The sequence below is a fragment of the Actinomadura sp. 6N118 genome (genome assembly GCF_044326415.1).
Classification (GTDB): Bacteria; Actinomycetota; Actinomycetes; order Streptosporangiales; family Streptosporangiaceae; genus Spirillospora.
Map to the genome: position 1 here is coordinate 453198 of NZ_JBIRAZ010000004.1, position 56509 is coordinate 509706.

The 56509-nt window shown below is 68.9% G+C and carries 51 protein-coding genes and 3 tRNA genes (1 of these 54 running past the window's edge); 24 read left to right on the plus strand and 30 right to left on the minus strand.

Annotated features, from left to right (window positions below):
* The 3 genes in view from ACH34W_RS12885 to ACH34W_RS12895 are tightly spaced (each overlapping or abutting the next) and all read right to left on the minus strand, a layout consistent with a single transcriptional unit that may run on beyond the window.
* A protein-coding gene (locus ACH34W_RS12885) for a (2,3-dihydroxybenzoyl)adenylate synthase (RefSeq protein WP_395961036.1) crosses the window boundary here: on the minus strand, positions 1–271 show its 5' portion. 1397 nt of this gene lie to the left of the window's left edge; only the first 271 of its 1668 coding nucleotides appear in the window; its start codon is at positions 269–271; the stop codon falls past the left edge of the window.
* Positions 264–2309, minus strand: a complete 2046-nt coding sequence (locus ACH34W_RS12890; RefSeq protein ID WP_395961037.1) for an acetate--CoA ligase family protein — start codon at positions 2307–2309, stop codon at positions 264–266. Before ACH34W_RS12890 ends, ACH34W_RS12885 begins: the two co-directional genes overlap by 8 nt.
* Entirely contained in the window at positions 2306–3937 is a 1632-nt protein-coding gene (locus ACH34W_RS12895) for an FAD-dependent monooxygenase (protein ID WP_395961038.1), read from the minus strand. The genes ACH34W_RS12890 and ACH34W_RS12895 overlap by 4 nt, the downstream gene beginning before the upstream one ends.
* Before the next feature lie 223 nt (positions 3938–4160).
* On the opposite strand from ACH34W_RS12895, the gene ACH34W_RS12900 reads away from it, so the two are divergent.
* The 10 genes from ACH34W_RS12900 to ACH34W_RS12945 all read left to right on the plus strand — a co-directional run bounded on the left by ACH34W_RS12900 (position 4161) and on the right by ACH34W_RS12945 (position 13622).
* Complete coding sequence (locus ACH34W_RS12900) at positions 4161–4973, plus strand: PaaX family transcriptional regulator C-terminal domain-containing protein (RefSeq protein WP_395961039.1); 813 nt, start codon at positions 4161–4163, stop codon at positions 4971–4973.
* A 198-nt stretch (positions 4974–5171) separates the two neighbouring features.
* The gene (locus ACH34W_RS12905) at positions 5172–6326 is read left to right on the plus strand and encodes a cupin domain-containing protein (RefSeq protein ID WP_395961040.1); all 1155 of its coding nucleotides are present in this window, start codon (positions 5172–5174) and stop codon (positions 6324–6326) included.
* The gene (locus ACH34W_RS12910; protein WP_395961041.1) at positions 6323–7153 is read left to right on the plus strand and encodes a fumarylacetoacetate hydrolase family protein; all 831 of its coding nucleotides are present in this window, start codon (positions 6323–6325) and stop codon (positions 7151–7153) included. Before ACH34W_RS12905 ends, ACH34W_RS12910 begins: the two co-directional genes overlap by 4 nt.
* Positions 7150–7785: a maleylpyruvate isomerase N-terminal domain-containing protein gene (locus ACH34W_RS12915; protein ID WP_395961042.1), complete on the plus strand. Its 636-nt coding sequence runs from the start codon at positions 7150–7152 to the stop codon at positions 7783–7785. The genes ACH34W_RS12910 and ACH34W_RS12915 overlap by 4 nt, the downstream gene beginning before the upstream one ends.
* Before the next feature lie 320 nt (positions 7786–8105).
* A complete protein-coding gene (locus ACH34W_RS12920; protein WP_395961043.1) occupies positions 8106–9263 on the plus strand; it encodes an ABC transporter substrate-binding protein in 1158 nt (385 codons plus the stop codon).
* A gap of 10 nt (positions 9264–9273) precedes the next feature.
* Positions 9274–10146, plus strand: a complete 873-nt coding sequence (locus tag ACH34W_RS12925) for a branched-chain amino acid ABC transporter permease (RefSeq protein ID WP_395961044.1) — start codon at positions 9274–9276, stop codon at positions 10144–10146.
* Positions 10143–11156 (plus strand): branched-chain amino acid ABC transporter permease, encoded by a 1014-nt coding sequence (locus tag ACH34W_RS12930; RefSeq protein WP_395961045.1) that lies wholly within the window; start codon positions 10143–10145, stop codon positions 11154–11156. Before ACH34W_RS12925 ends, ACH34W_RS12930 begins: the two co-directional genes overlap by 4 nt.
* Positions 11153–11932: an ABC transporter ATP-binding protein gene (locus ACH34W_RS12935; RefSeq protein ID WP_395961046.1), complete on the plus strand. Its 780-nt coding sequence runs from the start codon at positions 11153–11155 to the stop codon at positions 11930–11932. Before ACH34W_RS12930 ends, ACH34W_RS12935 begins: the two co-directional genes overlap by 4 nt.
* The gene (locus tag ACH34W_RS12940; protein ID WP_395961047.1) at positions 11932–12648 is read left to right on the plus strand and encodes an ABC transporter ATP-binding protein; all 717 of its coding nucleotides are present in this window, start codon (positions 11932–11934) and stop codon (positions 12646–12648) included. The genes ACH34W_RS12935 and ACH34W_RS12940 overlap by 1 nt, the downstream gene beginning before the upstream one ends.
* Positions 12649–12800: 152 nt before the next feature.
* Positions 12801–13622: a PaaX family transcriptional regulator C-terminal domain-containing protein gene (locus ACH34W_RS12945; RefSeq protein WP_395961048.1), complete on the plus strand. Its 822-nt coding sequence runs from the start codon at positions 12801–12803 to the stop codon at positions 13620–13622.
* A gap of 30 nt (positions 13623–13652) precedes the next feature.
* On the opposite strand, the gene paaZ is transcribed toward ACH34W_RS12945, so the two are convergent.
* Genes paaZ through boxC form a run of 8 tightly spaced genes read right to left on the minus strand, consistent with a single transcriptional unit; the run spans position 13653 to position 22614 of the window.
* Complete coding sequence (gene paaZ / locus ACH34W_RS12950; RefSeq protein WP_395961049.1) at positions 13653–15200, minus strand: phenylacetic acid degradation bifunctional protein PaaZ; 1548 nt, start codon at positions 15198–15200, stop codon at positions 13653–13655.
* The gene (locus ACH34W_RS12955) at positions 15197–15937 is read right to left on the minus strand and encodes an enoyl-CoA hydratase/isomerase family protein (protein ID WP_395961050.1); all 741 of its coding nucleotides are present in this window, start codon (positions 15935–15937) and stop codon (positions 15197–15199) included. The genes paaZ and ACH34W_RS12955 overlap by 4 nt, the downstream gene beginning before the upstream one ends.
* Positions 15938–15950: 13 nt before the next feature.
* Positions 15951–16472 (minus strand): gamma carbonic anhydrase family protein, encoded by a 522-nt coding sequence (locus tag ACH34W_RS12960; RefSeq protein WP_395961051.1) that lies wholly within the window; start codon positions 16470–16472, stop codon positions 15951–15953.
* Positions 16472–16810: a ferredoxin gene (fdxA, locus tag ACH34W_RS12965; protein WP_395961052.1), complete on the minus strand. Its 339-nt coding sequence runs from the start codon at positions 16808–16810 to the stop codon at positions 16472–16474. The genes ACH34W_RS12960 and fdxA overlap by 1 nt, the downstream gene beginning before the upstream one ends.
* A 46-nt stretch (positions 16811–16856) precedes the next feature.
* Positions 16857–17876 (minus strand): NAD(P)/FAD-dependent oxidoreductase, encoded by a 1020-nt coding sequence (locus tag ACH34W_RS12970; RefSeq protein WP_395961053.1) that lies wholly within the window; start codon positions 17874–17876, stop codon positions 16857–16859.
* Positions 17873–19447, minus strand: coding sequence for a benzoate-CoA ligase family protein (locus ACH34W_RS12975; protein WP_395961054.1), 1575 nt, complete (start codon positions 19445–19447; stop codon positions 17873–17875). Before ACH34W_RS12975 ends, ACH34W_RS12970 begins: the two co-directional genes overlap by 4 nt.
* Before the next feature lie 15 nt (positions 19448–19462).
* A complete protein-coding gene (gene boxB / locus ACH34W_RS12980; RefSeq protein ID WP_395961055.1) occupies positions 19463–20881 on the minus strand; it encodes a benzoyl-CoA 2,3-epoxidase subunit BoxB in 1419 nt (472 codons plus the stop codon).
* A 2-nt stretch (positions 20882–20883) separates the two neighbouring features.
* A complete protein-coding gene (gene boxC / locus ACH34W_RS12985) occupies positions 20884–22614 on the minus strand; it encodes a 2,3-epoxybenzoyl-CoA dihydrolase (protein ID WP_395961056.1) in 1731 nt (576 codons plus the stop codon).
* Between the two features lie 221 nt (positions 22615–22835).
* Between boxC and ACH34W_RS12990 the strand changes: the two genes are divergently transcribed.
* Both ACH34W_RS12990 and ACH34W_RS12995 read left to right on the plus strand, forming a co-directional pair.
* Entirely contained in the window at positions 22836–23765 is a 930-nt protein-coding gene (locus tag ACH34W_RS12990) for a DUF4394 domain-containing protein (RefSeq protein ID WP_395961057.1), read from the plus strand.
* A gap of 245 nt (positions 23766–24010) precedes the next feature.
* Positions 24011–25108 (plus strand): BtrH N-terminal domain-containing protein, encoded by a 1098-nt coding sequence (locus ACH34W_RS12995; RefSeq protein WP_395961190.1) that lies wholly within the window; start codon positions 24011–24013, stop codon positions 25106–25108.
* 87 nt (positions 25109–25195) lie between these two features.
* On the opposite strand, the gene katG is transcribed toward ACH34W_RS12995, so the two are convergent.
* Positions 25196–27421: a catalase/peroxidase HPI gene (gene katG / locus ACH34W_RS13000; RefSeq protein WP_395961058.1), complete on the minus strand. Its 2226-nt coding sequence runs from the start codon at positions 27419–27421 to the stop codon at positions 25196–25198.
* Between the two features lie 28 nt (positions 27422–27449).
* Entirely contained in the window at positions 27450–27854 is a 405-nt protein-coding gene (locus ACH34W_RS13005; RefSeq protein ID WP_395961191.1) for a Fur family transcriptional regulator, read from the minus strand.
* 327 nt (positions 27855–28181) lie between these two features.
* Here ACH34W_RS13005 and ACH34W_RS13010 point away from each other — a divergent pair, with 327 nt between their 5' ends.
* Positions 28182–28547, plus strand: coding sequence for an STAS domain-containing protein (locus tag ACH34W_RS13010; RefSeq protein ID WP_395961059.1), 366 nt, complete (start codon positions 28182–28184; stop codon positions 28545–28547).
* Positions 28548–28590: 43 nt separating this feature from the next.
* A complete protein-coding gene (locus ACH34W_RS13015; protein ID WP_395961060.1) occupies positions 28591–29379 on the plus strand; it encodes a GAF and ANTAR domain-containing protein in 789 nt (262 codons plus the stop codon).
* A 26-nt stretch (positions 29380–29405) separates the two neighbouring features.
* Here ACH34W_RS13015 and ACH34W_RS13020 read toward each other — a convergent pair whose 3' ends face one another.
* Positions 29406–30182: a GAF and ANTAR domain-containing protein gene (locus tag ACH34W_RS13020; RefSeq protein WP_395961061.1), complete on the minus strand. Its 777-nt coding sequence runs from the start codon at positions 30180–30182 to the stop codon at positions 29406–29408.
* Between the two features lie 78 nt (positions 30183–30260).
* A complete protein-coding gene (locus ACH34W_RS13025; protein ID WP_395961062.1) occupies positions 30261–30983 on the minus strand; it encodes a GAF and ANTAR domain-containing protein in 723 nt (240 codons plus the stop codon).
* 390 nt (positions 30984–31373) lie between these two features.
* On the opposite strand from ACH34W_RS13025, the gene ACH34W_RS13030 reads away from it, so the two are divergent.
* Both ACH34W_RS13030 and ACH34W_RS13035 read left to right on the plus strand, forming a co-directional pair.
* Positions 31374–32009 carry an ATP-binding protein gene (locus ACH34W_RS13030; RefSeq protein ID WP_395961063.1) on the plus strand — a complete coding sequence of 212 codons (636 nt, stop codon included), beginning with the start codon at positions 31374–31376 and terminating at the stop codon, positions 32007–32009.
* Positions 32010–32279: 270 nt separating this feature from the next.
* The gene (locus tag ACH34W_RS13035) at positions 32280–33599 is read left to right on the plus strand and encodes an alpha/beta hydrolase family esterase (protein ID WP_395961064.1); all 1320 of its coding nucleotides are present in this window, start codon (positions 32280–32282) and stop codon (positions 33597–33599) included.
* Positions 33600–33762: 163 nt separating this feature from the next.
* Here the strand turns inward: ACH34W_RS13035 and ACH34W_RS13040 are convergent, their stop codons facing one another.
* The 8 genes from ACH34W_RS13040 to ACH34W_RS13075 all read right to left on the minus strand — a co-directional run bounded on the left by ACH34W_RS13040 (position 33763) and on the right by ACH34W_RS13075 (position 41704).
* Positions 33763–34461, minus strand: coding sequence for an SDR family oxidoreductase (locus tag ACH34W_RS13040; protein ID WP_395961065.1), 699 nt, complete (start codon positions 34459–34461; stop codon positions 33763–33765).
* A 169-nt stretch (positions 34462–34630) separates the two neighbouring features.
* Positions 34631–36265, minus strand: coding sequence for an MFS transporter (locus tag ACH34W_RS13045; RefSeq protein WP_395961066.1), 1635 nt, complete (start codon positions 36263–36265; stop codon positions 34631–34633).
* Between the two features lie 141 nt (positions 36266–36406).
* The gene (locus ACH34W_RS13050; protein WP_395961067.1) at positions 36407–37252 is read right to left on the minus strand and encodes an enoyl-CoA hydratase/isomerase family protein; all 846 of its coding nucleotides are present in this window, start codon (positions 37250–37252) and stop codon (positions 36407–36409) included.
* Positions 37253–37373: 121 nt separating this feature from the next.
* Positions 37374–38033, minus strand: a complete 660-nt coding sequence (locus tag ACH34W_RS13055) for a response regulator (protein ID WP_395961068.1) — start codon at positions 38031–38033, stop codon at positions 37374–37376.
* Positions 38030–38389, minus strand: coding sequence for a low temperature requirement protein A (locus ACH34W_RS13060; protein ID WP_395961069.1), 360 nt, complete (start codon positions 38387–38389; stop codon positions 38030–38032). Before ACH34W_RS13060 ends, ACH34W_RS13055 begins: the two co-directional genes overlap by 4 nt.
* 63 nt (positions 38390–38452) lie before the next feature.
* Complete coding sequence (locus tag ACH34W_RS13065; protein ID WP_395961070.1) at positions 38453–39304, minus strand: alpha/beta fold hydrolase; 852 nt, start codon at positions 39302–39304, stop codon at positions 38453–38455.
* A 42-nt stretch (positions 39305–39346) separates the two neighbouring features.
* A complete protein-coding gene (locus tag ACH34W_RS13070) occupies positions 39347–40159 on the minus strand; it encodes an oxidoreductase (protein WP_395961071.1) in 813 nt (270 codons plus the stop codon).
* 567 nt (positions 40160–40726) lie between these two features.
* Positions 40727–41704 carry an alpha/beta fold hydrolase gene (locus ACH34W_RS13075; protein WP_395961072.1) on the minus strand — a complete coding sequence of 326 codons (978 nt, stop codon included), beginning with the start codon at positions 41702–41704 and terminating at the stop codon, positions 40727–40729.
* Positions 41705–42114: 410 nt separating this feature from the next.
* On the opposite strand from ACH34W_RS13075, the gene ACH34W_RS13080 reads away from it, so the two are divergent.
* The gene (locus ACH34W_RS13080; protein WP_395961073.1) at positions 42115–42693 is read left to right on the plus strand and encodes a TetR/AcrR family transcriptional regulator; all 579 of its coding nucleotides are present in this window, start codon (positions 42115–42117) and stop codon (positions 42691–42693) included.
* 543 nt (positions 42694–43236) lie between these two features.
* The gene (locus tag ACH34W_RS13085; RefSeq protein ID WP_395961074.1) at positions 43237–43737 is read left to right on the plus strand and encodes an SRPBCC family protein; all 501 of its coding nucleotides are present in this window, start codon (positions 43237–43239) and stop codon (positions 43735–43737) included.
* Positions 43738–44333: 596 nt separating this feature from the next.
* Here ACH34W_RS13085 and ACH34W_RS13090 read toward each other — a convergent pair.
* Positions 44334–44762 (minus strand): MerR family transcriptional regulator, encoded by a 429-nt coding sequence (locus tag ACH34W_RS13090; protein WP_395961075.1) that lies wholly within the window; start codon positions 44760–44762, stop codon positions 44334–44336.
* Between the two features lie 53 nt (positions 44763–44815).
* On the opposite strand from ACH34W_RS13090, the gene ACH34W_RS13095 reads away from it, so the two are divergent.
* Positions 44816–45772 (plus strand): oxidoreductase, encoded by a 957-nt coding sequence (locus tag ACH34W_RS13095; RefSeq protein WP_395961076.1) that lies wholly within the window; start codon positions 44816–44818, stop codon positions 45770–45772.
* On the opposite strand, the gene ACH34W_RS13100 is transcribed toward ACH34W_RS13095, so the two are convergent.
* On the minus strand, positions 45747–46301 hold the full coding sequence (locus ACH34W_RS13100; RefSeq protein WP_395961077.1) for an NADPH-dependent F420 reductase: 555 nt from the start codon (positions 46299–46301) through the stop codon (positions 45747–45749). The genes ACH34W_RS13095 and ACH34W_RS13100 overlap by 26 nt on opposite strands.
* A gap of 23 nt (positions 46302–46324) precedes the next feature.
* The gene (locus tag ACH34W_RS13105) at positions 46325–47698 is read right to left on the minus strand and encodes an MFS transporter (RefSeq protein WP_395961078.1); all 1374 of its coding nucleotides are present in this window, start codon (positions 47696–47698) and stop codon (positions 46325–46327) included.
* Between the two features lie 538 nt (positions 47699–48236).
* Between ACH34W_RS13105 and ACH34W_RS13110 the strand changes: the two genes are divergently transcribed.
* From ACH34W_RS13110 to ACH34W_RS13125, 4 genes are all read left to right on the plus strand, one after another.
* Complete coding sequence (locus ACH34W_RS13110; RefSeq protein WP_395961079.1) at positions 48237–49892, plus strand: AMP-binding protein; 1656 nt, start codon at positions 48237–48239, stop codon at positions 49890–49892.
* Between the two features lie 67 nt (positions 49893–49959).
* Positions 49960–50826 carry a LuxR C-terminal-related transcriptional regulator gene (locus ACH34W_RS13115; RefSeq protein WP_395961080.1) on the plus strand — a complete coding sequence of 289 codons (867 nt, stop codon included), beginning with the start codon at positions 49960–49962 and terminating at the stop codon, positions 50824–50826.
* A 166-nt stretch (positions 50827–50992) separates the two neighbouring features.
* On the plus strand, positions 50993–51844 hold the full coding sequence (locus ACH34W_RS13120) for a helix-turn-helix domain-containing protein (protein ID WP_395961081.1): 852 nt from the start codon (positions 50993–50995) through the stop codon (positions 51842–51844).
* Between the two features lie 10 nt (positions 51845–51854).
* Positions 51855–53273, plus strand: a complete 1419-nt coding sequence (locus tag ACH34W_RS13125) for a pyridoxal phosphate-dependent decarboxylase family protein (protein WP_395961082.1) — start codon at positions 51855–51857, stop codon at positions 53271–53273.
* 599 nt (positions 53274–53872) lie between these two features.
* On the opposite strand, the gene ACH34W_RS13130 is transcribed toward ACH34W_RS13125, so the two are convergent.
* From ACH34W_RS13130 to ACH34W_RS13145, 4 genes are all read right to left on the minus strand, one after another.
* Positions 53873–53946, minus strand: a tRNA-Thr gene (locus ACH34W_RS13130).
* A gap of 4 nt (positions 53947–53950) precedes the next feature.
* Positions 53951–54022: transfer RNA gene (locus ACH34W_RS13135), tRNA-Phe, on the minus strand.
* A gap of 4 nt (positions 54023–54026) precedes the next feature.
* Positions 54027–54097: transfer RNA gene (locus ACH34W_RS13140), tRNA-Gln, on the minus strand.
* A gap of 57 nt (positions 54098–54154) precedes the next feature.
* Positions 54155–55204, minus strand: coding sequence for a LacI family DNA-binding transcriptional regulator (locus ACH34W_RS13145; RefSeq protein WP_395961083.1), 1050 nt, complete (start codon positions 55202–55204; stop codon positions 54155–54157).
* Positions 55205–55240: 36 nt separating this feature from the next.
* Between ACH34W_RS13145 and ACH34W_RS13150 the strand changes: the two genes are divergently transcribed.
* Positions 55241–56473: an MFS transporter gene (locus tag ACH34W_RS13150; protein WP_395961084.1), complete on the plus strand. Its 1233-nt coding sequence runs from the start codon at positions 55241–55243 to the stop codon at positions 56471–56473.
* The last annotated feature ends 36 nt before the right edge of the window (positions 56474–56509 follow it).

Here is a 56509-nt window from a genome sequence, read left to right on the forward strand (position 1 = left end):
CGATGGTATTGGGTAGTTGCAGCACGATCCGGTCGTCCACGGTCAGCCCGAGCTCGGCCAGCCGGATCGCCGCGGCATCGGCACGCTCGGCCAGGTCGCGGTAGGTCAGCCTGCGCCCGTCCTCGACCAGGGCCACCGAGTCCGGACGGGCGTCCGCGACGGCCAGCAGTTCGTCACCGATCGTCGTACCTCGCCAGTAACCCTTCTCGGCGTAGCGCCGGGCCTCGTCCTCCGGCCACGGGACGACGTCGTCGCGTGTGGGCCTAGGCATGGTCTTCCTCCTCGTGGCGAACGACGACGGCGTCCAGAGCGACGAGGCCGTCGGGGGTGAGCCGTAGCGGATTGATCTCGATCTCCGAGATGCCGGGGCTCGCCGCCAGAGCTCCGGACAGCGCCGACACCAGTTCGCCGAACTCCCGCCGGTCCAGGACGGGGCCGCCGCGCCAGCCGTTCAGCAGCGCACGGGCCGCGAGTTCGCCGGGCATGGCCGCGGCGTTCGCCGCCGTCACCGGTGCGAGCCGGATCGCGACGTCGGCGAGCGCCTCGGCGGCGGTGCCGCCGAGTCCGACGAGGACGACCGGGCCGAACACCGGGTCCCGGGTGGCGCCCACCATGAGATCGATACCGGCGGGCGCCATGGATTCGACGAGCACCCGGTCGGCGCCGATCGACTCCAGGGCGGTGTCGAGCTCGGCCGGAGTCCGTACTCCCAGCGAAACCCCGCCTGCCTCCGTCTTGTGCAGGATCCGATGGTCGAGCACCTTGACGGCCACTGGACCGCCGAGCTCGGCGAGAGCTCTGTGCGCCTCCTGCCGAGATCCGCACGCACGACGCTGCGGGGTGCGGACGCCCAGCGTTTCCAAAAACGTCTTGGCGGCGTGTTCGTCCAGCGGGCCGGACGGCACCGGGATGCCCACCACAGGTTTCGCCCCGCCCTGTCGCTCAGCGCGCGATCGCGCATCAGCCACCAGCGCACGCACGGCGTTGGCGGCAGCCGAGGGGCTGGTGACGGTCGGCACTCCGAGCTTGTGCAAGAGGGCCCGGGCTTCCCGCACCTCCTCGTCGAGACCGCCGATGGCGATGATCGCCGGGATCGCGGCGGGCAGACCCGCCTCCTGTGCGGCCGCGACCAGGTCCACGCTGTCGGGTTCGGTCAGCGCGTACACCGCCAGCAGGTCCACTTCGGGGTCTCCGGCGACGGTTTCCAGCAGGGTGGGAAAGGTCTCGCTGGGGCGGCCGGTGTCGACCGGGTTGCGTTGGAACGTCAGAGGCGGCAGCAGATCACCGAGGCCGGCCTGAGTGTCCGGCGCGAGTTCGGGGACGCGTACGCCGTCGGCGCCGACCCGATCCGCCAGAAGCAGACCGGGCCCCGCCTGAGCCGTGACGATGCCGAGCCCGGGGTCGGCCGCGGGGCGGAGCCGCACCCGCGACAGAGCCGTGAGCGCGTCGACGAGTTCGCGTTCGTCCTCGACCACGACGGCACCGGCATCCCGGACGACAGCGCGGGTGGTGCGCCAGGACGTGGCCAGAGCACCGGTGTGCGAGCGGGCGAAGTCACCGACGTCCGTACGGCCGACCACCAGCGCCGCCACCGGCTTCTCGGCCGACAGGCGGCGGAGCGCCTCCACCAGGCGGGGTCCGTCCGGAACGGTCTCCAGATGGAGCGCCACCCCCGTGGTCTCCGGGTCGCCTGCGAGGTGGTCGAGCACGTCGGCGGCCGTGACGTCCAGGCCAGCGCCGATCCCGACTCCGAGACTGATGCCGTTGCCGGCATTGGCGAGATCGAACGACAGGGCGTGGTTGACTCCGCCGCTGGCCGCGACGACGGCGATGCCGCCAGGCGGCACCAAGGCGGCGCCGGGTACGAAGCTCGCGGTCAGTCCCTGGCGAGGGACGAAGAAACCCGAGGTGTTGGGGCCGAGCAGCCGGATCCCGGTTTCCTCGACGACCTGGCGGAGCGCACGTTCGGCCTCCTCCCCCGCCGCGCCGATCTCGCTGAAGCCACCCGCGCAGATCAGCGCGGCTCGGCAGCCCGCCGCCGCGGCCTCGGCCAGCGCAGACGCACAGGCTGAAGCCGGGATGCAGAGCACGGCCAGGTCCAGGTCGGCACCGGTCTGCGCGCGGGCGTCGGCGACGGAGGCGAAGACGCCCGCCGCCGGGTCGGGGTTCCGGGAGTTGACCAGAACGCGCGTGCCGGGGAAGCCCGCCAGCGAGCGGGCCATGGCCGCACCGAGCTTGCCGCCCTGCTGCGAGGCACCGATCACGGCGACGCCGGAGGGGTTGAACAGGGGGGTGAGGTCGCCGTTCACGGGCTCTGCCTTTCAGCCGGTGAGCCGACGAGGTCGGCCCGCCCGGACAACAGCAGGGTCTCGGCGCGGTCGTCGTCCAGGGGATCCTCCACGATCAGAGTTGGGACGCCGTGCCCCAATCGGGCCTGCTCAGCGAGCAGTACACGGGTGAGTGACGTTCCGCCGTGCACGGCGACGAGCGGCGGCGGGCCGGCCTTCACCGCAGCGGAAAGGTAGGCGAAGGTCTCAGCCAGATCGGATTCGGCCTCCGGCGCGGCGATTCGCAGGCCGTGGAGCGCCTGCGCTGTGGCGTCGCGAAGCGGTGCCCGCAGGCCGTGGTGCGCCTCCGTTTTGGCGTCGCGAAGCGGTACCCGCGTGCCGTCCTGCACGGCCGCGACGATGCCATCCTGAGTCTCCTCGGCCGTCACGCGGCGCCCGGTGAATTCGTACGGGCCGGCCTTCAGTGACGAGTCCAGCGGCGCGGCACCGTGGTGCTCCCGCCAGGCCCTCTCGACGTCAGCGACGAACTCGGGATCGCGGCGAGCCAGCCTGGCCTTTCCGATGCTGCGCGACAGGAAGTGGAACGCGAACTGAAGAGGGTCGAAGGCATCGTGGTACCGGCCGAAGTGCTCCCACCAGGCCAAGCTGGGCCGGGCCGAGTTCTGGATCTTCTCCACCGGCGGCATGCGCGCGGCCTCATAGGCCGTCAGGGCCGCTTCCAGATCACGGGGGTGCTCGGTGAGGCTGCCGGCCAGCGCGACGGCGTCCTCCATCGCCATCTTCGTGCCCGAGCCCACCGAGAAGTGAGCGGTGTGGACGGCGTCGCCGAGGAGCACGACGTTTCCCGAATGCCAGCGATGCGCCCGGCGGGTGCGGAAGTTGGCCCAGCGGGAGTTGTTCACCAGCAGCCGACGGCCGTCGATCTGCTCGGCGAACAGGTCTTCCAGGTAGCGCCTGCTCTTCTCGTCGCTGGGGCCGGGCGGGCCGCCGGCGTCGAACTCGTCCAAGCCTGCCGCACGCCAGGTCCGCTCGTCGGTCTCCACGATGAAGGTGCTGACGTCGGCGCTGATCGGATATCCGTGAACGGCGAACACGCCGTGCGGGCCGCGCTGGTGAACGAAGGTGAGCCCGTCGAACATGTAGTCCGTGCCGAACCAGATGAACTTGGCCTTCGCCACATCGACCTGGGGCCGCAGAGTATGGGCCAGGCTCTCGCGGAAGCGCGAGTTGGCCCCGTCCGCCGCCACGATCAGGTCATAGCCGGACAGCTCCTCAGCGCCGGCGATCTCGGTTCCGAAGCGCAGATCGACACCGACTTCGGAAGCCCGGGCCCGCATGAGCGTCAGCAGGGTGCGACGGTGGATGGCCGCCATGCCGTTGCCGCCGCAGGTGATCCGTTCACCCTTCAAGCGCACCTCGATGGGGTCCCAGTGCCGCCCATGGCCGGCCAGGGCCTCTCGGAGCACCGGATCGGCCTGGTGGAGGTTGGCAAGGGTCGCGTCGGAGAACACCACGCCGAAGCCGAACACGTCGTCCGGGCGATTGCGCTCGAAGACCGTGATCTCCACCGACGGGAGGGCCTGCTTGATCAGCGTGGCGAAGAAGAGCCCGCCGGGCCCGCCTCCCACGCACGCGATCCTGGAAACCATGGGCTGAACCATGGGCTGTCAGCCTCCTGTCGAGAGTCCCCGCATGTCAGGGGCGGGTTCAAGCAGAACGCATTATGTGTCAATATTCAGACGTGCGTCAATCACATGACACGAATGAGTCGACCGCACCGACGGCGGCCGAGGGGCCGCCACCGCCCTATCCCATGACCGGACATCGGTCATGGGATAGTCAGGCGGAGGCAGCGATTGGAGGAGCCCGACGGTGAAGCCCCGGTCCATCGTCTTCGACCTCTTCGGCGACTATGTGCGGTATCGAGGCGGATCCGCCCGGCTGCGCACGCTCAGCACGCTGATGGGGTGCTTCGACGTCGGGGAGAGCACCGTGCGCGTGGTGTTGTCCAGGCTGCGCAAGGAAGGCTGGTTCGACGCGCGGCGGGACGGTCGCGAAAGCGTCTATTCGCTGAACCCCCGCAGCCTGCGCCTGCTCGATGAGGGCCGCGCGCGGATCTTCGACCGGGTGCGGAACGACTGGGACCGCACCTGGCACATGGTGATCTACTCGGTGCCCGAGACCGACCGTGCCGTCCGCGAGCGCATCCGCAAGGAACTGGCCTGGCTGGGATACGGCCCGCTGGCACCCTCGACCTACATCTGCCCCCATGACCGCGTCCAGCAGGTGCTCGAAAAGTTCGCCGACGACCCTGTCGTCCAGTTGGACACCCTGCGCTGCCAGTCGCGCGGCCTGCCGGTGGACCGGGACATGGCCGCCCGATGCTGGGACCTCGATCAGCTGAACGAGGACTACCGCCAACTCCTGCGCACCTACCGCGTACGGCTGCCGTCGTACCGAGCCGGACACCTGAGCCCTCGCGAAGCACTCATCGAGCGCATGCGTCTCACCAGCGACTATCGCAGGTTCCCCTTCCGCGACCCGGACCTGCCCCTCGAACTGCTTCCAGGCGGATGGGTCGGCCGGGAGACGCACGAGATGTTCCTAGAGGCACACGACCTGCTCGGCCCGCCCGCAGAAACCTTCTACGACGAGGTCGCAGGCCTGTCCACGCCGGCGGCATAACCCCGGCCTCCCGGCCCCTTCCGGCGGCGTGACCCCGGCCTCTCGGGGGCCTTCGGGCAGCAAGCCCCTTTCCCGTTCCAGCGGTCATTGACCCGTGCCGGCCCCACGCGCGACACATGTGTGCAGAAATTTCGACGGTCGGCGCAGTATTGACACAAGAGGGCCTTGGACCCACTATGAGCAGCATCACAGCGGGACATGCCACCAGGAAGGGGGCCAGAAGCAATGACCGTCACACATGGATCCCCGGTGACCATCGTCGCGACCGATGCCGAGGACCAGCCGACCAGGACACCCGAACTCGAAGCGTTGTACCGGGGTTTCGAGTCCGAGCTGCTCGTGCCGCTCTGGACCGAGATCGGCGGCCTCATGCCACCGTCTCCACGGTCGAAAGCGGTGCCGCACCTGTGGCGCTGGAGCAATCTGCTGCCCCTCGCCGCCCAGGCCGGGGAGATCGTCCCGGTCGGCCGCGGCGGGGAGCGGCGAGCGATCGCGCTCGCCAATCCGGGCCTGGGCGGGCGGCCGTTCGCCACCCCGACCCTCTGGGCCGCGATCCAGTACCTCAACCCCGGCGAGGACGCCCCGGTCCACCGGCACACCCAGAACGCGTTCCGGTTCGTGGTGGAGGGCGAGGGCGTGTGGACGGTGGTGGACGGCGACCCCGTCGCCATGCGGCGCGGCGACTTCCTGCCGCAGGCCGGATGGCATTGGCACGGCCATCACAACGTCACCGACCACCCGATGGCGTGGATCGACGGGCTCGACATCCCCTTCCAGTACTTCGCGGACTCCACGTTCTTCGAGTTCGGCCCGGACGAGGTCGAGACGCGTGAGGCACCCGAGCGGTCGCGCTCTGAGCGGCTGTGGGGCCACCCCGGCCTGCGTCCGCTCACTCACCTGGAGCCCACCCCTGCGACACCGCTGCTGGCCTATCGCTGGGAGCACACCGACCGGGCTCTGGCCGAACAGCTCGCTCTGGAAGCCGAGGGCCACAGGGCCACCGTCGAAACCGGGCACGCCGCCGTCCGGTACACCAATCCCACGACCGGCGGCGACGTCCTGCCCACCTTGCGCACCGAGTTCCATCGGCTCGCGCCCGGTGCCGAGACCGCGGCGGTCCGGGAGGTCGGGTCCTCGGTGTTCCAGATCTTCGAGGGCACCGGCCAGGTCACCGTCGGCGACCTCAGCTGGAGCGTCGAGCGCGGCGACCTGTTCGTCGTCCCGTCCTGGCAGCCGTTGTCCCTGGTCACCGAACACGGCCTGGACCTGTTCCGGTTCAGCGACACCCCCATCTTCGAACGACTGCACCAGCACCGCGTCCAGCACGACACCACTCAGGAGATCTCGCAGTGAAGCTCGCGACCGTCCGCACCGGCCAAGGCACCCGCGCCGCCCGCCTCGACGACGGCGGATACACCCTGCTGGACGCGTCCGATGTCGGCGCGATGCTGGCCCGCGACGGCTGGGCAGAGGCCGTGGCGTCCGCTCGCGGTGAGGCGGTGCGCCCGGAGGAGGCGCACCTCGCACCGGTGGTGACACAGCCGGGGAAAGTGCTGTGCACCGGGCTCAACTACCGCAACCACATCCTGGAGATGGGGCGCGAGCTGCCCGAGTATCCGACCCTGTTCGCCAAGTTCGCCGACGCTCTCATCGGCCCGCGCGACACGATCGCGCTCGCGCCCGAGTCGTCCGCCATCGACTGGGAGGCCGAGCTGACCGTGGTGATCGGCCGCACCGTCCGCCGCGCCACCGAGGCCCAGGCCGAGGCGGCGATCGCCGGATTCACGATCATGAACGACGTGACCATGCGGGACTGGCAGTTCCGCACCAAGGACTGGCTCCAGGGCAAAACGTTCGAAGGCACCACGCCGCTCGGCCCCGTCCTGGTCACGCCGGACGAGCTGCCCGGCGGAGTCCGGCCCGCGCTGGCCCTGTCGTGCCGCGTGAACGGCGAGGTGGTGCAGAAGGCCGACACCTCCGACCTGGTGTTCGACCCGGTCGACCTGGTCCGCTACGCCTCGACGGTCGTCACCCTGCGCCCCGGGGACATCATCGCGACCGGCACGCCCGGCGGTGTCGGCCACGCCCGCAAGCCACCCCGCTATCTGGGCGACGGCGACGTGGTCACCACCGAGATCGAGGGCATCGGCCGCCTGGAGAACACCGCGAGGCCGGCATGAGCACCCGCACGTGGAGGGACCAGAACGCCCGCGCGTGGAGCGACCAGAACACCCGCGCGTGGATGGACCAGAGCACCGCGCTGTTCCTGTCCACCGTGCAGCGGCTCACCGACGCCGACCTGGACGCGGCCTCGGCGCTGCCGGGCTGGACGCGACGGCATGTCATCGGCCATGTCGCCGCGAACGCCGAAGCGCTGCGGCGCTTGCTGAGCTGGGCCGCGACAGGGGTCGAGACCCGCATGTACTCCAGACCCGGCCAGCGTGCGCAGGAGATCGAGGAGGCGGCCCTGCTGCCCGCCGACGACCTGCGCGCCTTCGTCGACCGGTCGGCACGGGCGCTGGCTGCGGACATGGACGCTCTGCCCAAGGCGGCCTGGCGCAACCTCGTCGTCACCGCCCAGGGCCGCACCGTACCCGCCGAAGAGATCCCATGGATGCGGACCAGGGAGGTCGCGGTTCACGCCGTGGACCTCGGCCACGGCATCGGCTTCGCCGACCTGCCCGATGACCTCAACTCCGCGATCGCCACCGACGCCACCGCCAAGCATGCCGGCAAGGGGCACGCCGCCGAGCTGGCGGCCTGGCTCACCGGCCGTTCCGTTCAGGCGCCCGAGCTGGGTCCCTGGCTCTGAACTCCGCCAGTGTGATGTGGGGCACATCGCGGCCCAGTCTGGCTGAGCATCCGTAAACAGTCAAGAGTTGTACATCGTCCCGATAAAAAATTGTCGATCTACGGCGAGTGATTCGCAGAGCAGGCTGCGGCTGGCTGGTCCTTGACCACCAAGAACAGCTGAAACAGTTTGGATACAAAGTCTTGACGTATCGCATGGACTTTGTAGATTCTGTGCCCACCCCGTCAGCGCATCGCGCCGCCGTCCGTCCTTTCTGAGGAGTCGCCATGGGCGTTCTCTCCGTTGTTCTCCGATCGCGTGTCCTCCGATCGCGCCGGACCATGACGGTCCCGGTGCTGGCGCTGGGCGCACTCGCGTTGTCAGCCTGTTCGGGGTCGAGCCTGGGTCAGTCCGGTGGGGGCGGATCCGACGGCGAGATCAAGGTCGGGCTGCTGGTGCCGCTGTCCGGGGTCTACGCACCGCTCGGCCAGGACATGCGCAACGGCTTCCAGCACTACCTCGACCAGCATGAAGGCAAGCTCGGCGGCCGTAAGGTGAAGGTGGTCACGGCCGACGAGGGTGAGGGGCCGCAGACCGGCGTGCCGACCGCGCAGAAGCTGGTGACACAGGATCAGTCGGCCGTGGTGGTCGGGGTGGTCAACTCCGCGACCGCACTCGGGCTCCGCGACTTCTTCACCGAGTCCAAGAAGCCCCTGGTCATCGCCAACGCCGGAGCCGACGCGATCACGGGCGCCAACAAGTCCGAGTACATCTGGCGCACCAGCTTCGCCAACGGAAAGGTCGGGGCGCCCCTGGGGCCCGCAGTCGCCAAGGAGGTCGACGGCAGCGTCTACCTCATCGCCGCCGACTATGCCGCAGGCCGGGAGCAGGTCAGCGGATTCCGCAAGACCTTTGAGGCCGCCGGCGGAAAAGTCGCCGGCGAGAAGTACACCCCGTTCGGCAAGACCCAGGATTTCCAGCCGTACCTGTCGGGGATCCGCGGCTCCGGCGCCAAGGCGGTCTACAGCTTCTACGCCGGCGCTGAGGCGGTGAGCTTCGTCAAGCAGTACAAGCAGTTCGGGCTCGCCGGCAAGACGCAGCTGTACGGGGCCGGCTTCCTGACCGAAGGTGGCGTGCTGGACGCCCAGGGCCAGGCCGCAGTCGGAGTGAAGACCTCCCTTCACTACTCCACCGAAATCGACACCCCGCGCAACAAGCAGTTCGTCGCCGACTACCGCAAGGCGTTCCAGAAGGCGCCGACGGTCTACGCGGTGCAGGCCTACGACTCGGCCGCCGTTCTGGACAAGGCACTGGCCAACGCGAAGAACGCCGACGGCGCCGAACTGATCAAGGCCTTCGCCGGGGTCGGGACGATCGACAGCCCGCGCGGCCAGTGGTCCTTCGACGCCAATCACGACGCGCAGCAGAAGTACTACCTGCGTGAGGTCCGTTCCAGCGGCGGAACGACCGTCAACGCGGTCGTCCGCGAACTGGGCTGAGGGCGCCGCCGTGGACACCTACCTTGTGAGCGTCCTCAACGGGCTGGCCATGGGCTCGTTGCTGTTCGCCATCGCGCTGGGCCTGTCGCTGGTGTTCGGCATGATGGACGTGCTCAACCTGGCACACGGTGCGGTATATCTGGCCGGCGCGTACGTGGCGGTGGCCGTGGTCGGGGACGACGCCGGAATGGCGGCCTTCGTCCTAGCGGTCCTGGTCGCCGCCGCGATCGGGGCCGTCCTCGGCGGCGCCTTGGCCGGGCTGACACGAGCCACCCCGCATCATCTCGACCAGGCACTGCTGACCCTCGGCATCGCCCTGGTGATCGCCGAACTGCTCGCACTCGGCTTCGGCAACGACGTGCATTCGGTCGCCGCGCCCGCGCCCGTCGAGGGCGGCGTCACGGTGGTCGGCGAGACCTATCCGGTCTACCGGCTGCTGGTGATCGGATTCGGGATCGTGCTGGCGGTCGCGGTCTACTTCCTGGTCGAACGCAGCAGGCTCGGCTCGGTGATCCGGGCGACCGTCGCCGATCGCGCCATGGTCGCGGCCCTCGGCGTCAACACCGGCCGGGTGCTGATCGGCGTCTTCGCCGCAGGAGCCGCGCTGGCCGCGGTGGCCGGCGTGCTGGCCGGGCCGATCCTGGGCGCCCAGCCCGGCCTCGACGAGAAGGTGCTGCTGCTGGCGCTGGTCGTGGTGGTGATCGGCGGCCTGGGGTCGGTGCGCGGCGCACTCCTGGGCGCCCTCCTGATCGGGCAAGTGCAGGCGCTGGGCACCGCACTGCTGCCCGAGTACGCCTCATTCCTGATCTTCGCTGCGATGGCCGTGGTGCTGCTGCTACGGCCATCCGGCCTGCTTCCCGACCGGACGGCGGTGCATGCATGACAGCGGCTTCAGAGGTTCGATCCTCATATGAGCGGCAGGACGACGACGTCGCCGGGAGCCCGGCACGACGCCGGCGTCCGCGCGGTCCGCTGGTCGCCCTCCCGGTCATCGTCCTGCTGGTGGCGGCGCCTCTGGTACTCGGCCCGTACCCGGTGACGACGATGACGCGGATCCTCGCCTTCGCGGTCCTGGTTCTCAGCGTCGATCTGCTGACCGGAATCACGGGCCTGCCCACGCTGGGACAGGCGGCCTACTTCGGGGTCGGTGGCTACACCGCCGTCCTCGTCGGCCTGCACGTGACCTCCGACGCGGCACTCCAGGTGGTGGCCGCTCTGGTGGCAGGTCTGATCGCGGCCGCCGTGACCGGCTGGGTCGCGGTGCGGGCCCGCGGCATCGTCTTCCTGATGCTGACGCTCGCGATCGGCGAGTCGGTCCACCAGGTGGCCGACACGTGGAACGCGGTGGGCGCGAGCAACGGGCTGAGCGGGATGCCGCCGATCAGCCTGTTCGGGGGCCCGCCGATCATCGCCGCCGGCTTCGTGTACTGGTGGGTTCTGGCGCTGGCGCTCGTCGTGTTCGCCGCGGTGGCCCTGGTCGTCCGATCTCCCTATGGCCGCACCCTTCGTGGCATCCGGGACAACGAGGCCCGGATGCGCGCCCTGGGCTACCGCCCGGCGCTCGCCAGATTCGGGGTGTTCTGCCTGGCAGGCGGGGTCGCCGGAGTCGGCGGCGCGCTGTGGGTGGCGCAGGCCCGCTTCATCTCGCCCGGAGATCTCGGCTTCGAGGTCGCGGCGCTTGCTCTGCTGAGCGTCGTCATCGGCGGCAGGGGCAGCCTGTGGGGTCCGTGCTTGGGTGCGGCCGTGGTGCTGCTCGTCCGCGACAACCTGTCGTCCTCCATCGGCGGGCACGGCCCGCTGGTGCTGGGTTGCCTGTTCGTCGCCGTCGTCTTCCTGATCCCACGGGGTTTGGCCGGGCTGGCCGGAGCCCGCCGGAAGGAGAGCGCGTCGTGACCCCCTTGTTGGAGCTCAAAGGTCTCACCCGTTCCTACGGTTCCCTGACGGCCGTCGACGGCGTCGACCTGAACGTCCTGCCCGGAGAACGGCACGCGCTGATCGGCCCGAACGGCGCAGGCAAGTCCACGCTGTTCGCGACTGTGGCCGGAACGATGCGCGCCACCAGTGGGCAGGTGATGTTCTCAGGTGCCGATGTCACCTCCCTGCCCGAGTCCGAACGAGCCCGCCGCGGCATGCTGCGCACCTACCAGCACTCCAGCCTGTTCCTGAACTGCACTGTGCTGGACAACGTCGCGCTCGCGGTCCAGCGCGTTCACAAAGTGGCACACCGCTTCGACCGGGCCGCGTGGCGTTTCCGGCAAGCAGAGGCCGAAGCGCACAGCCATCTCGAATCGGTGGGGCTGGACGACCGCGCCGGCACCAAGGCGGCCGCGCTGTCTCACGGAGAGCGCAGGCAGCTCGAGGTCGCGATGGTCCTCGCCGCACAGCCCAGCCTGGTCATGTTCGACGAGCCCACGGCCGGGATGTCGGCGGCCGAAACGGAACGGTTCGTCGAGCTGATGCAGCGGCTGCCCGACAGCTTGACCTTGCTCATCGTCGAGCACGACCTGGACGTGGTGTTCCGGCTCGCCGGCCGGGTCACCGTGCTGCATCTGGGCCGGGTCCTGGCCTCGGGACCGCCGGAGCGCATCCAGGCCGACGAAAAGGTGCAGCAGGCCTACCTCGGCGCCGCGCGCACCGAAGACCTGTTCATCGAAGCCGGAGGCAGCTGATGACGAATTCTCTGGCGGTGCGTGGCCTGAAGGCGGGCTACGAGGGGACCACGGTGCTCGATGGCGTCGATTTCACCGTGCCCACAGGCACCGTGGTCGCCCTTCTCGGCCGTAACGGTGTCGGGAAGAGCACCTTCATGCACACCGTGATGGGCATGCTGAAGCCCTACTCCGGCAGCGTCCTGGTAGATGACCATGAGTTGGCGGGGGCGCCCGCGCACATCGTCGCCCGGCACGGGGTCGCGATCGTTCCGCAGGGCCGCCGTGTCTTCGCCCCCCTCACGGTGGAGGAGAACCTGCACATCGCCGCCGGTCCTAGGCGCGGCAACGAACCCGGTCGTTGGACGGTGGCACGGATCTATGAACTCATGCCACGTCTGGCCGAACGCAGAAACAACCGCGGCGACCAACTCTCCGGAGGTGAGCAGCAGATGCTCGCCATCGGGCGAGCGCTGTTGAGAAACCCGCGCCTGCTGCTGCTCGACGAACCATCGGACGGGCTCGCACCAGCGGTGATCGATCAGGTCGCGGACGTGCTGGAAGGACTGCGCGGCGAGGGCATCGCCGCCGTGCTGGTCGAACAGGATCTGCATCTGGCCTTCCGGTTGGCCGACGAGGTGGCCGTGATGCAGAAGGGACGGATCGTTCACCGCAGCTCGACTCAGGACTTCCGCACCGACCGCAACCGAGCCCACGCTCTTCTCGGCGTGGGCTGACCGGCTCACGGCACCCCCCGGCTCCCGGGGGCACAGGCCTGATGGCCCGTTTGCCCCTTGTAACCTGGGCGTTGGCCGATTCGGGCCCTGTATATCGGAGGAGTAGCCCGCCGACTGTGTCTCACGATGAAGAGGGCACCCGCGTCCCATCCATGAGTCGCCGTCAGCGAACGGGCGGGGGAAGCGCCAAGGCCTTGCTGTTGACGGTGTTCGGCGAGTACGTGCTACCGCGTGGCGAGCCGGTGTGGACCTCGGCGCTGCTGCACATCCTGGCCGGGCTGGAGATCGAGGAAAAGTCAGCCCGCCAGGCCCTGAACCGGCTGGCCGCCGATGATTGGATCATGTCCGAACGTGCGGGGCGCCGGGTGCGCTGGGCGTTGACCGAGCACGGCCGCGCCATGCTGACCGAGGGCGCCGAGCGGATCTACTCCTTCGGCCGGGACCGCGAGTCCTGGGACGGGCGCTGGCTGGTGCTCCTGGCCAGCGTCCCCGAGTCCAAACGCGACCTGCGCCATCAGTTGCGCAATGGACTGACCTGGGCGGGAATGGGCAGCCCGGCGCCAGGGGTGTGGATCAGCCCCCATGTCTCGCGGGAGCCCGAAGCCAAGCAGGTGGTGGAGAACCTGGGGCTGGACGCGGAAGTACTGTCCTTCTGCGGGCCTTTCGGCGGAATCGGCTCGGAGTCCGACATGGTCGAACAGGCATGGCATCTGGGGGAACTGGCCACCGCGTACGAGGATTTCGTCCGCGAGTTCGCCGGGATGCAGCCTGCTCCCGGTGACCAGGTGCTGCTCGCTCAGACCCGCCTCGTCCACATGTGGCGGCGGTTCCCCCGGCTGGATCCACAACTGCCCCTGGTGCTCCTCCCCCCGCATTGGATCGGCGTGCGGGCCGCGAACGTCTTCAAGGATCTGCGCCGGCAGTGGCACGACGCCGCCCAGGCACGCTGGACGGCGTTGACCGCTGACGAGTGAACGATCTAGCTGACGAGTGAACGACCTGGATCAGGCCAGCCCGCTGAGGAAATCCGGGTGCCCTTGCACTGCAGTGCGCCGCAGGTAGTGGTGGAGCGCACGGAGGCCTCCCAGTTCCTCCCCGCCCCCGGCGCGCCCGGGCCCACCGTGCACCAGCTGCGGCATCGCCACCCCGTGGCCGGTCGACTCGCCGGCGTCGTCTCGGTTCAGGACGAGCAGACGGCCGTGCCACGGTGCCAGGGCCGCCACCAGGGCACGTGCGCCATCGGGGTCGGCGGTGACGATCGAGCCTGCGAGGCTGCCTCCGCCCCTTGCCGCGGCGGCAGCGGCGGCCTCCAGATCGTCGTAGGGAAGCAGGGTACTGACCGGCCCGAACGCCTCGACTTCATGTGGAGAGGGCGCCTCAAGGTCGTCGCAGCGCAGCAGGATCGGCGAGAGGAAGGCGCCACGTTCGGGGTCGGCGCCGACGGTGTCGACCCGGGCGGGATCACCGAAAAGGATCTTGCCGTCCGCGGTCAGCCGCATGACCGCCTCGCGTACCTCGTCACGCTGGGCCAGGCTGACGACGGGCCCCATGCTGACGTCGGCGTGTCCGGGATGGCCGATGACGACCCGGCCGAGCCTTTCGACGACCGCCTCGGTGACGGCGTCGGCCAGCGCGGCCGGTACGAAGGCACGGCGGATCGCGGTGCACTTCTGCCCGGCCTTGACGGTCATCTCGGTGATGAGCTGGTCGGCGAAGAGGGCGAACTCCGGATCGCCCGGCGTGACGTCGGGGCCGAGGATGGAGCAGTTGAGGGAGTCGGCCTCGGCGTTGAACGGCACGGCCCGGCCTGCGACCACCGGATGAGTGCGAAGGACGAGGGCGGTGGCCGCCGAGCCGGTGAACGAGAGCGTGTCCTGCGGCGAGAGGGCGTCCAGCAGACCGGCGGGACCGGCGCACAACAACGACAAGGCTCCCTCAGGCAGCAGCCCGGACTCGGCGATGCGGCGGACCACGAGTTCGGTGAGGTAGGCGGTCTGGCCTGCGGCCTTGACCACCGAGGGCATCCCGGCGAGAAAAGCGGGCGCGAACTTCTCCAGCATCCCCCAGACGGGAAAGTTGTAGGCGTTGATCTGCACGGCGGCCCCTAGCCGCGGGACGAGGATGTGGCGTCCCGCGAAGGTGCCGCCCCTGCCGAGAGGCTCGGTCTCACCATCGGGCAGGACGGTGGCGTCGGGGAGTTCGCGGGCGGCCTTGCCGGCGTAGACGGCCAGAGTGGCGATTCCGCCGTCCACGTCAACGGCGGTGTCGCGGCGGGTGGCGCCGGTACGGGTGCTGAGTTCGGCGAACTCGTCCAGGTGGTTCCGCAGGTGCTTGCTCAGGTCTTTGAGGATGGCCGCGCGCTGGGTGAAGGTCAGGGCCCGCAGGGCCGGCCCTCCCTTCCGGCGGGCATGATCGAGCATCGCAGCCGGGTCCGGGCCGGTGGAGGGAAGCAGGGCGACGGCCTCGCCGGTGGCGGCGTCCAGCAGCGGCTTGGCCGGGCCGTCGCCGTCCTGCCACGTGTCGTGGGTGTAGCTCTGCAGTACGGGCGTCATCGGTTTCTCCGCTCGAGGAAGGCCGTCATACGGGCGTGCTTGTCGTCGCCGTCGAACAGCAGGGCCTGCGCGGCGAGGTCGAACGTGGTGGTGGACGGGCGTGAGCTGCGCAGGGCGAGTTTGGTCAGCTCCAGCGCCCGCCAGGAACGCTTGGCGATGGCGGTCGCGAGGGTCCGGCCGCGTTCGGCCAGTTCCTCGGCGGATCCGGCGACCTCGTCGACCAGGCCGGTGGCGAGGGCCTCGGCGGCATCCAGGCGCTCTCCCGCGAAGAGCATGCGGCGGGCGGTGGCGAGCCCGGCCAACTGCGGAAGGCGCCAGTTCGCGCCGGCGCCCGCGATGATGCCGAGGGACAGTTCTGGCTGGGCGAACACGGCATTCTGGGTGGCGATGCGGAAGTCGCAGGCCAGGGCCAGTTCGCAGCCGCCGCCGAGGGCCGGTCCGTCGATCAAGGCGATGGTCGGCCAGCGATGGGCCTCCAGCCGTTCGAACAGGCCGGCGTTGATGGCCAGCAGGGCGGCGTTGGCGTCACGGTCGCGCAGTTCGGCGATGTCGGCGCCGGCGGCGAAGACTCCGGGGGTGGTGGAGTGCACGATCAGGACGCACGGTCGCATTCGCGCCTCGGTCAGCACCGCATCCGCTTCGTCGACCATCGCCTGGTCGAGGGCGTTGTGCTTGGAGGGCCGATCGAGGCCCAGCCACCAGATGTGCTCGTCCCGGCGTACATGGATCAGCGGCATGTGAGCGTCCCCTTCAGCCGATGCGGCGCAGGCCGGTCTGATAGCGCCGGGCGAGTTCCTGGTAGAGACCGACGGCTTCGGAGACCCAAGCGCGGAGTTCGGACGGCGCGGGCCGGGTCTTGGCCGGCACGCCGAGGGCGATGTGGGCCTCGGGTACGGAGCCGTCCTCAGGGACCAGCGCCGCCGCTCCGACGGCTCCCCCGGATGCGATGACGGCTCGGTTGAGCACGATCGAACCCGAGCCGATGAGGCAGCCGTCGCCGACCACGCAGCCCTCCAGGTGGGCGTTGTGCCCGATGACGGAGCGGTCGCCGACGAGCGTCGGCCATTGCTCGGTGGTGTGCAGGACGGTGCCGTCCTGGACGGAGGTCGCCTCGCCGATCCGGATGCGTCCGTAGTCACCGCGCAGGACCGCGCCCGGCCACACCGAGGACCGGGCCCCGATCTCGACCGAGCCGATGACGGTCGCGTCGGGGTGGACGAAGGCCTCGGGGTGGATCTGCGGGGTCAGATCGTCGAGCGCGTAGATCGGCATCAGCTCGCCTGATGGGTGGCGACGAGTTCGGTGTCGACGCCGAGCGGACCGATCCCTCCCGCGCCGCCCGCCATGCCGAGCGGGGCGTCGCGGCCGGGCAGCGGCTCGGCGAAGAAGCGGGCGTTGTCGGCGACGAAGTCGTTCTGGTCCGCCGGTACGCGGCGGTCCTGGCTGATCGCCGACACCGGGCAGGCCGGTTCGCAGGCGCCGCAGTCGATGCACTCGGCGGGGTTGATGTAGAGCTTCCGCTCCCCTTCGTAGATGCAGTCGACGGGGCATTCCTCGATGCAGGAACGATCCATCACGTCGATGCACGACGCGGCGATGACGTACGGCATGGTGTTCTCCTCCTGGTCGTCCGGACCGGGAACAGGTGGACGACGGTCAAGCCGGGGTGGGCACGGCGTCCGTGGAATGGCCGGGGAACAGCTGTTCTCCGGGGTTGATCAGAACGGCGGCGTTGTTCACGGCGGTGGCCGCTTCGCCGAAACCGACCGAGATCAGCCGCACCTTGCCGGGGTAGTCGGTGATGTCCCCCGCCGCGAACACACCGGGGACGTTGGTCGACATCGTGGTGCCGACCGGCAGGTACCGGTTTCCCGTGACCTCGATCCCCCACTGGCGGATGGGCCCGAGGTTGGCGGTGAAGCCGAGCGCGGCGATGACCGCCTGCGCGGGATGGACGGCGACGCCGTCGACGCCGGTGATCTCCACGTGCTCGACCCGCTCGCCGCCGTGCACCGCCGTCACCTGGGCCTCGGTGACCACCTCCACCGTGGAGGCCATGAGCTGGGCGACGCTGTGCGCGTGCGCCCGGAACGCAGTGCGGCGGTGGACCAGCATGACCGACCTGGCGATCGGCTCAAGGCTGAGCGCCCAGTCGCAGGCGCTGTCCCCGCCACCGACGACCACCACGTCCTGCCCTGCGTGTGCCTCGAGAGAGGGGACGAAGTAGGACAGGCCGCGGCCGAGCCAGTCGTCTCCGGCAGGGAGCGGGCGTGGGGTGAAGGTGCCGATGCCGCCACTGATGATCACTGCGCGGCAGCGGATCCGGGTGCCCGAAGCGGTGGTCACGATGATCGTTCCATCGGCGTCCCGTACGAGCGACTGGGCCCGCTCTCCGAGGACGAAGGTCGGGTCGAACCGGCGGGCCTGCTCCAGCAGCCCGGCGACCAGATCGCGTCCCTTGACCTGGGGAAAACCGGCGATGTCGTAGATCGGCTTCTCCGGGTACATCGCCGTCACCTGGCCGCCGGCCTCGGGAAGGGAGTCGATGACGGCGGTGGACAGGCCCCTGAAGCCAGCGTAGTAGGCGGCGTACAGGCCGACGGGGCCTGCGCCGATGACGAGCAGATCGCGTTCTACGTCGTTCGTGACGGCACTGCTCGTGACGGCACCGCTCATGACGGCACCGCCTCCTTGCGGGGGGCCGCGAGCAGTCCGGTGGCCTGGGCGCGCAGATCCACCCGGCGGATCTTGCCCGTCGCCGTGGTGGGCAAGGCGTCCACGAACACCACCCGCCGGGGTCGCTTGACCGAGGACAGTCCGGCCCGGCAGAACTCGATCAGCTCGTCCTCGTCGACGGTGACCCCGTCGGCGGTGATGACGTAGGCGACTGGCTTCTCCAGTCCGTCACCATCGTTGGCGCCGACCACCACGGCCTGCTCGACGGCCGGGTGCGCCAGCAGCCTCGACTCGACCTCGGCGGGCGAGACCCAGATGCCGCTGGCCTTGAGCATGTCGCCCGTGCGGCCCAGGCAGGTGTAGTAGCCGTCGGCGTCCCGCACGTACGTGTCACCGGTGCACAGCCACTCGCCCTGGAACACCTGCTGGGACGCCGCGTAACGGGACCAGTAGCCGGTCGCCGTGGACTCCCCCCGCACATACAGGGTTCCCGGCGTCCCCAGGGCAACCTCGCTACCGGCCTCATCCAGGATGCGCAGCTCGTAGCCCGGCACCGGTACGCCGGTCGTACCCGGCCGGACGCTGCCTTCCTGGTTGGACAGGAAGATGTGCAGCATCTCGGTCATCCCGATGCCGTCGAGGATGTCGACGCCGAAGTGCCCGGTCCACCGGTGATACAGCGCGGTCGGCAACGACTCCCCGGCCGACGCCGCCAGCCTCACGCCTCCCAGGGCGTCGCCGGGCAGGTCGCTGCGCAGCATGTTGGCGAAGAACGTCGGTCCGGCGAAGAACAGCGTCGCGCCGTGAACGCGGGCGCGCTCGGCCAGCAGTTCCGGGCGGGACGGTGCGGGCTCTAGGATCGCGGTCGCTCCCGCCGCCAGCGGGAACAGGACGGAGTTACCCAGGCCGTAGGCGAAGAACGCCTTGGCCGCCGACAGGCAACGGTCCTCGCGGCTTATCCCGAGCACCTGGTCCCCATACGTCTCGCACACCACCCGGATGGAAGCGTGCCGGTGCATGGCGGCCTTGGGGGTCCCGGTCGTCCCCGAGGTGTACAGCCAGAACGCCGGGGAGTCCGCCGTGGTCGGGTAGAGGTCGCCGTCCGGTTCGGCGACGGCAAGATCGGCCAGTGCGTGGACCGGCAGACCGGTGTCCATCGTGACACCGTCGCCCGCCAGGACGCCTGTCAGTTCCGGTGCGGCGGCGGCAGCCTCGGCTCCGGTGGCGGCGAAGTCCGACGTCACCGCCAACAGTGCGGCGCGCGAGTCGCGCAACAACTCGGCGAGGCCGTCAGCGCGCAACATCGTGGACACGGGGACGGGTATGGCGCCGACACGCAACGCCGCCAGGAACACCGTGACGAACTCGGGAGAGTCCGCCATGAACATCAGCACGCGTTGCTCAGGCCGTAGCCCGGCCGCGCGCAGACCCGCAGAGGTACGCAGGACGCGGTCGTGCAGCTCCGCGTAGGTCAGATCGCCTGCTGCCCCGGTCAAAGCCAGGCGGTGGCCGTCGCCCTGTTCGACGTGACGGTCCAGCAGGTAGACGCTCGCGTTGAAGGTTTCGCTCATGTGGTGCCGCCGGCTTCAGGCGAGGTGGACGTAGTCATAGTCGAACGGCTTGCCGTTGATGCCCTGGCGCGGCGGCGCGATCCAAGCCGCGATCTTCCCGGGCTCGTGGACCGGCTGCATCAGCGAACCGACGTGGGCCTTGTCGATATCGGTGGGCAGCCAGGCTCCCTTCCGCCGCTCCCACTCCCCTGGTGAGAGAATCTCGCCGTCGGGTGTGCTTTCGACTCCGGAGAACGCACCGACCTGGCGGTTGAAGGCGACATGCGGGAGGCTCAGCCGCTGCGGCAGACCCGCCTCGTCCAGGATGCGGTTCCAGCGGTTGAGGCCGTTCTGGCAGTCGCTGATGTACTCGCGGCGCAGGTCGGTGTTGAGGCCGACGAGGGCCGCCACCTCGGTCTGCCCGGGTTCCCCCTCCACGATCGCGTCCACCATGATCGAGTCCTCGGTGAGCCGGTGGTCGTCCTTGCGCCGCTCCTCCGCCCAGCGTCCCTTGAGCCCGGCCGTGAAGTAGTTCGCGACGTTGGTGGAGGTCTCGCCGCCGAACAGGTCGAGCGACACCGAGTAGTGGAAGTTGATGTACTTCTGGATCACGTTCAGCGGGATGCCGCCATGCGCCACGACATCGTCGGTGTCGTGTTCGCGCATCAGCTCGACCGTCCGCTGCACCACCCGGTCGATGCCGGTGGTGCCGACGAACATGTGGTGCGACTCCTCCTTGAGCATGAACTCGCAGGTGCGCGACAGAGGGTCGAACGCCGATTCCTTCAACGTGCCGAGCTGGTACTTGCCGTCGCGGTCGGTGAAATAGGTGAACATGAAGAAGGAGAGCCAGTCGGGCGTCTCCTCATTGAAGGCCCCCAGGATGCGCGGCGATTCCTCGCTGCCGGAGTTGCGATGCAGCAACTCTTCGGCCTCTTCGCGTCCCTCACGTCCGAAGTGGGCGTGCAGCAAGTAGACCATCGCCCACAGGTGCCGGCCTTCCTCGACGTTCACCTGGAACAGGTTGCGCAGGTCGTACAGGCTCGGGGCGGTGGCACCGAGGTTGCGCTGCTGCTCGACGGAGGCGGGCTCAGTGTCGCCCTGGATGACGATGAGCCGCTGCAGGTCGGCCCGGTACTCTCCCGGAACCTGCTGCCAGACCGGCTCGCCCTTGTGCTGGCCGAAGGCGATCCGCCGGTCCAGGTTCCGGTCGGCCAGGAAGATGCCCCAGCGGTAGTCACGCATCGCGACGTGCCCGAAGTTCGCCCAGCCCTCGCGGCCCACGTTGACCGCGGTGCGCAGGTAGACGTCCTCTGTCGGCAGGGAAGGCCCCATCGACTCCCACCAGGACAGGAAGTTGGGCTGCCAGGACTCCAGCGCACGCTGAAGGCGGCGGTCCTCGTGCAGGGAGACGTTGTTGGGGATTTTCTCGCTGTAGTCTGCGGCGGTCGTCATGTTCAGACTCGCTTCATGTCGAAGTCGGCGCGCTGCCCGGTTCCGTACCTGCGCAACGCGCCCTCGGGACCGGAGGCATTGGGACGGTTGAAGATCCAGTTCTGCCAGGCGGTGAGCCGCGCGAAGATCTTCGTCTCCAGCGTCTCCGGCCCGGCGAACCGGTAGTTGGCCTCCAGGCCGGTCAGTGCGTCGGGGCTGAAACTGGTCCGCTCCTCGACGGCGATCCGGACTTCCTGGTCCCAGTCGATGTCGTCAGGCGCGAAGGTCACCAGCCCGAGACGCTCGGCGTCCTCCGCCTCCAACTCCTTGCCCGCGCTGCCCTCGGCCGCGGCCAGACCTTCGTCGTCTCCGTAGAAGCGGGTGGCGAGGCGGGTCAGGCCGTTGCCCATGGGCAACGGCCCCAGGTTCATCGCCCCGACGGTGATCGCGGCCGGAGCGGCGTCCGGATCGACGTCCTCGAACACCCCGGCGAGCTGGAACGAGCGATCGGTCGCCAAGGCAAGCTCCAGGAGCGAGCCGGCGAAGCAGCTGCCGGGCTCGATGAGCCCGATGAGGCTGCGGCTGGTGACGTCGAGACGTTTCAGGGTCCGCTTGAGATAGAGGACGATCTCGTTGGCCAGCCAGTCGTCCCGGTTGTCGAGCAACAGCGCGTCATGGGCCAAGACCTTCGCTGCGTCGCCCCGGCTGCGGATGACCCAGGTACCGAGCTCCGCCTCGTTGGTACGCAGGTCCAGGATCAGGTCGTCGAGTTCACGCGTCAGCGCGAGCATGTAGAAGTCCGCGCCCTGCGCGTGCATCGCGGCGACGTCGCCGGGGGCATCGTCGTCCGGGCCGAGGACAGTGATCTCCACGACTCCGCGGGCGCGGTCGAGCGCCGCGCTGACGTACCGGTACCCGATGTGTTCCTCGGTGCGGCTCTTGCCGAGCGGCGTGAGTTCGACGCCGTCTGAGTCGGCCGACGGCCGCGACGAGCGTTCGGCGGCGGCCGCGGCGCGTTCTGCGACAGTCTGGTCCCAGGTCGGACGAGGCACCGCCTCGTCCACCAACCGCCAGGCCACCGCCTTCTTCCCGGCCACGCCTTCGGCCCGGGTCGAGAAGTAGTCGGCGACGTCCCGCCGGACATGCCGCTTGTCCGAGACCCGAGTCAGGCCGCCGGTGCCCGGCAGGACGCCCAGCAGCGGCAACTCCGGCAGCGAGACGGCGGACGAGCGGTCGTCGATCAGCATGATGTGCTCGCAGGCCAGCGCCAGCTCGTAGCCGCCACCTGAGGCCGTGCCGTTGAGCGCGGCCAGGTACGTCTGCCCCGAGTGCGCCGTCGCGTCCTCGATACCGTTGCGGGTCTCGTTGGTGAATTTGCAGAAATTCACCTTCCAGGCGTGCGGTGAAGCCGCCAGCATCCGGATGTTCGCCCCAGCGCAGAAGATCTTCTCCTTGCCGCTGGTGATGACGACGCTCCGCACCTCGGGATGCTCGAACCGGAGTCGCTGCACCGCGTCGTACAGCTCGATGTCCACGCCCAGGTCGTAGGAGTTCAGCTTCAGCTCGTACCCCGGGACCAGGCCGCCCTGCTCATCGACGTCCATCGTCAGCGTGGCGACCGGGCCGTCGAAGGCCACGCGCCAATGGCGATACCGCGCGGGCTCGGTCCTGAACTCGACCCGGCCGGGGAGGGCGGCGTCGGCGGGTGTGTCGCCGGCCGCTGGGGTGGCCTGCGTACTGGCCAAGGTGCTCATCGGCGGTCCTCCTCTTCTCAAGAGGAGACTCTACATATTTGTGACGTCTCGTCAAGGTCTAGTAGAACATCGACCTCGTCATGTGATGGCTCGACATGTGATGGCTCGATCGCCCGACTTCAAGAAATTTCGGTGAAGCGGCAATCCGCCGCGCCTGTTGCGCCGAACCACAGATGGCGGCCCGGGGTTCAAGCGGCCGCATCGATCTGTTAGGGGAACGCATGCGCAAGGTACTGCTCGCTGGAGTGCTGGTCACGGCCGCGGGGGCGACTGCCGCCGTGGGGGGCATGATTGCCACCGGAAGCAACGACGACGCCCTCAGGCTCATCCAACCGGCAGGGGCCAACAAGTCCGCACCGCAGGCTCCGAAGACTCCCAGCCTCAAGGTCGTCGGTCTCACCGGCGACCAGCGGCTGGTCGCATTCCGGTCCGACAACCCCGGAGCGGTCTCGGGGCTGGGCAAGGTGTCGGGCCTCAAGGGCGACCAGAAACTGGTGGGGATCGACTTCCGCGTCCAGAACGGCAAGCTCTACGGCGTCGGCGACCAGGGCGGCATCTACACCGTCCACACCGGCAACGCCTATGCGGCCAAGGTGTCGCAACTGACGGTCCCCCTCCAAGGAACGAACTTCGGAGTGGACTTCAACCCCGCCGCCAACCGGCTGAGAGTGATCAGCGACACCGGCCAGAACCTCAGGCACAACATTGACGACCCCGCGGGCGCACCGGCCGCGGGTGTCACCGCGACCGACGGCACCCTCACCAACCCGCCCGTCCCGCCCGCGCAGACCGGCGCCACCGCCACCGGCGTGACAGGGGCGGCCTACACCAACAACGATCTCGACACCAACACCGCCACCACCCTGTTCGACCTGGACACCGCCCTGGACCAGACCTCGGCGCAGTCGCCCGCCAACGCCGGCAACCTCGCTCCGACCGGCAAGCTGCGCGTCGACTCCGGCCCCAACACCGGTTTCGACGTCTACTACTCGGCCGCCAACGGCACCAACACCGGGTACGCCGCGCTGCAACTGGGCAGCGAGTACCGCTTCTACCGGATCAACCTGCTGACCGGGAGGGCCATCCCGGTCGGAGCCTTCCCCGGACAGCGGCAGGTCGTCGATGTCGCGCTGCCCCTGAACCAGGGCTGACGCACCGATAAGACCGCACAAGCGCGGTTCCAGGGCGCTTCCTGCTTCCTGCTTCCTACATGACCCACACGCGAGACCTCGCCGGGACTCGGTGCCCGGCGAGGTCTCGTGGGTCATGTGAGGGTGCGCTGGATCATATGCGGGACGGGGTGGGCAGAAGCGGCCGAACGTGATTCGGTAAGACCGGAGTATCTAGACCGGAGTATCACGTCCGCGAGGAATGCCGGGAGGCGCCCGTGACCGCCATGAGGCTTGAGGACTACCCGCACCGGCTCGCCGGGCACTGCGGGTCCGGGGCCCTGCGCGACCTGCTCGACTGGGCCGGGCTCGGCTGGGCGGGCCCGCCTCGCGAGCCGCTGGTCTTCGGCCTCAGCGGCGGGCTGGACTTCACGTTCCTCCAGATCCCCGGCCTCAAACCGCCGATCTACCTCGGCGGGCGCACCCTCGACATGGAGTTCGACCTCTGCCGCCGTCTAGGGGTGGAGGTCGAGCGGCGGGAGACCGACGACCCCGTCCAGGGATGGGAGTGGGTCACCGCCGAACTCGACGCGGGCCGCCCCGTCATGGTCTGGGCCGACATCCTCCGGCTCCCGTACCTGCGCGTACGGCTGACCAACACCCGGCACGACATCGTCGTGGTCGGGTACGACGCCGCAGCCGGCGTCGCCTGGGTGGCCGACAACGACCGGGAGGAGATTCAAGAGGTGCCCATGGAGGCGCTCGCCCATGCCCGCGACTCCCACGGGTTCCCTCACCCCAACCGCCACGCCGCGTTCCCCATGCGCTTCCCCGAGCGGCTGCCCGACCTGCTCCCGATCGCCCGGGACGCGGCGGCGGACGGGGTGGCCAACATGACGGGCGTGAACTCCGCGTCCGGCGAACCACCGCTGGAGATCGCGGGTTACTCCGCCGGCCTCGCGGGCATCAGAGACTTCGCCGCCGAGGTGGCCGGCTGGCCCGACCGGCACGACCCCGAGACCCTCGCCGCCATGTACCGCACGGTGCGGATCTGCGTCGAGAAGGCCGGGACCGGCGGTGGACTCTTCCGCCGCCTGCAGGCCGGGTTCTGCCACGAGGTCGCCGAGATCACTGGAGACAAGGCGTTCCGCGAGGCCGGCCGGGCATGGGCAGCCTGCGCCGAAGCATGGAGCGCGCTGGCCGCCGCCGCAGGCGCCGCGAGCGCAGCAGGCGCAACGGGCACAACGGGGCCAGCGGGCGCCGCAGGAGAAATGGGCGCCGCCCAGCCTGACCACGCGGCGGTCGCCAAGAAGGCGGCTGCCCTCCCGGCGCTGGAGGAGCACGCCACCGAGAAGCTGGCCATCGCGGCGCGCTCGTCCTCGTGACCAAGCTCGTGACCAAGCGGCGCCGGGCCTTAGGAACGTCCAGGCCGGTCCGGCGCGGGCCGGCCTGGACGTTGGGCGGCTTCCGGGTCAGACAAGGTCGTACCGGTCGAGGTTCATGACCTTGTCCCACGCGGCGACGAAGTCGTGGACGAACTTCTCCCCCGCGTCGGCGCTGGCGTAGACCTCCGCGACCGCACGGAGTTCGGAGTTGGAGCCGAAGACGAGGTCGACGCGGCTGCCCGTCCACCTGACCTTGCCCGAGGCGTCGCGGCCCTCGAAGATCTCCGCGTCCTCCGACGTCGGCTTCCACACCGTGCCCATGTCGAGCAGGTTCACGAAGAAGTCGTTGGTCAGCGACCCGGGGTTGTCGGTGAGGACGCCCAGGGACGACTGCCCGTGGTTCACGCCGAGGACGCGCAGACCGCCGATGAGGACCGTCATCTCGGGCGCGCTCAGGGTGAGCAGGTTCGCCCGGTCGATCAGGAGGAACTCGCCCGGCAGCAGGTTGCCCTTCATGAGGTAGTTGCGGAACCCGTCGTGCGTCGGCTCCATCACCTCGAACGACTCCACGTCGGTCTGCTCCTGCGACGCGTCGGTGCGGCCCGGGGTGAAGGGCACCTCGACGTCGTGGCCGGCGGTCTTGGCGGCCCTCTCGACGGCGGCGCATCCGCCGAGCACGATCAGGTCGGCCAGGGAGATCCGCTTGCCGCCGGTCTGCTCGGCGTTGAACGCCTCCTGGATCTCCTCCAGGGTGCGCAGCACGGTCGCCAGCTCGTTGGGGTTGTTGACCTCCCAGTTCTTCTGCGGCTCGAGCCGGATGCGCGCGCCGTTGGCGCCGCCGCGCTTGTCGCTGCCGCGGAACGACGCAGCCGACGCCCACGCGGTGGAGATCAGCTGGGAGGTCGACAGGCCGGAGCCGAGGAGCCGGACCTTGAGGGCGGCGACGTCCTCGGCGTCGACGAGCTCGTGATCCACCGGCGGGACGGGGTCCTGCCAGATCAGCGGCTCGCTCGGGACCTCGGGTCCGAGGTAGCGCTGGATCGGGCCCATGTCGCGGTGGGTCAGCTTGAACCAGGCGCGGGCGAACGCGTCCGCGAGCTCCTCGGGGTTGTCCTTGAAGCGCCGCGAGATCGGCTCGTAGATCGGGTCGTACCGCAGCGAGAGGTCGGTCGTCAGCATCCCCGGCTGACGGTTCAGCGTGCCGTCCTCGGGGTCGGGCACCGTGTCGGCTCCGGCATTGTTCTTCGGCCGCCACTGGTGCGCCCCCGCAGGACTCTCGGTCAGCTCCCACTCGTACCCGAAGAGGGTCTCGAAGTAGCTGTTGTCCCAGGTGACCGGGGTGTGCGTCCAGGTGACCTCGATGCCGCTGGTGTGGGAGTCCCGGCCCTTGCCGGTGCCGTACGAGCTCTTCCAGCCGAGGCCCTGGTCCTCCAGCGGGGCGCCCTCCGGCTCGGGGCCGATGGCGTCCGCCGGGCCGGCTCCGTGGGTCTTGCCGAAGGTGTGGCCGCCGGCGATCAGTGCGACCGTCTCCTCGTCGTTCATCGCCATGCGGCTGAACGTCTCGCGGATGTCCCGCGCCGCAGCCAGCGGGTCGGGGTTGCCGTTCGGGCCCTCGGGGTTGACGTAGATGAGGCCCATCTGCACCGCGGCCAGGGGCTTCTCCAGGTCGCGGTCCCCGCTGTAGCGCTCATCGTCGAGCCATGCGGTCTCGGGACCCCAGAAGACGTCCTCGTCGGCCTCCCAGGCGTCCTCGCGGCCACCGCCGAAGCCGAAGGTCCTGAAGCCCATCGTCTCCAGGGCGACGTTGCCGGCCAGGACCATCAGGTCGGCCCACGAGATCTTCCGGCCGTACTTCTGCTTGACCGGCCACAGCACACGGCGGGCCTTGTCGAGGCTCGCGTTGTCCGGCCAGCTGTTGAGCGGCGCGAAACGCTGCTGGCCCGCCCCGGCACCGCCCCGGCCGTCGCTGACGCGGTAGGTGCCCGCGCTGTGCCACGCCATGCGGATGATCAGTGGCCCGTAGTGCCCGAAGTCGGCCGGCCACCAGTCCTGCGAGTCCGTGAGCACGTGCGCGATGTCCTGCTTCACGGCGGTCAGGTCGAGGCTGTTGAACGCCTCGGCGTAGTTGAAGTCCTCGCCCAGCGGGTTGGCCGCCGGGTGGTCCTTGGCGAGCAGCTTCAGGTTGATCCGGTCCGGCCACCAGCCGCGGTTGCCACCGCCCTGGGTGGGGTGGGGGGCGCGCGTGCGCGCGACCGGGCAGCCGCCTTCACCCTCCGCTGGGGTCGGGGTGACGGTTTCTCTGTTCTCAGACATGGGTTTCCCTCCAGGCGGGCAGGGTCGATCAGGAACTCTCGCGAGTGGAACAGCAGGGGCACAGGCCCCAGTAGATGACCTCGGCCTCGTGGATCGCGAAGCCGCGGTCGTCGGACGCGTCCAGGCAGGGCGCCTCACCGACGGCGCACTCGACGTCGGCGATGGCGCCGCACGACCGGCACACGACGTGGTGATGGTTGTCCCCAATCCGCGTCTCATAACGCGCCACGGAGCCGGACGGCTGGATGCGGCGCACCAGGCCCGCAGCCGTCAGCGTGTGCAGCGAGTCGTAGACGGCCTGATGGGACACTTTCGGCAGCTCCCTGCGCACGGCACCGATGATCGAGTCGGTGTCGGCATGCGGATGCGCGTGTACCGCGCTGAGCACCGCCAGCCGGGGACGGGTCACGCGCAAAGCGGCTCCGCGCAGCATCCGCTGGAAATCCAGAGGTGCGACCACGTCCACAGACTGCGTCACAGTCTTGACTCAGTCAAGACAAGCAGGCGATCCACTTTGACCGAACGAAGGCCGAGTGCCGTGTTCTGGTGGATGCGTCGGCGCCAGTCGGATACATTGCTCTATGTACGGAAGTGGACACGTGAAGTGAAATATCTGCGAGTGTTCCGCAGAACCGCATCGCGATTTCGTGTCGTCCAGACCCTGCGCCACACGAAGACAACCTCTGGCGTCCGCATGCCAGTTTGGCGTGCCGACGTCGGCCGGTGACCTGACCGCTCATCAGCGCACGGGATCTTCACTATGGACGGCGCCCTGACTCTCGCGACCCAGCACACCGACGGCACGCTCACCATCGCCGTGACCGGAGAACTGGACATCGCCACCTCCCAGCAACTCCTCGCCTGTCTGGACGGTGTGCTCACTCAACTGGCCCACCACCGCCGCGCCGGTCACAACGGTGACCGGGCCGTGAACCGGTTGGTGATCGACACCAGCAGCGTGTCGTTCATCGATGCCCATGGCCTGGGCGTGCTGGTCGCCATGCAGAACCGAGCCCGCCACCACAACATCGCGTTGCGCCTGGTCGCCCCTTCGGCTGCGGTGCGGCAGGTGCTCACCATCACCGGCATGCGCTACCACTTCCTCCCGTACCCGGGCGCGACCTGACATCCCGGCCCACTGTGGGTGCGTACACCCAACGTGAAGAGCGTTGGACACCGTCGCCAGCCTGGCGGCCCGCTGGCAGATACTGCGCCCGCACGCGGGTAACGGTGCGGGTATGGACCGGCGGGAGCGGGCGTGGCGACGGGCAGCCGAGTTGGCGGCGGGTGGCGGGCCGGTGTCGCTGGAGACGGTGTGCGCGGCGGCCACGGAGGCCATTACTGCCGATGGGTACGGGGTGACGTTGGTGTCGGCACCGGGATTGCGGGAGTTCGCCTGCGCCTCAGATCCGGTCGGGGTGTTGGTGGAGGAGGTGCAGCTGGCCTGCGGAGAGGGTCCGTGCACTGATGCGTACTCCAGCCTGGCCGCGGTGCTGGTGCCTGATCTGGACGACGCGGCGGAACGTTGGCCGGGGTTTGTAGCGCCGGTGGCGGGCCAGGGTGTGCGGGCGGTGTTCGCCTTCCCATTGCAGGTGGCCGGCGTACGGGTCGGCGCGATCGATTTCTACCGGCGCCAGGCCAGTGCACTGACCGCTGATGAAGCCACCGATGCGGGGGCGTTCGCGGCGGTGGCCGCACAGGTGGCGTTCCGGTCGCATCCGGCACCGGCGGCGCTGGCGGCTGTGTCAGGTGATGAGCCGCCGCATGGGTTCCCGCCGGTGGTGCACCAGGCGGCCGGGATGCTGGCCGCGCAGCTGGAGGTGAGTGTGGAGGAGGCGCTGGTGCGGTTGCGTGCCTATGCCTTCTTGCATGCGCAGCCGCTCACCGGGCTGGCCCGGCAGGTCTTGGAACGCCGCTTGGCCCTGGAGGATGACCACGAGCCGGGTTCCGGCCGGTGACCGCAGGGAACGTGCGCCGATTCCGGTCAGCGCGGGGTGTCGCCGGTCAAGCGGGCAGCCAGCTGGTCCAGCTCGGCGGGGTCCAGGGACCGGGACACCAGGGCCGCGGCCAAATCGGTCAGCAGGTGGTTGTGGTCGCGTGCGTGGTCGCGCAGAGCGCTGAAGCCCTGCTGCATCGAGCAGTTGTGCCGTTCGGCCAGCACTCCCTTGGCCTGCTCGATCACCACCCGGCTGTTGAGCGCGCCCTGCAACTGCTCGGACAGGATCTGGCTTTGGCGGATCGCGCGTTCCTGGAGCAGGCCGATGGTGGCGATGTCCGCCATCGCCTGTCCCAGCTCGATCTGCTCGGACGACAGCGCGCCGGGCTCAACTCGAAACAGGTTCATCGCGCCGATCACCTCGGCGCGCAGCCGCATCGGCAACGCCGACACCGCGGCGAACCCCCTGCGGCTGGCCACGGGGGCGAACCGCGGCCACCGCCGCATCGCATCCTGCTGGCCCAAGTCCGCGCAGTGCACCGCGGTGCCGCTATGGAAGCAGTCCAAGCACGGACCCTGCTCGTCTTGCAGTTGGAAAAGCTCCACCACCCGGGTCTGCTCGCTGGAGGCCGCCATCAGGCGAAGGTGACCGCGCTGGTCGGTCACCAAGATCCCGGCCGCGTCCACGTCCAGCAGCTCCACGCACCGCTCCGACAAATGCTGCAGGAAATCTATGACGTCGAACCCCGACACGAGCGTGTCGGCCAGCGCGACGAACGTTCGCGCCACCCGCTGCCGCCCGGCAGCCACCGGATCTGTACTCACAAACCGCAGCCTACGCCCGCCGCGATTACCAGGCCGATACTCACCGCACCCGGCCTGTTTCAGGGGCACCGGCGGTCTTCATTCCTGCGGAGAAACGTCGGGAGTGAATCGCAGCCGGCGTTCCACCACCTGCCGGGCCACCTTGGTCAAAGCGACCTCATGGACGAAGGCGTGGGCGCGCAGCCGCACCATGGCCGCCTCGATCCCGCAGTCCAGCTGAACCGACACCATCCCGGCCGCCTGATGGATCTCCGGGCCGAGCGCCAGCGACCCGGGCGGCAGCGGCTGCCCGCGGAGGCCGGCCTGTTCGTTGAACAGCAACGCCAAGATCACATCAGCGAAGATCAGTGCATCGGTGTGCTCACCGGCCGCCAGCGCGCCGGGACGATCCCGGCACAACACCAGCACTCCCAGCCGGGCGACTCCGCTGACCAGCGGGAATGCGAACACCGCGCGCACCGTCGCCACCTGGGCTGTCGCGGTGAACATCGGCCACCGCCGCTCGCACGCCGCATCGGCAAGATCAGCCACCAGCACCGGCCCACCGGTGGCCACCGCCTCCACACACGGCCCATCACCACTGGTCAGCTCGGCGTCCAGCAACTCGCGGCCCAGTTCCCCTGCCACATGCATCGGCTCCAACCGGCCGCCTGAGATCAGCGACACCCCCACCCCGCCGAGCGCCAGCGCCTGCGCACACGCCGCACACGCGTCCTGCGCCGAGATCTCCGCCGCCCGCCGCCGCGCGGACGCGGCGATCAACGCCCACACCCTCGCCTCATCACCGCCGATCACCACCACGACCGCCCACCAGAATCGACGAAATCACTTCCCAACCTACGCCCGCAGTCTCCGCAACGCCGCCCGGTGGTCACCGACCGCCCTCGGCTGCGACCAGCTGGCAAGACCCACGGCAATGCGCTGAGCTCCGGGCCAGGTTGGCCGCCGAGCCTGGTCGGCGCCCGCCAGGCGGCGTAGGGTCGAGGCAAGACAGCACCACGCATGCCCTCCCGCCGTATGGCAGGGGCGTGACGCTGTGGTGGGTGACCGCTCCAGACCCCGGTGGCTCCCGCGCCCCTCTCCACCGGGCAGCTCGTAATGCGACGCCAACACCGCCCCACGACGTCGACCGCCCATGGCGAGGACGAGCTGGCTACTGGCGCCCCGATCACGGTTTCCAGGTCGCAGCTCATGTTGTTGGCCCGGGCCGCGACGTTGCGCGGGATGAGCGTACGGGCCTATCTGCGCCAGACGGTGCTGGACACCGCACCCGACCCGGCCGCGGCGGGGAAGCCGTCAGGTCAGGGACTGATCGACGTGGCGGCCGACCAGACGGTGGCTTCATGGCGGTGGGAACTGTCCCAGCAGCAGCCCGCCCACCAGCCGAAGCTGGTTCCCGCCCAGGCGCGGGCGCTGGCCCGCGCGGCGCTGAGCACGTGTGGCCTGGACGGCCACGCCGACGTCTGCATGATGCTGATCAGTGAGCTGGTCACCAACGCCGTCCGCCACGGCGGCCGCGGCCCGGTCACCGTGCAGCTGATGCTGAACGACCGCCAGCTGGTCTGCGGAGTGGGCGATACCAGCCGCGCCCCGCCGGTACCTGGCAGCCCCGGGCTGGACGACGAAGGCGGCCGCGGCCTGGCCCTGCTGGCGGAACTGTCCAGCAGCTGCGGCTGGTACCAGACCGGCACCGGAAAAACCGTCTGGTTCGCCCAACATCTGAATCGCTCCGCTACAGGCGCCCCACGCCCCAACAGCACCCAGGCCGCCTTCCCCACCACCGCCGGCCCGGCACACCCGACGCTCGCCACCAGCCATGATGGGTGAATTTATCCCCCGCGTGGTCGACCGAGTCCATTCCGCAGCAAGGTCGGTCGCAACATCCGCAGGCGTCATATTTATGACGAACGTTCATATTTTCCGCCGAAAGTGTTGTGTTCGACCAATGCGCGCCACCAACGGCGAACCTACGCTGAGCGGGCGCCGGCCCGGGGAGATGAGGCTCCTGAAGATCGACAGGTGACCAACGCTCTGGCGCGGGGCCTGCGCAACCCCCTTCCTTCCGGACACCGAAGAACCGGGTCGAAAGGACCTCCCGTGCGATCCCACCCCCCGCACCATCCAGCTGCTCACCCCGAACGTTTCCGGCGCAGGCTCATCGCGGCGCTCGCCGCGGTGCTCGTCACGGCCTGCCTGCCCATCGCGTTCGCTGCGCCCTCTCACGCCGCTGTCCCGCCCGCCGACCACATCACCATCACCGCGGCCGGCGCGCCCGCCTACCGGCTCGACGCCGACCTGGAGTCCGGCGGCATCACCGTCACCGACGCCGTCGGCAACTACGAGACCAGCAAGATCGCCGGACAGGGCGCCCTGCCCGGACCCAGCGGCGGCACAGCGGCCATCACCTTCCAGATCACCCGCGGCGCCTTCGGGGGGCTATCCGGGAACCTCACCGTCCGGGATCCTGACGCCGCTGTGGAGATCGACGCCACGGTGTCGGGGAACGTGCAGCGGCCCTCGGACGAAACCGTCACCTGGCAGGGCACCGGGACCGTGCGGCGCGGCACCCAAACGACCCGGCAGACCGTGGCCTTCACCATCCAGGACCGTCGGCCCGACCCCGGCGACCACGCGATCCGCATGGTCCATGCCGGACAGGACCGCAAAGCCATCCTGCGGCTGCCCGACGACTACGACGGCACGCCCCGACCCGTCCTGTTCCACTTCCCCGGCCTGTACGAGGCCCCCTGGATGGCCGAACTCTTCGGCCAGATGGCCGACTACGCCCAGACCCGCGGCTTCATCATGATCACTCCCGAGCACTACGGCGCCGGCTGGCAGGGCGTTGCCGGAGGCCCGGCCTCCCCGGACGTCGATGACCCCGGATTCGTCACCAAACTCCAAGACATCCTCGTCAGCCGGTTCAGCGCCGACCCCCTCCGCCTGTACGCCTCCGGCATGAGCAACGGTGGCTTCTTCACCAGCAAGCTGGCCTGCGAAAACAAGCGCTTCGCCGCGTACGCACCGGTCTCCGGCCAACTCGGCAACCTAGCAGCAGCCTGCCGCCCCGGCCGTCACATCCCCATCGTCATGCTGCACGGCGACGGCGACTTCATCGTCCCCTACGCGTCAGCACCCCCGGCCGCCCAGTTCTGGGCTCGCAACAATGGCTGCGCCACCGGGACTGCCGACACCAACCTGCCCAACATCGACCCCCGCGACAACACCACCGTCGTGCGCCACGACTACCGCGACTGCCCTGCCGACGGCCCGGTCACCCTCTACGAAATCCGCGGCGGCGGACACAACTGGCCTGGCGGCATCCCCTTCCTCGGCCCGTTCCTCGGCGGCACCACCTACGACATCGACGCCAACGAGGTCATCTGGAACTTCGTCTCCCAGCACCGGCTTCACTGACCGTCACCGCCTTGATGGCCGTGACACCCCTGGGTGCCACGGCCATCAAGGGGTCCTTCAGGAGGAGAGCCGGATGGCTCGGGCAGCTCGGTGGACATGCCTGCTCTCTTCGTTCGGCGACCGTTTCGGTGGAAGGCTGGGATGGTTCCTGGGCGACTGCTCGTCAGGGCAGCTGTGGGTAGAGCGCGGCGGCGCCTCCGGCCAGTCCGGCCTGAACCTGGCGGCTGATGTCGTCCACGACGATCTCGTAGGCGCCCTCGGCGATGCCGTCGGCAGCGAGGCGGGCGGCTTCGGCGGGGGCGGTCTTGGGCGCGGTGGCCGCAGCGGCCATGTCGGTGTCCATGTAGCCGACGTGTAGTCCGGCCACCCGGATGCCCTGGTCCGCGAGCTGCACGCGCAGGGAGTTGGTGAGTGACCACTGAGCGGATTTGGAGGCGCAGTAGGCGCCGATCTCCGGAAAGCTGTACCAGGACAGGGCGGACAGAATGTTCAGGATGACGCCGCCACCGTTGGCCACGATCTGCGGTGTGAAGGCCCTGACCATCGAAAGGGTGCCGTAGAAGTTGGTGTCCATCTCCAAACGGACGTTGTCAGGGTCACCGGTGAGCAGGTCGGTGCCGGTGGATATGCCAGCGTTGTTGATCAGGACCGTCACGTCGCCGGTGGCTTTGGCGGCGGCCGCGACGGATGCGGGATCGGTGATGTCGAGTGCGACCGGCTTGGCGCCCGGCAGGTCGATCTGGCTGGGGTTGCGGGCGCCTGCGTAAACGGAGGCGCCGCGGTTGAGCAGCTCTGCGGCGAGCGCCCGTCCAAGGCCGCGGTTGGCCCCGGTGACAAGGACGGTGCTGGTGGACAGATCCATGGAAGGCTCCTGGTGCATTTGTCAAAGGGGTGGTCGGGAAAGGACGCCGGTCAGGGGGCTGGCCGGGGGTTCTGTGCCGAGCCGCAGGTCAGCCGTGGATCAGGTGGCCGGGCCTGAGCCGCAGGCAGCGTGGTGACTGGTTGGCGCGGGCTGTTGGCCGCTTCGGTGCTCATGAGGCGGCGGGGGCGGTCGAAGGGGTGGGCGTGTGCGTTCGGTTCTGGTGGGGCCGGTTGTGTACGGCGATCAGGGCCACCACGGCGGCGGCGACGAAGACCGCGGCGATGACGGCCAAGCCGGCGTGCACACCGGAGCTAAAGGCGTCGGCGATCGCCTCACGCGCGCCCATGGGTGACGGCTGGGTGCTGGTGGTCCCGGCGGCGACGGCCGCCTCAATGGGTGCGTGCGCGGCGGCGGGGATGCCATGGGCGGCGAGCTGGTGGGGCAGGTCCGCGGTGACGCGGCCGGCGAGCAGCGAGCCGAGCAGCGCGGTCCCCATGACCGAGCCGACCTGCCGGGCGGTGTTGACGGCGCCGGAGGCCATACCCGCACCTGCGGGGGCGACGCTGACCAGCGCGGCGGCCGTGCTGGGCGCGATGACAAGGCCACTGGCCGCACCGAACAGGACGAACAGCGGCCAGACGCGGCTGTGGGGGGTGTCCTGCCCGATCGTGGTCAGGCCCAGGCAGGCGACAGCACCGAGCAGCAGGCCCACCGTCAGAGGTGCCTTGAAGCCGGTACGGCGGATCACCCTGCCGGTGAGGAACGCCGTGACGACGTAGACGCCGAACAGGGGCAGCATGCGCCAGCTGGTGTCCAGCGCGTTCAGGTGCTGGACGTTGTTGTAGAACATCACCAGCAGGACGGCCACGCCGGTGAAGCCGAACAGCGACACCGCGGCGATGACCATCACGGCGCTGAACGAGCGCGAGGCGAACAGGCGCACATCGAGCATCGGCGCCGCCACACCCCGCTCGACGATGACGAACGCCACGGCGCCGACCGCGGCCACGATCCACGCGGCAATGACAGGCGCGGCGGTGTACCCGTCCTGGCCGCCCTGGATGAGGGCGTAGACCAGACTCGCGATCGTGACCGTGCCCAGCAGCGCGCCAGGCACGTCGAGGCGTTCGCCGGGGGCCCGGGATTCGGTGGCGAACGGGGCCGCGACAAGCAGCGTGATCACTCCCAGGACGGTGTTCGACACGAACACCGCATGCCAGCTGGAGTGGTCGAGCAGGACACCGGCGAGCAGCGGGCCGATGGCCAGGCCCAGCCCCGACGACGCCGCCCACGCGGTGATCACCTCGGTCCGCCGGTGCGGGTCGGTGAACGTCGCGCCGAGCACGGCCAGGCTGTTGGGCAGGATCAGCGCGCCACCGAGGCCGGAGACCAGCTGTGCGGCGATCACCATGGCGGTGGTGCCGGCGGTCGCGGCGAGCAGCCCTCCCGCGATCATGATCACTACGCCGGCGCAGAACATCCGCTTGCGGCCCAGCAGGTTGCCCAGCGTGCCGGACGACAGCACCAGACTGGCCACCACCAGCGTGTACGCGCTCGGGATCCAGATCAGCGTGCTCGGGCTGACGTGCAGGTCGGCCTGGATCGCCGACAGCGCTGAGATCGTCGCGGTGATGAGCAGGAACGTCATCATCACGCCCAGGCACATCGCCACCAGCGTCAGCAGTTCCCTGCGCCGTAGGGCAGTTCCCCCGCCTTTTCCTGCATGGTGCCTGCCCCTGCCGCCCGGTAGTCGGTCCGCCGCCGACGCGGAGGTGCCAGCCGAGGGGACACGGTCCCTGGTCATGGAGGTCCTTCCTCGTTCCAGAGGATGTGGTGGGAATCAGTTGCGGGATGCACCGCCGGAGATCCGCGGCGGCGAACGCCGGTGCTTACCGCGAGGTGCGCGTCGGCTCGCCGCTCCGCATCATGCGATGCCGACGTGGGGTCAGCCGGCGGCCATTGTCTGCTGGTTGACCAGGCCGGCGTAGTGGCCCAGGTTCCGCTCGATCTCCTCAAGACCGATCTCGGCGATGGCCTTCCCGAGCTGCGGTACGCGGGCCTGAAATCCCGGCCAGGTGACCGATTCGGCGAACTCAGCCCAGGATGCTCGCAGGTCAGCCTCCGGCGGCAGGGTCGACCGGTTGATCTGGGCCTTGGCGCCCAGGACAGACGCCTTGTCGAAGGAGGCGATGCGCGCTGCCACGCCGCCCACGAAGGCGTCGAGTTCGGCGTCGGCGACGGTTCGGGTCACCCATCCGTACTGTTCGGCGCGCTCGGCGTCGTAGTCCTGGCTGGTGAGGATCACCTCCAGCGCGCGGTCCCGCCCGAGCAGCCGGGCCAGGCGGTCGCTGCCTCCACCGCCGGGGACGATGCCGATCGCGACCTCGGGCTGGCAGAAGATCGCCTCCTCGCGGCTGGCGTAGCGCAGGTCGAAGGCCAGTGTGATCTCGTCCCCTCCGCCCCGCGTGCGCCCGCGGATGGAGGCGATGCTGATGAACGGGGCGCTGGTCAGGCGCGTGACGAGGTCGACCCACGTCGGAGTCCCGTCTGCGTTGGTCAACGCCAGCAGTTCGGGCACCTGACCGAGATCGGCGTGGTTGAAGAAGTATCCGGGCGTACTGCTGTCGAAGATGACGACCTGAACCTGCTCGTCCCCGCTCAGCTCGTCGACGACGTCCAGCAGCTGGACGACGGTATCGGCGCCGACGACGTTCACCGGCGGGTTGGAGAAGGTGACCTTGCGGATCTTCGGTGTCACGGTCTGGATGCTGAACATGCTGTGCTGCGTCATGCTCCGGTGCTGAAATGCAGATGTGGACGGATTTATGCAGGGGAATAGCGCGCACGTTGCGTTCCGGGTGAAACTAGGTGTCGCCTGTGTCGTCGGGAGCCATCCCGAGCGCCCGGCGGGGTCATCCTCCAGGCCGAACCAGTCCGCTCTCGTAGGCCACGACGACGGCCTGTATCCGGTCGCGGATGTGCAGTTTGGTGAGGATCCGGGCTACGTGGGTCTTGACTGTGGTCTCGCCGAGGAACAGCTTCCCGGCGATCTCGGTGTTGTTCAGCCCGCGGGCGACCAGGCCCAGCACCTCACGCTCGCGATCGGTGAGCACATCGAGGCGTGTGTCGGTGACAGGAGCGACGGCGCCCGTGACGTACCGGTCGATCAGCCGCCGCGTCACCGACGGAGCGATCACATTGTCGCCGCGCAGCACGCCGCGGATGGCAACGACCATTTCGGCGGCCGGCACGTCCTTGACGAGGAAGCCACTGGCTCCCGCACGGAGCGCGGCGTAGGCGTACTCGTCGCGGTCGCACGTCGTGAGAACCAGCACATGCGTCCCGGGCAGTGCGGCGCGCACCTGCTCGGTGGCCGAGATACCGTCCAGGCGCGGTAGCCGCACCTCCATGAGGACAAGGTCCGGGCGCAGCGTGAGCGCCTGCGCCACCGCCGCCTGGCCGTCCCCGGCCTCGCCGACGACTGTGAGGTCCGGCTGGCCGTCCACCACCGTGCGCAGGCCGGCCCGCATCAACTCCCGGTCGTCGCAGATCAACACGGTGGCCTCCGTCATGGCGCCCCGATCGGCTTGGCACGCGCGTCCCCGATCGGCTTGGCACCCGTGTCCCCGATCGGACGGCGATTTTCGAAAGCAGCCAGCGCGACGACGATCGCAATGGCGATGACGGCCGCCAACGGCATCCTCTGGGTCCGCGGGTCTGCGGCCTGGGCAGGGGTGAACGCCCAGGTGGTGTAGGCCCACGCTGCGTAGACCGCGAGGTAGAGCACGGGCGTCTGGGCCGCGCCGGTCCACGTTCGGTGTGCCAGGAGCCGATGCGACTGCTGGCCGATCGCGAAGACGTAGACCAGGTCGGAGATCAGCTCCAGCGGCGTGACCTCCCGGCGTGCCGGGTCGATGGTCAACTGCACGATGGGTCTCCTTGGCCTGGGCAGGCGTTCTGGCTCCTGCGGTGTCGGCGTTCGGGTGAGGGTTCAGTCGGTGAGGAAAGTGGTCACCTGGGTGGTGAAGGCTTTGGCGTGCTGGAAGAGGAAGGCGTGGCCGGCGTCGCTGTAGGCGACGAGGGTGGCGTTGGGCAGGTGTTGGACGGCGGTGTAGGAGGCCAGGGCGGGGATCATCGCGTCCTGCATGCCGGTGGCGTACAGGACGGGTTGCCGGATGGTCGTCAGGTCCGCTTGCACCTGTTCGAAGGGAATCGATGCGTCCTTGGCGATCGCGGTGATCTGGCCTCGGGCCGCTGTCTCGGACACGTCGGGGCGTCCGGTGGCCAGCCGTGTGGCCACCCTGGCGAGGTGTTCGTATCCGGCGGCGCGTCCGGTGTCGGTCTCGGGGAAGAACAGGTACACCAGGTCGTCGGCGGTGACCTCGGGCTTGGTCATGGTGGCCCGCACCTTCTCGTTCGGGGCGGGTGCGCCGGGCACCTGGCCGCCGGGATTGGCGGCCGCCACGATGAGTTTGCGCACCAGGTCGGGCCGGTGGCGGGTGATGTGCTGGGCGACGGTGCCGCCCAGCGTCCAGCCGAGCAGATCGACCTGGGCCAGGCCGAGCGCCTGGATGAACTCGATGGCGCCGTCGGCGAGTCCTTCGACCGAGTCACGCGGGGTGCCGGTGGTGTAGCCGGTGCCGACGTTGTCGAACACGATCACGTCGTGGGCGGCGGCCAGGTTGTCCAGGAACTGCGGGTCCCACCAGTCGAGGGTTCCGCGGACCCGGTTCAGCAGGACCAGCGGGACGCCGCCGCGCGGGCCGATGCGCCGGTAGGTGAACGTCGCGGAGGGGCCGTCCACGAACAGGTCCTCGGCTGCGTCTGCCAGATAGGTGCTCATGGTGAGCTTCGCTTTCTTGTCGCTGGGTCTTGTGGGGGGTTGTCAGGCGGGCAGCCGGTTGAGCTTGCGGATCTGCCGGTCGAACAGGCTGGCGGGGGCGAGACGGCGCAGGGTGTGGACTCGTCCGCTCTGCCCGACGGCGTAGCGCAGCTTGGGCTTGGCGTCGGTCGCCGCCGCAACGATCTGTTTGGCGACGACGGCGGGGGCATCGCCGTCCTTGACCGCTTCCGCCATGTAATCGGCGAAGACGCGCCGCTGCTCGGCGTAGACCTGCTGGGGCTGGTCGGGCCGCACGCTGTTGGCGTCGAACGCGGTGCTGGTCCAGGCGGGCTCCACCAGCAGGACCCGTACGCCGTACTGGCGGACCTCGTGGTCGACCGATTCGGAGTAGCCCTCGATGGCGTGCTTGGAGGCGGCATAGACCGCCATGTAGGGCACGGGAATGAACCCGACGATGGAGGAGATGTTGATGATGCGACCACTGCCCTGGGCTCGCATGTGCGGCAGGACGGCATTCGTCATGCGGATGACACCGAAGACATTGATGTCGAAGACGCCCTGCGCCTGCGCCACCGAGCTCTCCTCCGCGGCGCCCGCCGAGCCGACACCGGCGTTGTTGACCAGGACGTCGATCCGCCCGAACCGGCCGATCACTGCTTTGACCACAGTCGTCACCGACTCGTCACTGGCCACGTCCAGGTCCAGGAAGGTCACTCCCTTGATCGGGGTGACGTGCGCGGTGTTGCGGCTTGTCCCGACCACCTCGTAACCCGCTTCGACCAGCGCGAGGGCGGCCGCCTTGCCAATGCCGGAGGACGCACCCGTCACGAGGGCTACCGGCCGTGTTGTCGCCATTGTGGGCTCCTGACTCATGGATTGCGTTCGCTTGCTGTGGATGAGGGATCGCGATGCTGGCTGCACTCAGGTGTGCTCCCGTCGATCCTTCATTCCAGATCAGTGTCATCACTGTATCAGCTACTGGATGAGAAGAAACAGTAGAGCATCAAATATTCACTCATTGGTATCTCATATGTATCGCCTGTGTGCGCGCGATTGTGGACACGCGTCCGAGCGCGGGTCCTCGCCCAGGACGCCGGCGCCTTGATGGAGCAGATCGCCGAGGCGGCGGCGCTGACCAGGGCTGCCATGCACCAGCGGTTCGCGAACCGGCACGCGCTCCTGGAGGCCGCATGGGAGCCGAACAGCGTGAGCGTGAGTCACTTTCGGCTGAACGCTGTGACAGCGTTGAAAACGACTGGGCTGGCATCACCGGGGAGTCGCCCAGTACCACCGGCCAGTTCTGACGGTGCTGGATGCGAATGGCGATACCCCGCCGGGCTTGGCTCGGCGGGGTATGGCTGCCGGTCCGCGGTCAGGGTGCCTGTCGGCGTTGTCGGCGACCGTCTCGCGGCGGGGTGGCTGTCAGCGGTCGAGGAATGCGTTCACTTGGTTGCCGAACTTGACTGAGTACTGGAAGAGGAATCCGTGTCCGGCGTTGGGGAGGTGCTTGGCCAGCAGGTGGGAGTTCTTGGGGGGCATCAGGATGTCGCTGTCGCCATCGGCGACCAGGACGGGCTGGAAGAGGGCAGCCAGCCGGACCAGCTTGGACTTGTCGGGGATGCCCCACTCGGACATCGCGGTGAGCTGCGCGTCGCGGGTGGCGAGGCTGGCGGGGGCGTCGTGGTCGCTTGTGCGCTGCCCGAGGCGCTGCAGGAACGCGGTTCCCGCAGCCTGGCTGGATGCGGTGTTCTTGAAGAACAGGAAGAGGAAGTCCGCATGGCCGGGGTTGTCCTTCAGCGCGGCCTCCAGCACCTTGGGGTCGGAGGCACGCTGGCCCACCCCGCCCTGGGGACCGGTGCCGGCCAGGACGACGCGACGGACCTGCCAGGGGCGGCGAAGGGCGACCTCCTGAGCGACCTGGCCGCCGAGGGAGAAGCCGAACAGGTCATACCGGGGCAGCTTGAGGGCGTCGATGAAGTCGATGGCATCCAGGCTCATCTGCTGGATGGTGCTGGGCGTGGTGCCGGTGGAGCCGCCGACGCCGACGTTGTCTACGAGGATGACCTCGCGCTTGGCGGCGATGGTGTCGATGAGCTGGGGGTCCCAGTTGTCAAGGGTGCCGCGGTAGTGCTGCAGGAAGACCAGGGGCACGCTGTTGAGGCCGGGGGCGCCGAAGCGGCGGTACTGGTAGGTGACGCCGTTGGCGCCCTTGACGTGCAGGTTGGGAGCGGTGCTGGCGCTCTCGGATTTCTGCGTCTGGGTGACCGCGTGAGGCGTGACGCTCGAGCTGGTGCTCACGGCGGTCGCCGTCCCCGCTGCCGCTCCGGCGGCGACCGACACGGTGGCCAGCGTCACCGCGACGCGCCGAGTGATACGAGCTCGGGGCCTGGATGAGGACATGTCAATTCCCTAAGTAAGGGCCGGGAGACCCGGCGTGTACCTGAAGTGCGCTTCACGTGCGGACTGTTGCGGGCGAGGCGTGCCGATGCGGCCCCTGTCTCCAGGGATCCCCGCGCGGGCACGCGTGCCGAGTGGAGCGTTGAACCACCTGCCGTTCTGTCCCGGAGCCTCTGCGTGGAAGCTGAGGCACTTTCCCGGCCGACGACCTCACCTAGCCCGCTGTCGGCCGTCGCACAGGCCTGAGAACCATGGCGGCCATCCGGACTCCCTAGCTGCGCTCGGACCCCTATCAGTGTCACAACAGTATCAGCTTTCTATGCAGGAGTGACATGAGTGAATCAATTAACTGGTGACCCGTAGCGCTGGCGTATCCTCTGTGGAGAGTCAGAATCGATGAGACGGAGACAGGCATGGGCCGAGCACTGCGTGCAGATGCCGAGCGCAGCGTGCGTGCGATCTTGGAGGCGGCCGAGCGGGTCCTCGCCGAGGACGCCGGCGCCTCCATGGAGCAGATCGCCGAAGCGGCAGGGCTGACCAGGATCACGGTGCACCGGCGATTCGCCAACCGACAGGCACTCCTGGAAGCGCTCGCCGTCTCGGCCAAGCAGCAACTCCTCGATGCCATCCAGGAGGCCCGGCCAGACTCCGCTCCCGCCCTCGTCGCGCTCTACCGGGTGACCGCGAACGTCCTGCGGGTCAAGAACTCCTGGCGGTTCACCCTCAACCACAGCACACCCCACAGCGAAGCCGCAGCCGCGCTCTGGGCCGAGATCGACGCCTACACCGTCCAGCTCCTCACCCGGGCACAGGACGAGGGAGTCCTCGCCCAGGACACCGACCTGGAATGGGTCCGGCAGGTGTACTACGCCCTCCTCAGCGAAGCCCTCAACAGACCCGGTGCCGAGCAGGACCCGGCCGCGCAGGACCCCGATGCCCTGGCCACACTGGTCATCGACACACTCCTGCACGGCGCGGGACCACGCGACTGAGCCACACCAAGGGCAGGCTCACATGGAGCCAGAAGCTTGAATTCGGTGCGCTGTCGGTGTCGCGCGCGTGAGGTGACCACCCTCCCCGCACGCATCAGTGGTGTCCGCGTCCGCTGTCGATCTGCCCGATTCGCGCGGTATGAGGACTAGAGGCGGCGCGCCTGCGCGTAGGCCGCGCAGGAGCGCACACTCAATTCCCCTGCGACAACCCGGCTGCCCACGGCGGCTCACCTGGCCGGCATCGCCGCCGACCGCCGCACCCACCCGCCTTCGCCAGCCCTGGCCGTTCCCCGCGTTTGAAGACGTCGTCATCTCATGCCTGTCGGCCAACCCAGTCGACCGGCTACCCGCCAAGGAACTGGCTGACGGCTTCCCCTAGACGAGTAGCTCCGATCTGCTCCGCCGCATCTGGCCGTCTTCGCTGACCCGGACGGATGACAGGCGAACCGTGACCAGGAGTTGCCGCCAGCCTGCTAATCTCACTAAACTGAACACCAGTGTTCGGGTTATGGTGTCGCCGTGTGCAGTCGAGCGGAGGTTCCAGTGTTCGAGTTCACCGAGACGATCGACATCGCTGCACCCTCGGCAACAGTGTGGGATCTGCTGTGCGACGTCGAACGCTGGTGGCCGCCGTCGAACCCCGAACACCAGAGCATCGAACGCCTCGACGACCGTCCCATTCTGGAAGTCGGCGCCCGCCTGCGGATCCGTGAGAAGGTCGCCGGGATCCCCTGCGTCGCCGACGGCGAGATCACCAGGGTTGAGCCTCTGTCAGCAGTCACCTGGGAGGCTCCCCGCGCGCACTATCGATGGTTCGGCATCCCCATCACCGTGGGCGAAGGGGTCACCTGGAGCATCGAACCGATCGACGGCGGTGGTACGAGGGTGAGCGCCAATGTGTGGGCCACATTCCCCTCAGGCGTGGGTGGTCACGTGCTCGAGTGGACCTTCCGCAACCTGTTCCGTGGCGTGGAGAAGGATCGCGAGCACGCGCGCACCGAACTCCGGTATCTCAAACGGGTCCTGGAGAGCCAGTCGCATTGACAAGGCCAAGAGCAGCACGAGGGTCACGTCCACCGGGGTGATGTAAGAGATCGGCCTGCGCGTGATCTGCTTACCTGCGGGTCGTAGCCTGCGCCTGTCATCAGAGTCGCGCCGCTTCTACGACCGCAAACGAGCCGAAGGCAAGGCCCATTGGGTGTGGCTCGAACTCAGTGACTGTATGGCCTCGGCTCCGGCCAGGCCCCACCTCGCGCCGGTGATCTCCAACCGATCGCCGGCCAGATGTCTGGCGGCGCCCTCGACCGCCCCGGTGGCGATCGGCCAGCCCTTGTCCAAGGCCTGGTCGTAGCGCAGGGAACTCGCGGTGGCGAGACAGGTAGCGGGCGGCGGTCTACAGCCCGGGCCGCCGGTCGCAGGGAAGGGCTGCGGCCCGGGCGTTCATGTCGTCGATGACCTGGTCGGTGTTGCCAGCCTGCAGGCCCAGCGCCCAGATGGCCACTTTGTTGTTCGGCGTCCGGATCGTCGGCGGTGTGCAAGCAGCGTTGGATTTCCGCGATCGCTGCTGGGACCCCGGTCAGGCAGAGGCACCCCGGTCATCCGCGACGGGTGGTGTCCGAGGAGCGGGTGCCGTCATGCCGTCACGAGTGATCTTGTGGCGGCATGGGCGACCAGAGCCCGGCCGCGGTCCCTTCCTGGACGTGCTTGCGATATGTGACGACCTTGCCATGGATGATCTCCAGGCTCGCCGCCAATTCGGCGATCTTGTTTTGGACCGCCTTTTCGTGTTCCTCTAGCAGCGCGAGCCGCTCCGGCTCGTTGCCCGGACCAGACCGGACGAGTTCAGCGAATCTCTTCACTGTGGCGATGGGCATGCCGGACTCCCGTAGTCGGTTGCACAGCAGCAGCCACTCCAAGTCCGCCGCGTCAAAGATCCGCTGCCCACCGGCCGAGCGCGGGATCGGGCGAAGGAAGAGCCCTTCGCGTTCGAAGAACCGCAGGGCGTGCACGCTCAGCCCAGTCGCCTCCGCGATGTCCCCGATGGAAAAGCTGTCCGTGTGCTTCCTCATCCCGCCCGTCAAAGCTTGACCTAGATTGCACTCTAGATCCTAGCGTTGCCGGCATGGCTATCACCCAATACCAGCTCGGTTCGGGCTTCGACGCGCACAGCACAGCGGACGACGTTCTGCGAGGCATCCAGCTATCGGGCAACAATGTTCTGATTACCGGCGGCTACTCGGGTCTTGGTCTGGAGGCCACGAAGGCGCTGGTCCGCGCCGGCGCGCACGTCACCGTTCCCGCCCGTCGTCCCGCCGCGGCGCGCGAGGCGCTTCGCGGCGTTGTGCGTACGGAGGTGCACGAGCTCGATCTTGCCGATCTCGAAAGCGTCCACGCATTCAGCGACCGGTTCCTGGAGACCGGCCGCACCCTGGACATCATCATCAACAACGCGGGTGTCATGGCCTACCCGGACAAGCTCATCGGCCCGGGCTGGGAAGCGCACCTCGCCATTAACCACCTCGGGCATTTCGCCCTGATCAATCGGTTGTACCCAGCGCTGGCCCCCACCGGGGCACGCGTGGTGTCCGTGGCCTCGTCCGGACACTTCCTGTCCGACATCCGCTGGGACGACCTGCACTTCCGGCACGGCTACGACCATTGGCTGGCCTACGGGCAGTCCAAGACGGCCAACGCTTTGTTCGCCGTCGGCCTCAATGCCCTCGGCGCGGCCAGTGGAGTGCACGCCTTCGCAGTGCACCCAGGCAGCATCCTCACCCCGCTGCAGCGGCGCATCCCCCAGCAAGCGCAGGTCGCCCAGGGCTGGATCACCCGGGACGGCCGACACGCCGACGGCTTCAAAACCCCGGCGCAGGGCGCGGCGACAGCTGTCTGGGCAGCCACCTCACCATTGCTTGACGAGCATGGCGGCGCCTACTGCCAGAACTGCGACATCGCTGAACCCGCAACCACCGACGACATGCTCATCGGCGGCGTCAAGCCGTGGGCGATCGACCCCGAATCCGCGTCCCGGCTCTGGGACCTCTCCAGCAACCTCACCGGGGTGAACCACTTCTCCTGACTGACTGAACGGAAAACCATGGCCTCAGCCGTGCACGCGGTAGCGGACCCTGGCCAGTGGCCTCGGTGCTGGGTCGATCAGTGCTGCCGCCGCCTTCTTGGCGCCGTCGTCGTCGCCTGCGATGGGCCAGGATGTTGTTGAACGCCTTCACCAAATACGCCCCAGCCAGGTGCCGTTGGACCAGTTCGCTGGTGGTCACCGTCTCGGCGTCGAGTTCGGCGACCCGGCCGTCGCGGGAGGGGTAGTAGTTGGTGGTGTCCACGACCGTCCGTCCCCGCAGGGGCTGGGCGGGGACGGACTCGATCGCGGTCAGCGGGACCGACAACACCACCGGCTCGCCCGCGTGCGCGGCCTGCTCCGGCGTGCCCGCACTGGCCAGCGGACCCAGTTCGCTGACCAGGCCGGCCAAGCTCTCTGGGCCACGGGAGTTGGCGATGACGACCGGAATGCCGGCCACGACCGCCAGACGCGCGAGCGTCGTCGTCACGCTCGACGGCCGGTCCGATGAACCCTGCACCGAATTCGCCATGCTGCGCCCATGTCGCCTGGCTGTCAGTCAGCGTCGAGTGCGGGGCTGGGGACGGCGACTGGGTGCCCGGCACGGTCCTCGGTCCCGGGCTCCATGGAGCGATGACGCGTCTCGGGGAGAACCAGGCAGCTCAGGGCTGAGACAAGGCCGAACGCCCCGAGCATCACGCCAACGGCGAACCCGCCGCGCGACGCGCTGAGGTCGGCGGCCAGGATGGGGCCTATGCCACCGCCGATGACTCCCGCCAGGTTGTACGCGACGCCGGCCCCGGTGTAGCGATACCTCGTCTGGAACATCTCGGGCAGAAGGGCACCCGCAGGGCCATAGGCGACCCCGAGGATGACGAGCGTGACGGACATCGCGAAGCCGAAGGCCGCCGCCGATCCGGTGTCGATGAGCGGGAACATGACGAAGCTCCAAGGCACGGCCGCCACGCAGGACCAGAGCAGCACGCGGCGTCGCCCGACGCGGTCGGAGTAGAGGCCGGAGACGACGGTGGCGGCCCCGAAGGAGACGGCGGCGACGATTCCAAGCATGAGCACGGTGGACCGGGACAGCTTGACGACGGCGGTGCCGTAGGAGGTGAGGAACGCGGTCCCCACGTAGAAGAACCCGAACACCACGACCAGCGCGCCGGCCGCGATGAGCATCTCGCGCCACTGGTGCCGGACGGCTCCCAGCAGCGGACTGCCCTGGCGGACGGTGGCGCCGCCGGGCCCATCGCGCTCGATGTTCTTGAACATCGGGGTCTCCTCGACAGCGAGCCGAACGTACAGGCCGACCACGACGAGCAGGGCGCTCAGGAGGAAGGGGATCCGCCAGCCCCAATCGAGGAACGTCGGAGAGGCCTCGCCCACGTACAGGTTCACGATCAGGAACGTCGCGCAGGACAGGGCGTAAGCCAGCGCCGGCCCGAGCTGGGGGAACACGGCGTAGAGGCCGCGTTTGCCGGGAGGAGCGTGCTCGGCGGCCAGCAGGGTGGCGCCGGCCCACTCGCCTCCCACGGCGAGGCCCTGCGCGATGCGCAGCACCACGAGCAGGATGGGCGCGGCGACCCCGATGGAGTCCGCGGTGGGCAGCAGGCCGATGAGCACCGTGGCGATGCCCATCAACAGCAGTGTGCTCACCAGGGTGGTCTTGCGGCCCAGACGGTCACCCAGGTGACCGAACAGAACCGCGCCCAGCGGGCGTGCGCCGAAGGCCACCGCGAAGGTCGCGAACGACGCCACGGTGGCGGCGGACTCACCCAGGGCAGGGAAGAAGACCTTGGGGAACACCAGAGCGGCCGCGGTGCCGTAGATGAAGAAGTCGTAGAACTCGATCGTGGTTCCGGTGCAGCTGGCGACAGCCACGCGCCGCATCGAGGTATGAGACCTCGCGGGTGGGGACGTGCTCATCTGAGTCTCCTCAGGGTCGTGAGTTGCCCTGAAGTGTGATGTCGCTCTCACCTGCGCCGATACCCCCGGATAGGGGCAGGGGCCACCGACCGCCTACCCCTGGGTGACCTGGTCCAGCGGTAACCGGGGAGTGCTTGAGAAGAAAGACATCAATTCCGTCGACGCCGTCTGGCTCCACGATCACCTGTGCGTCGACGACCCTGAGGGCCGGTGCGCTCCGATTGGCGACGTGCCCGACGCCGTTTGTCGCGCCGGAGGAAATTCGCGCGGAGGCACGCCGCGTTCATGATGTGCGTCCACCGCTGGGGACTACCCCAATTCAGGGGTGGCGCGCGCCACATTCGTGGCCGACGATCCTCCTAGCAGCCGAAACGGCGAGGAGCAGGCATGTCGGAGGTGAAACTGCGGATCGGTTGCCGCCGGCGAGCTGCCCACGACCATCTCCGGCAAGATCCGCCGGGTCCAGCTCCGGGGCGAGCGAGGTCGGTAAGCATCCCGACGCCGACGCCGCGGGCGATTTCCGTGAGGAGGATTCGCAATGAGCCCCGCGACTGAGCTTTCCTACGCGTCCGGTACCTCGGCGTGGCCGCTGCTGGGCGACACCATCGGCGCCGACTTCGACCGCACCGTGGCGGCGTTCGGCGATCGCGACGCCCTGGTGGACCGGCCGACCCGGCGCCGCTGGACCTACGCGCAGCTGTCCACCGAGGTCGACACAATCGCGCTCGGCCTAGAGCAGCTGGGCGTGCGCAAGGGCGACCGGGTCGGCATCTGGGCCCCCAACTGCGCCGAATGGGTGTTCGTCCAGTACGCCACCGCCAAGATCGGCGCGATCCTGGTCAACATCAACCCGGCGTACCGGGTGCACGAACTGGAGTACGTGCTCAACCAGGCGGGCATCCGCACACTGGTGGCCGCACCCTCGTTCAAGACCTCCGACTACGCGGCCATGATCGATGAGGTCCGGCCCACGTGCCCCGGGCTGCGCGACGTGCTGCTGCTCGGCAGCGACGCCTGGCAGGCCCTGCAGGAGTCCGGCCGCGCCGCCGACGACGCCCGCCTGGAGGAGATCGCGGCCACGCTCGGCGCGAACGACCCGGTCAACATCCAGTACACCAGCGGCACCACCGGATTCCCCAAGGGCGCGACGCTGTCCCACCGCAACATCCTCAACAACGGCTTCTTCGTCGGCGAGCTGTGCGGCTACGACGAACAGGACCGGATCTGCGTGCCGGTGCCCTTCTACCACTGCTTCGGCATGGTCATGGGCAACCTGGCGGCCACCAGCCACGGCGCGTGCATCGTCATCCCCGCGCCGTCGTTCGAGCCGCGCGCCACACTGGAGGCGGTCGTGGCCGAGCGGTGCACCTCTCTGTACGGCGTACCGACCATGTTCATCGCCGAGCTGAACGACAACTCTTTCGGCGATCACGACCTGTCGTCGCTGCGTACCGGGATCATGGCCGGGTCGCCCTGCCCAGTCGAGGTGATGAAGCAGGTCATCGAGCGGATGGGCATGGCCGACGTGGCGATCTGCTACGGCATGACCGAGACCTCCCCGGTGTCCACGCAGACCCGCGCGGAAGACTCCCTGGACCGCCGGGTGTCCACGGTCGGCACCGTGCACCCGCACCTGGAGATCAAGATCATCGACCCGGAGACCGGGGTGACGGTGCCGCGCGGCACGCCCGGCGAGCTGTGCACCCGCGGCTACTCGGTAATGCTCGGCTACTGGAACGAACCCGACAAGACCACCGAGGCGATCGACGCGGCCCGCTGGATGCACACCGGCGACCTGGCCGTCATGGACGCCGAGGGCTATGTCAACATCACCGGCCGGATCAAGGACATGGTGATCCGCGGCGGTGAGAACGTCTACCCGCGCGAGGTGGAGGAGTTCCTCTTCACCCACCCCGACATCGCCGATGTCCAGGTCGTCGGAGTGCCGGACGCCAAGTACGGCGAGGAGTTGATGGCCTGGATCCGGCCGCGGTCCGGTGCCGAGCCGCTGACCGCCGAGGAACTGCGCGCGTTCTGCACCGGCCGTCTGGCGCACTACAAGATCCCCCGGTACGTGCACGTCGTGGGCGACTTCCCGATGACCGTCACCGGCAAGGTCCGCAAGGTGCAGATGCGGGAAGAGGCCATCGACATCCTCGGCCTGCAGGACGTCACCGCCACGGAGCACGCATGATCGAGCGCGTCTGGTCGAGTGTGTCCGGTCGGACCCGGGCCTCCGGCTTCACCGGATGGGACAGAGCATGCTGACGAACATGGGAGACGACGCCGGGGCGTTCCGTTCCTCGGTCCTGACGCTGCACCGCACCACAGGGCTGCCGGTGGTGTTCGGCGGAGCGCTGGCCGGGCCGGGGCAGGTGCGCATCAGCGAACTGGTCGGCAACATCACCGGCGTTCTCAACGGGCTGGTGGTGCGGCAGGGCTCCGGCCTGGGCGGCAAGGCGATGGTCATGGGCCGTCCCGTCTGGGTCAGCGACTACCCGCGCGCGTCGTCCATCAGCCATGACTACGATGCGCCCGTGGTGCACGAGGGCCTGCTCTCGGTGGTGGCGCTCCCGATCGTCGTACGGCGGCAGGTGCGCGGCGTTCTGTACGGGGCGCTACGCGAACCCATCGGCCTGGCCGACCGCGTGGTGGCCGCCGCCATGCAGACGGTCCGCGACCTGGAACAGGAACTGGCGGGACGGGACGCGGCCGACGAGGCCCTGGCGCGCATGCAACGCGAGACCGCGGCCGCGCCGGACGAGGGCCCGTCGTCCGTGACCGCCCGCTGGGAGCAGGTCCGCGCGGTACACGCCGAGCTGCGCGGTCTCGCCGACCAGATCAGCGACCCGGCTCTCCGCGACCGGCTGCTGGCAGCGTCCACCCGCCTCGCGGCCGCCGACGGCAAGCCCCCCATGGACGGCCCACCACGTCTGGCGCTCTCACCCCGGGAACTGGACGTCCTGTCGTACGTGGCCGTCGGCTGCACCAACGTCGATGCCGCCCGGCGGCTCGGGCTGCGACCCGACACGGTCAAGAGCTATCTGCGGTCGGCCATGCGCAAGCTGGACAGCCACACCCGCATGGAGGCCGTCACGGCCGCCCGGCGCACGGGCCTGCTGCCCTGACGTCCCGCGCATGCCAGAGTTCAGAGCGACCGGCCCGGCGACGTGCCACCGGGCCTGCGGTCGCCAAGCCCGCGCCGGACCTAGCTCGCCGCGTGGCCTGGCTCGCCGCGTGGCCTGGCTCGCCGCGCGACCGGGAACGTTCGGCCATAACGGAGATGATTGGCTCGTGGACGGTCTGGTGACGACTGCGCAGTCCTCACGGTTCTGGCGTCTGCGGGGGCTGGAAGGGCTCGGGCTCATGCGTGCCCGCTACACCTCGCATGCCTTCGCTCGGCACAGCCATGAGACGTTCGCCATCGGTGTGATCCAGTCCGGCCTGGAGGAGATCTGGTTCGCTGACGGCGTCGAACGCGTCGGGCAGGGGGCGATCGTCCTCATCGAGCCCGAGGTGGTGCACACCGGAGCCGCCCTGACCGGAGAAGGCTGGGCCTACCGCGTGCTCTATCCGTCAACCGGCGTCCTGTCCGGCCTCGGGGGGACGCCGGGGACACCGCGTTTCGCCGAACGCGTCGTCTACGACCGCCAGGGCGCGAGGCTGCTGCTGAGAGCACACGCCATCACCGAGACCGAAGACGCGTTGACCGCAGAGACAACGATGCGCCAAGCCATGACCTGGCTGCTGCGGCGATACGGTCGAGCATCCGCACCCGTACGCGACACACGCGACGTGACCACGAAGATCCTCGAACGGGCGCGCGAAGTGCTGCACGAACGCATGACCGAGCCGCCCGGTCTCGACGAGCTCGCCGCCGATCTGGGAGTCGGCTCGTCCACCCTGGCGCGGTCGTTCCGGAACGCGTACGGCCTCCCGCCTCACGCCTACCTGATCCAGCTTCGTGTGCGCGCGTCCTGCCGGCTGCTGGAGAAGGGACTGCCGCCCGCCGAGGTGGCGGCAACGGTCGGCTTCTACGACCAAGCGCACCTGACCCGGCATTTCCGGAGGCTCGTCGGCGTGTCACCCGGTGGCTTCCAGCGGGGCGGCAGAATCGTACAAGCTGCGGAGACCGAGACTCCCTAACCTCCCGACCATGCACACCGACATCGAAACCAACGACGCGAAGAACCCCCTGGAGCCGGATCGGGCGTCGATCGAGAGGATGGGACGGGCGGTCATCGACCGGATCGCCGATTTCGTCGACGGCGTCCACCGGACACCGGCCGGTCGGTTCGGTGCTTCCGACGCACTCGTGAAACAACTGCTGCGACCGCCGCCGGAAGGTCAGGGAGACTTCCCGGCCCTGCTCGACGCCTTCCACGCCGCCGCCGAGCACGGCCTCGACACGGCGGGTCCGGGCTACCTCGCCTACTTCCCCGCCGGCGGCCTGATCAGCTCCGCGTTCGCCGAGCTGGTCGCGCAGACGTACAACCGCTACACCGCCGTCGCCGAGCTGGCGCCCGCCCTGGTCGCGATGGAGCATGGAATCCTGCGGTGGTTGTGCGACCAGTTCGGCCTTCCGTCCAGCGCCACCGGTCTGGTGACCACCGGCGGTTCGCTGGCGACCTTGGCCGCCGTGGTCGCTGCACGCCACGACCGCCTCGGTGAGGACTTGGCCCGCTCGACGCTGTACGTCACCGAGCACACGCACTACTGCGTCGGGAAGGCCGCGCGGATCGCCGGACTGCCCGCCTCGTCCGTCCGGCTGGTTCCGACACGGGGACTCCGCATGGACCCCGACGCGGCCGCGCGGCTCATCACGGCAGATCGCACCCGGGGCCTGCGTCCCTTTCTCCTTGTCGGCACGGCCGGAACGACGAGCACCGGAACGATCGACCCTCTACCGGAACTCGGAACGCTCGCACGAAAAGAGCGGCTCTGGTTCCATGTCGATGCCGCATATGGCGGCGGCTTCCAGCTCACCGATCGCGGCCGTGCCAGCCTCGCGGGGATCGAAAAAGCCGACTCCATCGTGTTCGACCCTCACAAGAGCCTCTTCCTCCCCTACGGGACCGGTGTGCTCCTTGCACGCGACGCCAGAACACTCCACGCCGCTCACGCCGGCGGCGGCGACTACCTCCAGGACCTGACCGGCCTGGACGAGCTGCCGGACTACGGCCATCTCGGCCCAGAGCTGACCCGGGAGTTCCGTGGGATGCGACTCTGGCTTCCCCTGCATCTCCACGGCGTCGGCGCCTTCCGCGAAGCACTGGACGAAAAACTCGATCTCGCCCGCCTCGCCTACCGCGACCTCGCCTCTGATCCGCTGCTCGACGTTCCCTGGGAACCAGACCTGACCGTCGTCGTCTTCCGGATGCGGGCGGACGACGCCACCAACCAACGGTTCCTCGAACGGATCAACGGCACCGGGCAGGCCTTCCTGTCCAGCACACGCGTGTGCGAGCGTTTCTACCTGCGGCTTAACGCGACAAGCCACCGGACCCACGCCCCATACCTCCGGCAGGCGCTCGCCCTCATCCATGCCTGCGCCCGCGACCTGGCCAGAACGTGAGGCCAAGGCAACGGAACCGTCCTCGGCATTGATGTTACCGACGACCTCCGCGCCTCTGCCATCGCCCCACAACCTCGCCCGGAGTTCTCCCTGCGTCCTCCAATGCAGCGACGGTATGACCTCGATCTCGCCTTCGCGAGCGGGCTCAACCTGCCCGTGACCTCGCCTTGCCCGCCACCTCAGGCCTCGACGGGAAAGGCGTGCACATCAGTCCCTGCATCGCTTCGTCGGCGCCTCAGGTGGCACCGGGCAGCGCATCCTGCTGGATTGTGGGCGGTGATCCTGCGATGCGGCTGAAGATGCTGATTTCCCTCGCTGCGGTCAAGGCTGGAACCTCGCTCGCTCTCTCTGGCCCAAGCCCCCTGATCGAAGGAATGCGCCTCGTGCTTTCAAAGCGGGGCGCGGGTGGTGGCGTTGGCTGGATTAGACAAGCCGACCATCCATGCCTTGTCAGACCGAATCGCACACCTGCCGTATGGGCCGCGGGCGTCTCGCGTCATGTCTTCGCGTGGCTTGGAATCCCGATGACATTTTGATGACAAACGATCTTTCAGGAGCTGGAATCGTCTCCTGTTAGGCCTTTCACCTGCGAAGATGTGAGCCTTCGGCCGGGGTCGAACCGGCGGCCTTCCCTTTACGAGAGGGATGCTCTGGCCAACTGAGCTACGAAGGCGGAGTGGCCCCTCGAGGAATCGAACCTCGGCCTCCTGGGCTTCAACCAAGCGCTCTGCCGCCTGAGCTAAAGGGCCATCGCTGAGGAACCAGGATTCGAACCTGAATCGCCGCGTCCAGAGCGCGGTGTGCTGCCGTTGCACCATTCCCCATCGGTGACTCCATGGAAGCTCAGTGATCCAGGTGTCGGCAAAGGGTTTTTCGAGCGGTCATGGGCGTGTGCTGCCTCTGCGAACGATGGACCACGCTGCGGTCCGGGAGTTCGGTTTCTGCCCGAGCGCAGCGTGCGCGCATGCCGCGCCCTGGTCTCGTAGGGATTGCGCCACAGTTGTCAGCCCGAGTCGTTCCGCCACTGCCGCGTCATCCCACCCGGTCACCGCCAGATCGTCAGGGATGACGCGGCCGGCGGCGCGGGCCGCGTGGATGACACCCGCCGCTTGCTGGTCACTCATGGCGGCGATCGCGTCGGGCGGCTCACCGGAAGCCAGGAGGGATGCCGCGACTCGCTCGGCCTCGGCCGCGTCATTGCGTGCGCATACCCCGATCACCACGTCGCGCCACGCGATGCCGGCGTCCTCGGCTGCTTCCCGATAGCCCTCCAGCCGCTCACGCGTCACCGGGAACAAGACGTCCGTGATGTCCGCGCCAGTGGTGATCGTGCTGATCCGGGCTCGGGAAAGCGGGAAGCTCACCACCGCTGGACGTTCGGCACCCGCGAACGCAACAGTGCCCACCGAACGTGCCGCTGCGCGGTTGTCGATGCTCACCAGTTCCATCCCGCGGACCGCCGGACCGCCATGGACCACGGCGGGACGCCTCATCGCCCGGACGGCCGCCAAGACCGGATCGTCGTCGGAGGTGGTCCAGACGACGAACCCGTCGACGGCGGCGGCCGTGATCCGCGGGACGTCGTCGGCGGCACCTGTGATCGGCAGGATGGTCATGCCATAGCCACGATCAGCGCAGACGTCGGCGATCCCGGCGAGGAAGGACACCGCCTCCGGGTCTTCGAACGCGTAACTCAGATGCTCACCCATCACGACGCCGAGCGTGCGGGTACTGCCGCGGCGCAGCGACCGGGCGCTCGGGTCAGGCCCGGCGTACCCCAGCTGGGACGCCGCGGCGAGCACTTTCGACCTGGCCTGGTCTGAGACGCGGTCCGGCTGGTTGTAGGTGTAGGAGGCGGTCATGACCGACACACCGGCCTGCTCTGCCACCTGGGCGAGAGTCACCCGCTTCGAGCCCGCGGACGCGTTCATGACGCTCAGCCTAGCGCGTTGTGTATCGTTACACAGATGACCCGGGACCGGCCGCACCAGATGATCATTTCGGCGTTCGCGGCCTTTGCCGCGTTCGGCTCGTGCTGGGGCGTGTGGGGTGGCTCGGTGCCGCGGGTCCAGCACCAGGCCGGCGTCAATGACGGCCAGCTCGGCTTGGCACTGCTGTTTGTCGGCGCAGGCGCGCTTCCCGCGATGTTGCTGGCGGGCCGGGCACTCGATCGATGGGGGCTGACGGTCGCGGCCGTGGTCATCGGTGCCCTCGGTGTCGCCGGTGCCGGTCTGGCGCTGACCGCGGTGAACCTGGCGAGCCTGTGCGTCGGGCTTGCCCTCGTCGGCGCCACCAGCGGAGCAGCCGACGTGGCCATGAACGCGGTCGCCGGACGAGCCGAGAAGGTCGCAGGCCGGCCCGTCATCACCCGAGCCCACGGTGTCTTCTCCACCCTTGTGGTCCTCGCAAGTCTTGCCACCGGATGGGCATCGGCCGAGTCGCTGCCGCTCGCCGTCCCGTTCATAGCCGTGGCCGCTCTCTCAATGGCAGCCTGCGCCTTCCTGCTCAAGACACTCCCGGCAGGCGTCACGCACGATCGCATCAGGACAGCGGATCAAGCAGCGTCCGACGGGAGGATCGCCCCCTTTGTGCTCATCGGAGTGCTGGGCGCGCTCGCGTTCGCCAGCGAGAACGCGCACCAGAGTTGGAGCGCGGTGTTCGCCCATGACGAGCTTCATTCAGGTGTGGGGCTGAGCGCCGTCGCCCCGGCTGTGTTCGCCGGCGTAGTCGCGATCACCCGGTTCTCCATCGGCGGTCTCAAACCCGTCCACGCTCGCACCGTTCTCCTCGCCGGCGCGATGACCGCTGCGGCCGGCACGGCCCTCATCGCCATCACACCCACACTGCTCGTCGCCGGCCTCGGCCTCGCCGCAGCCGCCGCCGGGACCGCAGTGCTGTTCCCAACCCTCCTCAGCGTCGTCTCGCAAAACGTCGACGAATCCCGCCGGGGCCGCGCGACGTCGGTCGTCACGACGGTGTCCTACCTCGGATTCCTCGTCGGTCCGGTCTACGTCGGAGTGTGGGCCGATGCGGTAGGACTACGCGGGGCCATGGTCGCGGTCGCGGCCCTCGCAGTAGGCCTCTTCGTCCTCACCCCAGCACTGCTACGCCTCAGTGGCTTTGGCAACCCAACCCACCACAGCAACGACCAGGCAACAAGCCGGACTCCCCTAAGTGCAGGTCAGCAGCCCAGTTGTTGACACGGCTGATTGGCGCAAGGCGACCCGCTTCAAGCG

Excerpts from the sequence above, each read along its gene's own strand:
- ACH34W_RS13080 (WP_395961073.1), top strand. The coding sequence starts at position 42,115 with ATGGGCCGAGCACTGCGTGCAGATGCCGAGCGCAGCGTGCGTGCGATC.
- boxC (WP_395961056.1), bottom strand. The coding sequence starts at position 22,614 with ATGAGCACCTTGGCCAGTACGCAGGCCACCCCAGCGGCCGGCGACACA.
- ACH34W_RS13150 (WP_395961084.1), top strand. The coding sequence starts at position 55,241 with ATGACCCGGGACCGGCCGCACCAGATGATCATTTCGGCGTTCGCGGCC.
- ACH34W_RS13030 (WP_395961063.1), top strand. The coding sequence starts at position 31,374 with ATGTTGTTGGCCCGGGCCGCGACGTTGCGCGGGATGAGCGTACGGGCC.
- ACH34W_RS13105 (WP_395961078.1), bottom strand. The coding sequence starts at position 47,698 with ATGAGCACGTCCCCACCCGCGAGGTCTCATACCTCGATGCGGCGCGTG.
- ACH34W_RS13055 (WP_395961068.1), bottom strand. The coding sequence starts at position 38,033 with ATGACGGAGGCCACCGTGTTGATCTGCGACGACCGGGAGTTGATGCGG.
- ACH34W_RS12920 (WP_395961043.1), top strand. The coding sequence starts at position 8,106 with ATGACGGTCCCGGTGCTGGCGCTGGGCGCACTCGCGTTGTCAGCCTGT.
- ACH34W_RS12975 (WP_395961054.1), bottom strand. The coding sequence starts at position 19,447 with ATGAGCGAAACCTTCAACGCGAGCGTCTACCTGCTGGACCGTCACGTC.
- ACH34W_RS12960 (WP_395961051.1), bottom strand. The coding sequence starts at position 16,472 with ATGCCGATCTACGCGCTCGACGATCTGACCCCGCAGATCCACCCCGAG.
- ACH34W_RS13040 (WP_395961065.1), bottom strand. The coding sequence starts at position 34,461 with ATGGATCTGTCCACCAGCACCGTCCTTGTCACCGGGGCCAACCGCGGC.
- ACH34W_RS12945 (WP_395961048.1), top strand. The coding sequence starts at position 12,801 with ATGAGTCGCCGTCAGCGAACGGGCGGGGGAAGCGCCAAGGCCTTGCTG.
- ACH34W_RS13090 (WP_395961075.1), bottom strand. The coding sequence starts at position 44,762 with ATGAGGAAGCACACGGACAGCTTTTCCATCGGGGACATCGCGGAGGCG.
- ACH34W_RS13045 (WP_395961066.1), bottom strand. The coding sequence starts at position 36,265 with ATGACCAGGGACCGTGTCCCCTCGGCTGGCACCTCCGCGTCGGCGGCG.
- ACH34W_RS12915 (WP_395961042.1), top strand. The coding sequence starts at position 7,150 with ATGAGCACCCGCACGTGGAGGGACCAGAACGCCCGCGCGTGGAGCGAC.
- ACH34W_RS12990 (WP_395961057.1), top strand. The coding sequence starts at position 22,836 with ATGCGCAAGGTACTGCTCGCTGGAGTGCTGGTCACGGCCGCGGGGGCG.
- katG (WP_395961058.1), bottom strand. The coding sequence starts at position 27,421 with ATGTCTGAGAACAGAGAAACCGTCACCCCGACCCCAGCGGAGGGTGAA.
- ACH34W_RS13075 (WP_395961072.1), bottom strand. The coding sequence starts at position 41,704 with ATGTCCTCATCCAGGCCCCGAGCTCGTATCACTCGGCGCGTCGCGGTG.
- ACH34W_RS13065 (WP_395961070.1), bottom strand. The coding sequence starts at position 39,304 with ATGAGCACCTATCTGGCAGACGCAGCCGAGGACCTGTTCGTGGACGGC.
- ACH34W_RS13005 (WP_395961191.1), bottom strand. The coding sequence starts at position 27,854 with ATGCTGCGCGGAGCCGCTTTGCGCGTGACCCGTCCCCGGCTGGCGGTG.
- ACH34W_RS13115 (WP_395961080.1), top strand. The coding sequence starts at position 49,960 with ATGCTGACGAACATGGGAGACGACGCCGGGGCGTTCCGTTCCTCGGTC.
- ACH34W_RS12895 (WP_395961038.1), bottom strand. The coding sequence starts at position 3,937 with ATGGTTTCCAGGATCGCGTGCGTGGGAGGCGGGCCCGGCGGGCTCTTC.
- ACH34W_RS13070 (WP_395961071.1), bottom strand. The coding sequence starts at position 40,159 with ATGGCGACAACACGGCCGGTAGCCCTCGTGACGGGTGCGTCCTCCGGC.
- paaZ (WP_395961049.1), bottom strand. The coding sequence starts at position 15,200 with ATGACGCCCGTACTGCAGAGCTACACCCACGACACGTGGCAGGACGGC.
- ACH34W_RS12940 (WP_395961047.1), top strand. The coding sequence starts at position 11,932 with ATGACGAATTCTCTGGCGGTGCGTGGCCTGAAGGCGGGCTACGAGGGG.
- ACH34W_RS13095 (WP_395961076.1), top strand. The coding sequence starts at position 44,816 with ATGGCTATCACCCAATACCAGCTCGGTTCGGGCTTCGACGCGCACAGC.
- fdxA (WP_395961052.1), bottom strand. The coding sequence starts at position 16,810 with ATGCCGTACGTCATCGCCGCGTCGTGCATCGACGTGATGGATCGTTCC.
- ACH34W_RS12955 (WP_395961050.1), bottom strand. The coding sequence starts at position 15,937 with ATGCCGCTGATCCATGTACGCCGGGACGAGCACATCTGGTGGCTGGGC.
- ACH34W_RS13010 (WP_395961059.1), top strand. The coding sequence starts at position 28,182 with ATGGACGGCGCCCTGACTCTCGCGACCCAGCACACCGACGGCACGCTC.
- ACH34W_RS13145 (WP_395961083.1), bottom strand. The coding sequence starts at position 55,204 with ATGAACGCGTCCGCGGGCTCGAAGCGGGTGACTCTCGCCCAGGTGGCA.
- ACH34W_RS12905 (WP_395961040.1), top strand. The coding sequence starts at position 5,172 with ATGCCACCAGGAAGGGGGCCAGAAGCAATGACCGTCACACATGGATCC.
- ACH34W_RS12930 (WP_395961045.1), top strand. The coding sequence starts at position 10,143 with ATGACAGCGGCTTCAGAGGTTCGATCCTCATATGAGCGGCAGGACGAC.
- ACH34W_RS13100 (WP_395961077.1), bottom strand. The coding sequence starts at position 46,301 with ATGGCGAATTCGGTGCAGGGTTCATCGGACCGGCCGTCGAGCGTGACG.
- boxB (WP_395961055.1), bottom strand. The coding sequence starts at position 20,881 with ATGACGACCGCCGCAGACTACAGCGAGAAAATCCCCAACAACGTCTCC.
- ACH34W_RS13125 (WP_395961082.1), top strand. The coding sequence starts at position 51,855 with ATGCACACCGACATCGAAACCAACGACGCGAAGAACCCCCTGGAGCCG.
- ACH34W_RS12995 (WP_395961190.1), top strand. The coding sequence starts at position 24,011 with ATGAGGCTTGAGGACTACCCGCACCGGCTCGCCGGGCACTGCGGGTCC.
- ACH34W_RS12970 (WP_395961053.1), bottom strand. The coding sequence starts at position 17,876 with ATGAGCGGTGCCGTCACGAGCAGTGCCGTCACGAACGACGTAGAACGC.
- ACH34W_RS13110 (WP_395961079.1), top strand. The coding sequence starts at position 48,237 with ATGAGCCCCGCGACTGAGCTTTCCTACGCGTCCGGTACCTCGGCGTGG.
- ACH34W_RS13050 (WP_395961067.1), bottom strand. The coding sequence starts at position 37,252 with ATGACGCAGCACAGCATGTTCAGCATCCAGACCGTGACACCGAAGATC.